This is a genomic window from Georgenia sp. EYE_87 (genome assembly GCF_023148685.1).
Taxonomy (GTDB): Bacteria; Actinomycetota; Actinomycetes; order Actinomycetales; family Actinomycetaceae; genus Georgenia.
The window spans coordinates 164,379-220,710 of sequence record NZ_JAHXNL010000003.1 but is presented as its reverse complement, the minus strand read 5'-3'; the positions used below and the strand labels follow the sequence as shown (position 1 = coordinate 220,710).

Sequence of the window (56,332 nt, the reverse complement as noted above, 5' to 3'; positions counted from 1 at the left end):
GGCTAGGTGCTGCGCGGCCGAGGCCATCACCCGCTTGCCGGTCTCGGTGGAGCCGGTGAAGGCGATCTTGTCGATCCCGGGATGGGCGGTCATCCACGGGCCGAGCTCGTCCCCGCCCGTGACCACGCTCAGCGCGCCGGCAGGCACGACGTCCCGAGCCAGCTCGCCGAGCACCAACCCGGTCAGCGGGGTGTTGGGCGAGGGCTTGAGGACGATCGTGTTGCCCGTCAGCAGCGCGGGACCCACCTTCCACAGCGCCAGGCTCACCGGGAAGTTCCACGGCACGATGGCCCCTACCACGCCCAGCGGGACGCGCCGGACGGTGACCACCCTGTCGGCGTCGTCGACCACCACGACGTCGTCGATCTCGAGATCCGCGAGCGACCGGATCCACTGGGCGGCGCGCACGACCTCGGTCCGGGCGTTGGTGCGCGGCTTGCCCTGCTCCTGGGTGAGCAGCGTCGCCAGCTCGTCCGCGTGCTCGGTGATCCGGCCGGCCAGCTGCCGGACGACGTTCTTGCGTTCCGCCACCGGTGTCGCGGCCCACGCCGGCTGGGCGTCACGGGCGCCCTGCACGGCCAGGTCGAGCTGGCCGCGGCCGGCCCGGGGAGCCGATGCGATCACCTGCTCGGTCGCCGGGTCGACCACCAGGAGGGGCTCCAGGTCTCCCCGGGCGGGCTCGCCACAGATCGTCATCGTGAACTCGCGGTCGAGCGTCATGTCACACCTCTCCGGTCGTCGGGCTCTGGTCCCGGGCGTGGCGGCCGACGGACGCCGGCGTGGGCGCGCCAGGCTGGGACAGGACGATCCGTCCCCGGACGGTGCCGGCGGCCAGGGCGTCCAGGGCGGCGTTGAGGGCATCGGCCCCGAGCTCGCCGCCGATCACCGGGGTCTGCGGCAGGCCGCCCCGTCGGGCGAGCGCGATCAGCTCCTCCAGCTCGGCGAGCGTGCCGACGAAACTTCCCCGGATGGTCAGGCACTTGATGGCCACCAGGGCGGTCGGGATCGTGACCTCCCCGCCGAAGAGCCCGACGCTGACCAGCGTCCCGCCCTTGGCCAGCGCACCGAACGCCAGGTCGGCGGTCTGGCCGCTGTTGACGAAGTCGACCGCGGCGATCAACGGGCCGCCGAGCCGGGTCACCACGTCTGCGGACCCGAGGCCGGCGGAGGAGTTGATCGCGATCCGGGCGCCCATGCCCATGGCCAGCGCGAGCCGGTCGTCGTTGACGTCGATCACCGCGATCGCGCGGTGGTCCAGCGCCCTGAGCACAGCGACGGCCATTAGACCGACGCCACCCGTGCCGATGACGGCGACCCAGTCCTCCGGGTCCAGGGGCATCACCTTGCTGACGGCGGAGTAGGAGGTCAGTCCCGAGCACGCCAGGGTGGCCGCCCAGGGCTCGTCGAGGCCGGTGGTGTCCAGCAGGTAGCGCTCGTGCGGCACGTGGACCTGCCGCGCGAAGCCGCCGAACCGCTGGATCCCCAGCATCTGCCCGTCGGCGCAGTAGTTCTCCCGGCCGACCCGGCAGTGCCCGCACTCGCCGCACCCCAGCCACGGGTAGACGAGCCGCACGTCGCCCCGGCGCACGGTCGCGACGTCCGGGCCGACGGCGACGACCTCGCCGAGGATCTCGTGCCCGGCCACGAGCGGGAAGGTGACCCCGCGGGTCGACATGCGCAGGAAGCCCCGGCTGCCCAGGTCGTAGCCGCCCTCCCGCAGGTGCATGTCGGTGTGGCAGACGCCGGTCTGCCTGACCTCCAGGAGCACCTCGTGGCCGCGAGGCTGCGGGGTCGGCCAGGTCAGCGTGACCACGTCGGCGCCCTCGGCGGGCAGGGCGAAGATGTCCATCTGCTGCTCCTCGGTCATCGTCCGTCTGCCGATCGGGACCGATCCAGCAGGGGTGCCAGCGCCAGCGCCAGGCGGATCTCCAGCTGACGCTCGGGCTCGTTCCAGGACGGTCCGAGGAGCCGGGTGATCCGTTCGAGCCGTTGGCCGACGGTGTTGGGGTGGACGTGCAGGTCCGCGGCGGCCTGGGCGACGTGCTGCCCGCGGGCGAAGTAGGTCTGCAGGGTGCGGACGAGCTTGGTCCCCCGTTTCCTGTCGTACTCCAGTACCGGGCCGAGCTGCTCGCCGACGAACTCGTCCACCTTCATGGCCCCACCGAGCAGCAGCCCGGCGAACCCGAGGTCGGCGACGGTGGAGACGTCACCGCCCCGGCCGAGGGCCAGCAGCACCTCGACGCAGCGCGAGGCCTCGCCGTGGCCTCGCACCAGCTCCTCGGTGCCGCTCACCGGTCCGGCGACGCCGACGGTCACGTCCTTGGCGACGGGGGCGAGGGCCCGCGCCACGAGCTTCCCGGCCGCGCGCGGGTCGGTGCCGGGGAGCAGGACCACGAGGCGGCGCCCGAGCACGGTCGACAGTCCGTGCTCGGCGGCCACCAGGCGCTCGGCGGCCTGGTGGAGCTGCGAGCGCTGACCCTGCAGGTCTGCCACGACGACGACGTGCGCGGCATCCAGGTCGACGCCCAGCCGCCGCGCGCGGTCGTGCCGTGCCTCGTCGACGGTGCCGTCGCTCATGACGAGCTCGGCCAGCAGGTCGCCTCTCAGCCGACTCTCGGTGTCCGCGACCGAGCGGCGGATCAGGAGCAGGAGCGCGGTCACCGTCGCGGCGCGCTCGAGGATCCGGCGCGTCACGTGGTCCACGGGGCTCTCGCGGTCGAGCACGAGCGCCGCACTCGGCTCGGTGCCGATACGGACCGGGGTCGCGCACCAGCCCGCGTCCACCAGGGTCTGGTTCTCGGTGATCGAGCGGGTCGCCTCGTCGATCTGCTCGGGCGTCAGCGGGGCCGACCGGGGGCTTCCGGCGAGCTCGGTCCCGTCGGGCTCCAGCACGTGGACCCGGCCGCCGAGCACCTCCCGGATCTCGTGGACGACGTCGTGCACGCTGCCGCCGCGCAGCACCAGGTCGGCCAGCCGGTCGTGCGCGTCCGACGCCTTCTCGATGCCGCCGATGTGGTGCTCGAGCAGGGTGCTGGTCGTCTTGAGGTCGGCCAGGGCCGAGCGGGTCTCGGTGAGCAGCCGGGCGTTGTCGATCGCCACCGACGCGTGCGCGGCGAGGGAGACGAGCAGGTTGACGTCGTCGCGGGAGAACGCACGCGGCGACCGGTTGGCCGCGTAGAGCACGCCGATGACCTGCCTGCCCAGGAGCATCGGCACCCCGAGGATGGCGGTCAGCCCCTCGGAGCGGACGGCGGCGTCCACCGACTCGGGGTGCGTGAAGCGCTGGTCGGCGAAGTAGTCGTCGGTCCACAGCGGCGAGCCGCTGCTCGCCACGGCGCCCCCCAGGCCTTCGCCCGACGGCAGCCGCATGGCCCGGAACTCCGGCGTCAGGATGCCGTCGGTCACCCGTTCGTAGGCGACGTCGTGCTCGGCGTCACGCAGGGTCAGGTAGGCGGCGTCGGAGCCGAGCAGCTGGCGGACCCGGGCGACGATGGCCTCCAGCACGTCGTCCACGTCCTTGAGCGCCGCCAGGTCGTGCACGGTCTCGAACAGCGCAGAGAGCTCGCGCTCCCGGCGCCGCCGGTGGCGCTGGCTGGCGCGCACCCGCAGCGCCTGGTTCTTCGCCCTCTCGATCTTGACCAGCACCTCGGGCGGCAGCCCGGCGGCCCTGGCGGAGATCACCGGCCCCTCGAACTCGACGGCGCGAGCCTCTCGCGTCAGCAGGTCGAGAAACTCGGCCATGAAGTCTTCCGCCCCCGCGTCCGCCTTTGGCCTCAGGGCAACGAGCCTGTCCATGGGCTCAAACGTAGGACACAGGTAAATGGCTGACCATGTCCCCGGTTAACACCATTCCCCGGGCAGGTTGAGTGTGCGCGGAACATAAGCACGAATTCATTCTTAGATCACGCGCCGGTCCCGGAGGGCTGCGAGATCGGCGTCGCGCAGGCCGAGTGCGCTGTAGACCGCCTCGTTGTCCGCCCCCACCGTCTTCGCCACGTCCCGGGCAGGGGCCGCGACCTGCCGTTGGCTCGTGAACTTCACGACCCTGCCCGGTACGGTCGCCGTCACCCCGTCGTAGTCCACCTCAGCGAGCATCTGGCGCTCGCGGACCTGGGGGTCGTCGAACAGCTCGTCCACCGTCCGGACCGGTCCGCAGGCGATCCGCCGCTCCTCGAGCAGCGACAGGACCTCCGCACTGCTGTGCTGCCGGGTCCACTCGCTGATGGCGGCCTCGAGCTGGTCGTAGTCACGGAGCCGGGCCGCCGGGTCGGCGTACTCGTGATGCGGCTCGCCGTACTCGCTCCGGCCGATCAGCTGCATCAGTCCCGCCCACATCGCCGGCGACATCGGGGCCAGGTAGACGTACCCGCCGTCCTTCGTGGGGAAGACCGACGCGAAGGCGTTTGCGCTGCGATTCCCTCCGCGTGACGGCACCGAGCCCATCGCCGAGACGTAGGAAGGGTTGTAGGCGAACATCGACAACGTCGAGTCGAGCAGGGACACGTCGACGAACTCGCCCCTCCCGGTCACCTGTCGCCGGTAGAGCGCGGCCAGGATCCCGATGGTCGCGTGGAGGGCGGCGACGTGGTCGGAGACGAAGAGGCCTGCCTTGACCGGCGGGCCGTCGGGAAATCCGGTGAGGTCCACCAGGCCGGACATGGACTGCACGATTCCGTCGAAGGAGACCTTCTCCCGCAGCGGGCCGGTGCTCCCGAACCCCGTGATGTGCGCGACGACGATGTCCTCCCGGTAGCCCCGCAGCGTCTCGTAGTCCAGGCCGAGACGCTCCGGGACCCCGTACGCGTAGTTGGTGAGCACCACGTCGGAGCGCTCCACGAGATCCCGCACGACGGCACGGGAGTCGTCGTGCTTGAGGTTCAGGGTCACCGCCTGCTTGTTGCGGTTCATCGCGGCGTAGTAGAGGCTGCGGCCCCGATGCATCGGTTCGGCCGAGCGTGACGCCTCGCCCGCAGGCGGTTCGACCTTGATGACCTCCGCACCGAGATCGGCCAGTGTCTGCCCGCAGTAGGGTCCGGCGATGTAGTGAGTGAATTCCAGGACCCGCACGCCCGACAGCATCGACACGGTCAGGCCCGACGTGAGAGCGCTCGCCGGTGCGTCCGTCCGCCGCCGCATTTCTGCTCAACCATGTAAACACGCTAGAAAGACATTCCCCGCAGGGCCACGTCACGCGCTCCACATTCTCCCTGCGCTCCTGTGTGCCGCGGACCCACAAGTTCGGACGGGCGACGCTGGCCTAGCCTTGGGGCCGTGATCGACCTCAAGACCCCCGCCGAGATCGAGGCCATGCGCCCGGCCGGCTCCTTCGTCGCCGACGTGCTGACCGCCCTGAAGGAGAAGGCCACCGTCGGCGTCAACCTCCTCGAGCTCGACGCCCTGGCTCACGACATGATCCGCGAGCGTGGCGCCGAGTCCTGCTACATCGACTACCACCCCTCCTTCGGCGCCTCCCCGTTCGGCCACGTGCTGTGCACCTCGGTCAACGACGCGGTGCTCCACGGGCTGCCCCACGACTACGCGCTGCGGGACGGTGACCTCCTCTCGGTCGACTTCGCGGCCAGCATCGACGGCTGGGTCGCGGACTCCGCGCTCAGCGTGGTGGTCGGCCGCCCGCGGCCGGAGGACCTGAAGGTCATCGAGGCCACGGAGGCCGCCCTCGACGCGGCGATCGAGACCGCCGTCGTGGGCAACAGGATCGGCGACATCTCCGCCCGCATCGGCGGGGTGGCCGCCTCCTACGGCTACCGGGTCAACACCCAGTTCGGCGGGCACGGCGTCGGCCGCACGATGCACGGCGACCCGCACGTGCCCAACGACGGCCGTCCGCACCGGGGGCTGCCGCTGCGTCCGGGACTGGTCATCGCGATCGAGCCGTGGTTCATGTCCGGCACGGACGAGCTCTACACCGACGACGACGGCTGGACGCTTCGTAGCAAGGACGGCTCGCGCGGCGCACACTCCGAGCACACGGTCGCCGTGACGGAGGACGGTCCCGTGGTGCTCACCGCCCGCAACGGGTGAGCCGCCCGCGGACCGGAGAACGCCGCACATCTCGCCGCCGCCTCGCCCCGACACGAACGTGAGCCTCGGCGTGCGAGCAAGAGGTCTGGTGTCGAACAAGCCGGTTTGGACCTTCTTGTTCGGCACGAGACCTCTTTCTCGACCGGCCGTGCTCTTGACCGGCCGTGCTCTTGACCGGCCGTGCTCTTGACCGGCCGTGCTCTTGACCGGCCGCTTTCTCGACCGGCTCTCTCCACCGTCCGCGTCCGGCTGATCGCCCGGGCGACCGACCACCGCGTCCAGACAGCCGCTCCCGGGCCGGCGCCGGTCTCAGCCCGTGGGACCTCCGCGGCGCGGTGCCCGCCCGCCCCGCCCGATCCGCCATGATCGACGCTGACCATCCAGAGCGGCCGAGAGTCCTGGCTCCGTGACGCCGCAGCAACCCCCTCGGGGACGCCCGCCGTCGCCGCAGGAAGGTGCTCACGCCAGGTGCGATGGAGTGTGATCAGCGGTGTCGACGTCTAGCCTCGTGACCGTGCCCACCGACCACCCGACGGTCTCCTTCGAGCTCTACCCGCCCCGGCGGGCGGAGCTGGTCGAGACGGTGTGGCAGCGGGTGCTCCGCATGGCCGACGCCGGGCCCGACTTCTTCTCGGTGACCTACGGCGCCTCCGGCTCCTCCCGCACCGCCTCCGCCGAGCTCGTGCACCGCCTGCTCGCGGAGACCGCCGTGCCGCCGATCGCGCACCTGACCTGCGTGGGCGCCACCCGCGAGGAGCTCGCGGACCGCGTGCGCAACCTGCTCGACGCCGGCGTGCGCGACTTCCTCGCGCTGCGCGGCGACCCGCCGGCGGGCGAGACCGAGTGGGTGCCGTGCGCGGGCGGCCTGAGCCGGGCCAGCGACCTCGTCCGCCTGATCCGCGAGGTCGAGTACGAGCGGCTGGGCGCCCCCCGGCCCGACGGCGGACGCGAGACGACGGCGGAGCCGCCCTCCGTCGTCGCCCAGGACCTCGGGATCACCCCCGCCGACGTCGTCTCGGTCGCCGTCGCCGCCTACCCCTCCGGCGCGAGCCACACCCGCGAGGCGGAGCTCGCGGCGCTGCACGAGAAGCAGGACGCGGGCGCCGACTTCGCGATCACGCAGGTGTTCTTCGACGCCGGCGCCTACGCGTCCCTCGTGGTGGACGCCCGCGAGGCCGGGATCCACATCCCGATCCTGCCCGGGGTCATCCCGATGACCGACCCGGGGCGGCTGCACCGCCTCGCCCAGCTCACCGGGGTGCCGGTGCCGCCGTCGCTCGACGCCCTGCTCGCGGTCGAGGACGACGCGGAGCGCGTCCGCCGCGGCATCGACGCGACGCTGGCCCTCATCGACGGCGTGCTCGCGGCAGGGGCGCCCGGGCTGCACCTGTACACCTTCAACCAGGACCGCCCGGCCCTCGACGTCCTGGAGCACCTGCGCGCCCGGGGGCTGCGCAACCCCGCGATCGCCGGGCCGGAGGCCGTCGCACGGCCGACCGCGGCCGCCGGCGCGTCCCACGGCGCCGCCCAGCACAATGGGGACGTCGCGCCGAACTGAGGAGCCGCCATGCCCAGCCCGGTCACCGTGGACCGCACCGTGCCGTACTTCCCGGGAGCTACCGTCCTGGGGTACCCGCGGATCGGCCCCGGGCGGCAGCTGAAGAAGGCGCTCGAGGCGTTCTGGTCCGGCCGCAGCGAGCTCGACGACCTGCAGGTGAGCCTCGAGAAGCTGCGCATGGAGACCCGGCGCCACCTGGCCGACCTCGGTCTCACCTTCGACGACGGCGCCATCCCGCTGGACTTCTCCCCGTACGACCACGTGCTGGACGCCGCCGTCATGCTCGGCGCCGTGCCCGAGCGTTTCGCGGGCGTGGTCGACGCCGCGGGCCGGGTCGGCCCCGTCGGCTACTTCGCCCTCGCGCGCGGCGACGGCGACCGCGCGCCGCTCGAGATGACCAAGTGGTTCGACTCCAACTACCACTACCTCGTCCCCGAGATCGGGCCCGAGACCCCGATCCGCTTCGCCGACGACCGGCTGGTGCGCGACTTCCTGCAGGCCGCCGCCGACGGCGACACGGTGCGGCCGGTGGTGGTGGGCCCGCTGACCTTCCTGCTGCTGAGCAAGCCCGCCGACGGCTCGCCCGACGGGTTCCACCCGCTCGACCGGCTCGACGACGTGCTGGCCGCGTACACGGACCTGCTGCGCGCGTTCGGGGACGCCGGGGCGCCGTGGGTCCAGCTCGACGAGCCGGCCCTCGTGGCGGACACCTGGGAGGTCCCGCGCGAACGGGTGCTCGCGGCGCTGACCCGCGGGCTCGAGGTGCTGGCCGGCGAGCTCGCCCGGCCGGCCCGGCCGGCCCTGTTCCTCGCGGCGCCGTACGGCGACCTCGGCGACGCGCTGCCCCCGGTCGCCGACAGCCACGTCGAGGCGGTCGGGCTGGACCTCGTCCGCGGGCCGCTGCCCCGCCCCGACGTGCTGCGCCGCCTCGCCGGCAAGGTCGTGGTGGGCGGCGTCGTCGACGGCCGCAACGTCTGGCGCACCGACCTCGAGCGGGCGCTCGAGCTGCTGCTTCGACTCAGCGACGGCATCGGCGAGGGCGCGCGGGTAGCGGTCTCGACGTCGTGCTCGCTCCTGCACGTCCCGCACGACGCCTCCCGCGAGCGACGCCTGGGGCAGGCCCTGCGCCCGGCGCTGGCGTTCGCGGACCAGAAGGTCGAGGAGGTCCAGGTGCTCGCCCGCGGGCTCGCGCTCGGCGCCGACTCGGTCCGGGCTGAGCTGGCCGCCGCGGGGGAGGCGCGCGCCGCCCGGACGAGGCACCCGGGGGTGCGGCGCGACGACGTCGCCGCGCGCGTCGCCGGGCTGACGGAGGCGGACCTCACGCGCGCGCCGTACGAGGAGCGGAGCGCCGCGCAGGCCGAGATCCTGGGCCTGCCGGCTCTGCCGACGACGACGATCGGGTCGTTCCCGCAGACCGTCGAGCTGCGCCGCGCCCGGGTGGCGCTGAAGAAGCGTGACCTCGACCGCGAGGGGTACGAGCGCGTGGTGCGCGAGGAGATCGCCCGGGTGGTGCGGCTGCAGGAGGAGCTCGGTCTTGACGTGCTCGTGCACGGCGAGCCCGAGCGCAACGACATGGTGCAGTACTTCGCCGAGCAGCTCGACGGGTTCGCGGTCACCGACCACGGCTGGGTGCAGTCCTACGGCTCGCGGTGCACGCGGCCCCCGATCCTGTTCGGCGGCGTCGCGCGCCCGGCGCCGATGACGGTGCCGTGGACGACGTACGCGGCGTCCCTCACCGACCGGCCGGTCAAGGCCATGGTCACCGGGCCGGTGACGATGCTGGCCTGGTCGTTCGTGCGCGACGACCAGCCGCTCGCCGAGACAGCCCAGCAGGTCGCCCTCGCGCTGCGGGACGAGATCGCGGACCTGCAGGACGCCGGCATCCGGATCGTCCAGGTCGACGAGCCGGCGCTGCGCGAGCTGCTGCCGCTGCGGCGGGCGGAGCGGGAGGACTACCTCGCGTGGGCCGTGCGCGCGTTCCGGGTCGCCACCTCCGTGGCGGGGCCCGACACCCAGGTGCACACCCATTTGTGCTACTCCGAGTTCGGCGACATCCTCGACGCGATCGACGCCATGGACGCCGACGTGACCAGCATCGAGGCGGCGCGCTCGCGGATGGAGATCCTGCCGGAGCTCCGCGCCGCCGGGTTCTGCCGCGGCGTCGGGCCCGGCGTGTACGACATCCACTCCCCGCGGGTACCGAGCACCGAAGAGGTCACCGGGCTGCTCACCGCCGCGCTGGCCGCGGTGCCCGCCGGCCGGCTGTGGGTGAACCCGGACTGCGGGCTCAAGACGCGCGGCTTCGAGGAGACGACGGCGGCCCTGGCGAACCTCGTCGAGGCGGCGAGGGCCGTGCGGGCGACCCTTCCCGGTGGCGCCGGCATCTGACGGGTCAGTCGGCCAGCTCCCGCGGCCCACGACGCGGAAGCGCTCGATGACGATCTCGTCCGCGTCGGTGAGACCGGGCGTGTCGTCATCCCTCGTTGTGGTGGCTGTCGGGCGGGCGCGGGGCGTCGCTAACGTCCCGGACGGCGCGGTCGACGGCGACCGCCCGTTCACGCTGACTCCCGATCGGAACGGTCATGACTCGACAGCTCGCGTCCCGGCTCGGCGCCGGCCTCCTCGCGGCCCTCGTGCTCGCGCTCCTCGCGGGTGGCCTGGCCCGGGTTCTCATGCGCCTGCTCGTGGTGCTGTCCGGCGAGGAGGGCCGTTTCTCCGTCGCGGGGACGCTGGGGATCCTGGCCGTCTTCGCCGCGACGATGACGCCCGGCGCGGTGGCAGCCGCCCTCGGCGCGCGGCGGACGAGCTGGGTGCTGCTCGCGCTCGGGGCCGCGGTGCTGCTCCTGCAGAGCGTGGTGATACCCCTGCAGGAGGACCGCACGGCTCTCGCGGACGCCGGAGGTCTGCTCCAGGGCGTGACGGTCGTCGTGCTCGCGGCGTTCCCCGTGGTGATCGTCGCCCAGGCGATGGCGACGTCGCGGCTCGCGGCTGCCCTCGCTCGTCGCCTCGGTCCGGGGCACCGGGGCCGGGAGCGTGCCGCCGTCGGAGGCTGACCCGCGCCCAGCACCCCGGCCGGGCACCGACGGGCGTCCGCGCGCGCAGCACGCCCGGGCGGGCCCCGGCGGACGGTCCCCGCGTGCGGGTGGCCGCCGCGGTCCTTACGGTCGGAGGGACCGACCGGGTGGGCGCACCCCGGGCCGCCCGGGTGGACGAACCCCGCGCCGCACCCGCCCCGCGACCGGAAGGATCGTCATGAGGACCGCCGAGATGCTGGGCTCGCACCCCGAGCAGGCCACCGTCGACGCAGATCTGCTCGCGCGCGCGATCGACGCGCTCGCCGCCTGCACCCAGGCCTGTACCACCTGCGCCGACGCCTGCCTCGCCGAGGACATGGTCGCCGAGCTCCGCCGCTGCATCCGCACCGATCTGGACTGCGCGGACGTGTGCGCCACGACGCTGCGCCTGCTGTCCCGCCGCACGGACACCGACCTGACCGTCGTGCGCGCCCAGCTCCAGGCGTGCGTCGTCGCGTGCCGCACCTGCGGCGAGGAATGCGAGACGCACGCGGACATGCACGAGCACTGCCGCGTGTGCGCCGAGGCGTGCGGCGCGTGTGAGCAGGTCTGCACCGATCTGCTCGCCGCGATGAACTGACCCCGCTCACCGCGGTCCACCGGGCGCCCCCGCGGCGCCCGGCCGGGCCGTCACGCGCAGCGCGAGCGCCGCGGAGACCAGCATGACGACCCCGAGCGCGAGCCCCAGCGCCCGGTAGCCCGACGCGGCGATCAGCGCCCCACCCGCGACGGCGCCGAGCAGGTAGCCCAGCTGCGTCGCGGCGGTCCGCGTCGCCATCATGGCGGCGGCCTGTCCGGGCAACTGCTCCAGACCCAGCCGCGCGGAGGCCGGCGTGCGGATCCCGGCGAGCAGCCCGAGCAGGCAGAAGGCGGCGACGGCGCCGGCGCGCGTGGAGGCGACCGTGAACATGAGCGGCATCAGCAGGCCCATGGCTGCCGCCGCGGCGGCCACCAGCGTCCGGTCGGCCAGCAGCCGCGCGAGGCCCGCTGAGCGCGTCGAGGACAGCAGGTACGCCCCTGCGCCGGCGGCGAGGAGCCAGCCCACCGTCGCCTGGTCCGCGCCTGTCCGCTGGATGAAGTAGGCGCCCGCGAAGGTCAGGAGGGCGGTCCAGGCCGTGAACGCCGCGGTCTCCGCCACCAGCCAGCGGCGCGCCGAGCGCTCGGTGAGCGGGGCCCACCGCCCCGCGGCACCCGCGGCCCCCGTGGGACGCGGCGGCGTCGTCGCCGGCCGCCGCCCCGCCGTCGTCAGCGTCCCACGCGGCTGCGGCTCCGCCGTCGTCGCCGCCACCGGCACCGCCCGTCGTGCCGCGGCCAGCGCCACGACGGCGATCGTCGCCGGGACCGCCTGCGCCGCCCGCCAGGACCACGCCGCGGTGAGCCATGCGGCGACCGGGTTGACGACCACCCAGGCCAGCGCGTTGGCGGCCGCGACCTGCCCGGCGGCCCAGGCCCGCTCCGGCCCCTCGAAGGCGCCCAGCCCGGCGAAGCCGCCGGAGAGCAGGAGCGCGAACGCGACCCCGACGAGGGCGTGGGCGGCGAGGAACGTGCCCAGCGACCCGGCGGCGGCGACCCCGGCGCACGCCAGCACGGCCAGCAGCCCGCCGACGCGCAGGAGGCGGGGCACCGGCCACCCGCCGGGCCGGGCGCTGAGGGCGACGGAGACGGTGATGGCGACCGCGGCGGTGACCGACCGCGCCTGCCCCACCGTGGCGACCGACGCGCCGAGGTCCTCCCCGATCGCGACGACGGTCGGGGCCAGCACCACCAGGAGGGCCTGCGACGCCGTCGTGCCCAGGATCAGGGGGGCGACAGCGCCCCAGCGAGCACGGCTCACGCCGCCATCGTCACCCCGTGGCCGGTCGGGCAGCGGCGGTTTCGCCGGGGAAGTCCTCGCGCGGCGCGTCGCAATCGTGCGACTCAGCGGTGCCGGTGCGGCTCAGGGGTGCCGGTGCGGCTCGGCGGTGCCGGTGCAGCTCAGCGGTGGCGATGCAGCTCGTGGGTCGCGTGCGTGGCCGGCTCCAGCTGGAACGTGGAGTGCTCGACGCTGACCGGGAAGTGCCGGGCGACGCACGCCTGCAGCAGGTCCAGCACCTGCGGGGCGTGCCCGTCCCGGAAGCAGGAGTCGTCCAGCACCACGTGGGCCGAGAGGACGGGCAGCCCGGTGGTGATCTGGGAGGCGTGCAGGTCGTGGACGTCCAGCACGTGCTCGAGCTCGAGGATGTGCTCCCGCACGGCGTGCAGGTCCAGGCCCCGGGGCGTGGCCTCGAGGAGCACGTGGGTGGACTCGCGCAGCAGCGCCACCGTGCGGGGCACGATGAGCAGGCTGATGAACATGCCGGCGAGGGCGTCGGCGCGGACGAACGACGTGGTCGCGATGACGACGGCGCTGACGATCACCGCGATCGAGCCGAGCGCGTCGTTGAGGACCTCGAGGAAGGCCGCACGCATGTTGATGCTGATCGAGCGCCCGCCGGCCAGCACCACGATGGCGACGACGTTGCCGAGCAGGCCGAGCACCCCGAAGGCGAGCAGCTCCGCGCCGGGGATCTCGGGCGGCGCCGAGAGCCGCCGGACGCCCTCGATGAAGGCGTAGACCGCGACGGCGAAGAGGACGAGCGCCTGGGCCGCGGCGGCGAGGACCTCGGCGCGCCGGTAGCCCCAGGTGCGCTGCGCCGTGGCCGGGCGTGCCGCGAGGGTGGCGGCGACCAGCGCCATGGTGAGGCCGCCGGCGTCGACGAGCATGTGCCCGGCGTCCACGAGCAGCGCGAGGGAGCCGGTCCACCAGGCGCCCACGACCTCGGCCACCAGGATCACCGCGGTGATGGCGAGGGCGATCGCCAGCCGCCGCCGGCCGGTGGAACGCCCGTGGTCGTGGCTCATCGGGGGCTCTCGTCGTCGTCCACGTCGTCCACGTCGTCCGCGTCGTCGTCCTCCACGAGCTCGCCCTCCCACGCCTCGCGGCCCTCGTGGACGGCGAAGGCGGCGATGACGAAGCCCGCCACCGGGTCGATCCAGGCGGCACCGGTGAGCTGGAACAGGACGAGGCCCAGGAGGGTGGAGACGCTGAGGAGCACGCAGATCTTCGTCTCCGCGGCGTCGGCGAGGATGAGGTTGTCCCGCAGCCGCAGGCCCACCCGCCGCTTCGCCGCGGCGAGGAGCGGCATGACCACGACCGACGCGACGAGCAGGCCGATCGCCACGGGGGAGCGGTCCGGCGTCTCGCGCGCGACCAGGCTCCGGACGCCCTCGAACGTCACGTACGCGGCGAGGAGGAAGAAGGTCGCCGCGACGAGCCGTAGCGCCCGGCGCTCCCGGCGCTCGTCCGCCTCCCCGTGGCGCAGCCGGGCCGACAGGCGCATGGCGACGAGCACCGCGGAGATCGACTCGATCGCGGAGTCGACGCCGAAGCCGACGACGGAGACCAGTCCCGCGAGCAGGCCCGCCGTGATCGCGACGGCCCCCTCGACGAGGTTGTACGCGACGGTGAACCGCGCGAGGTGCAGCCCGCGGCGCGTGAGCCGCTCCGTCTCGGCCGATGTCAGGGTCGCCGTCACTTCCCGGCCCCGATTCCGTAGGTCGGGCAGAGCGTCACGGCGGACCCGGTGGCCGAGAGCAGGCCCTCCGCGGCGGCGAGCAGGGCGAGCAGCTCGTGCTCGGTGGTGAGCGAGTACAGCGAGGCGCGGCCCTGCGGGCGCGAGTCCACGAGGCCGCAGTCCTTGAGGCAGGCGAGGTGGGCGCTGACGGTCGACTGCGCCAGCCCGAGGTGCTCCGTGAGGTCGCGCACGCGGTGCTCGCCGGCGGTGAGATGCTGCAGGATCGTCAGCCGGGTCGGGTCCGAGAGGCTGTGGAACAGCGCGGCGGCGGGCTCGAGGGAGTCCGGGCCGGCGGTGGGTTCCGCGGCGGTCCGATCGGGTGCGGTCGGTAGCATCGTCACGCGGCGATGATAGCGGTGTGGGCCACGCCCGTCGCGCACCGACCGTCAGCGCGCGCTGACCTCCGGCAGCGTGCGGGCGGTGAACACCCCCGCGACGCCGAGCAGCGCGAGGAACACCAGCGCGACCTCGGGGCCGAGCAGCGCGAGCGCGCTGGACACCGCCCCCGCCACCAGCAGCAGCACCCCCATCGCGGTGTTGGCCACGGCCACGTACTCGGTGCGGCGGTCGCCCTGCGCCATGTCCACCACGTAGGTCTTGCGCGCCACCCGGACGCCGGTGTGGGTCAGCGCCAGCAGCAGGTGGACCGCCGGGTACAGCAGCGTCCAGCCGCGCACCCCGGGCACCAGCAGCAGCGCGAGGAAGAGCAGGATCGCGGTGGACGCGGCGCCGGCGCCCCAGATCATCAGCTGCCGGCTCGACCGGTCGGCCCACCGCCCGAAGAGCCGTCCGCCGAGCAGGCTCGCCACCCCGGAGGCGACGACGAACGCGCCGAGCCCGCCCAGCCCGCCGCCGTGCTCCGCGGCGAGGGCGACGACGAAGGGCGGGCTGAGCGCCGAGACGAGCAGCAGCGTCCGCACGAGGACGAAGCGGCGGAAGGTCGCGTCGTCGCGGAGCAGGGCGACGGACCGGCGCGCCCAGCCACCGCCGTCGACCGGGGCGGGGGCGGGCTCCTCCGCGGGCTCCCGGATGCCGGCGTAGACCACGAGCCCCGCCACCCAGGTCAGGGCGGCGGCGGCGAGGAGCACCACGAGGGGTCCGGCGTCGTCGCCGCCGAGGAGGCGGATGCCCACCCCGACGGTGATCGCGACGACCCCGGAGAGCACGGTGGCCAGCCCGTTGATCTGGCCGCGCTGCCCCTTGGGGATCGTGCGGCCGAGGACGTCCTTGCTGGCGAGGGAGTTGAGGGCGCGCGAGAGGGCGAAGACGGCGAGGGCGAGAAGGATCGCGACGCCGGCCGCCGTGCCGGTCGCCGTCGCCGCGGTCACCGCCATGGCGGCCGTGGCGAGCGCCTGCCCGGCCGAGCCGGCGACCCACAGCCACTTGCGGACGCGGTGGCGCCGCACCCACGGCACCATCGCGGCCTGCGGGAGCATCGACCCCGACTCGCGGATCGGCACGAGCAGGCCGACCAGGGCGCCCGGGACGCCGAGCGCGGCGAACAGCCACGGCAGCACGGTCTTGGCGTTGACCACCTGGTCGCCGGTGCTCTGCAGCGCCTGGGCGACGATCTGCCGCAGCCCGTTGCGCGGCACGTCCCTCGCGGTCCCCGGCGCCATCGCGTCGGTGGCGCCCTCGGGTGCGCGGACGAGCCGGTCGTACAGGCTCGCCGCGCTCACCTGGGGATCCTGGAGAAGCTCACCGTCTCGTTCTACGCCGCCGCCCGGGCGCGCGCCAAGCGGGGCCGGCCGGACCCGCTCGCCGTCGCCGGGGCCCGCTCAACGTCGCGAGGGATCCTCCACCAGGGTCGACGCCCAGTCCGGAACGTACTTGGAGACCTCGATCGGTGGGCGCTGGTAGCCGGTCCCCGGCGGGCGCTTGGGCAGCGCGACCTTCTCCTGGTGGATGTCCCGGTACGGGAGCGAGTCGAGCAGGTGGTGGATCATGTTCAGCCGCGCCTGCTTCTTGGAGTCGCTCGCCACGTGGTGCCACGGCGCCACCTGCGTGTCCGTGTGGACCATCATCTCGTCCTTCGCCCGCGAGAAGTCCTCCCAGCGGGTGATCGACTCCAGGTCGGTGGGGGAGAGCTTCCACTGCCGCAGCGGGTCGGTCAGGCGCTTGCGGAACCGCTCGAGCTGGACGTCGTCGGAGACGGAGAACCAGTACTTGCGCAGGTGAATGCCGTCCTCGACGAGCATCTGCTCGAAGATCGGGCACTGGCGCAGGAACCGCTTGTGCTCCTCGGGCGTGCAGTACCCCATGACCTTCTCGACGCCGGCGCGGTTGTACCAGGACCGGTCGAACAGCACCATCTCCCCGGCCGCGGGCAGGTGCTCGACGTAGCGCTGGAAGTACCACTGCCCCTTCTCGCGCTCGGTGGGCGCCGGCAGGGCGGCGATCCTCGCCACGCGGGGGGAGAGGTACTCGGTGATCCGCTTGATGGTGCCGCCCTTGCCGGCCGCGTCGCGCCCCTCGAAGACGACGACGACGCGGGCCCCCGTCGACTTCACCCAGGTCTGCAGCTTCCCCAGCTCGCCCTGGAGCCGGTAGAGCTCGGCGTTGTAGATCTTGTTGGGGATCTTCGTGGTGCGGAAGCCGACCGCCTCCGACGGCGCGACCTCGCTCGCGCCGTCCGCCTCCGCCTGGGCCTTGGCACCCGTGACGACGGCGGCACGCGTCCCGCCGTCGGCCCGCTTCTTCGCGTTCGCCATGAAAGAAAGGCTAGACCGCGGACGCCGCCCGCGGGCGGGGGTGGGCCGACGGCCCTAGGCTCGTGCATCAGCACCAGTCCACATCACCGCACGGAGGTTCAATCACATGGGCAAGCTCTCGTTCTTCGTCGGCGCCGGTCTCGGCTACGTCTTCGGGACCCGTGCCGGTCGCGGCCAGTACGAGAAGATCAAGAAGGCGAGCTCCAAGGTGTGGGAGAACCCGCGCGTGCAGGAGAACGTCCAGAAGGTCGAGACCAAGGTGACCGACATCGCCAAGGAGCGCGGCTCCGCGGTGACCGACAAGGTGGCCTCGACCGTCAAGGACAAGCTCCACCGCTCGGGCAACGGCACCCACTCCTCGTCGGGGCCCGACTTCCCGGTCGGCAACACCGGCCGCGGCACCGACGGGCCGCTCGACCCCACGCCGCCGCAGCCCAGCATCTGACCTCGGCGCCGGCCGCCCCCTCGCCCGGCGCAGGCCAGCCCGCAGTTCGGCAGCTCACCGCATGCCAGGTCGGCAGCTCACCGCAGGCCAGGCCGCTCACCCTGGACCGGTGTGTGCCACCTCTGCACCGTACGAACCGTGCAGCAGTGTCACGGACCAGTCGGGACAGTGCCGCAGACCGGTCAGAGCAGGCGGTGCCGGAGCTCGCGGAGCAGCTCGACCAGGTTCGGCGCGCCGTCGCGACGGGCCTGCCGTCCCGGACGTGGTCCGAGCACGATCGTCGGGCCGACCCAGATGGTCGGCTGCCCGGGGCGTTGCGCGGGCCCGCGCGCAGCAGGGCGTGCTGCAGGTTCGTCGTCGTCCCGGGAGGCCGGGGCGTCCTGCGGCACCCGGTCGTTCGCCCGCGCCCGAAGAGGGTCCCGAGACGGCCGGACCGGGCCGTCCCGCCGCACCCGCACGGGCACCGGCCGGGCCGCGGCCGGCTGCGCCCCGGCGCGGGCGGAGCGCTCCTGCGCCCGGGTGGCGCCGTCGTATTCGGCCCGGCGGGCCGGGTCGCGGAGCACGGCCCAGGCGTCGTAGATGTCGGCGAGGCCCGCCTGCTGGTCGCCCTCCGGCCGGCTGTCGGGATGGCGCCGACGCACGAGGGACCGGTAGGCGCGCGCGATCTCCTGCGGGCTCGCGTCCGGCGCGACCCCCAGGATCAGGTAGTAGTCGGGCTGCCGTTCCATGACTCCTCGAGCGGCACTCTCCGGGCCCGTGGGCCCTCCGGACACGGGTGTGCGCGGCACGGGCGTGCCGTGCCGCGCCCGCCGGCTGTCCCGCTCGGCCGGCCCTGCCTCCATGACCGTGCGGTCGGGCCGGAGCGCGTCCGGGGCCTGTGGCCCCGGCGGCTTCGACGGCTCAGGTCAGCTCGTGGCTCCGCCGGGCGGCGGGGTCAGTCGGCGCGTCGGTCGGTCATCCTGGTCCTGCACCACCTGCCCCTCCTGTTACCGCACCGTCGTGCGTCGTGCTCAGGCGTTGATCGCCCTGCGCTCCTCCGTGCTGATGGAGACCTTCCGCGGCTTGGCCTGCTCGGCGATCGGGATGCGGAGGCCGAGCACGCCGGCGTGGTAGTTCGCCGACACGTTCTCGGTGTCGAGGTTGTCACCGAGGAACAGCTGCCGGGTGAACGTGCCGCGCGGGCGTTCCGCCGCGATGAGCTCCGTGACGTCGCCCATGCTCGGCCGCTCGGCCCTGACGGTCAGGACGTTGCTCTCGACGCCGACGTCGATCGTCTCCGGGTCGATGCCCGGCAGGTCGAACTCGACGACGAACTCGTCCTGCTCGCGCCAGGCGTCCATCGGCATCGCCGACGACCTCGTGGCCGTTCCCATCGTGCCGAACACCTGCTGGGTGAGCCGGTCGAGCTCACGGAACGGGTCGGTGCGCATCAACATCAGGTCCACCTCCAACTGACACTCGACATCGTCACTGCTATCGTGGTGCCGATCTGTAGTGACCGGTACAGGTTTCTTATAGCACGGACAGATGGTCGGGGCAAGAGATTCCCGCCGGACCGGAGAGAGAACGTGGAGAGGGCGCGTCGCAACGACCGCAGCCGTGGGGTCTACGGCATCTCGGTGGCCGCCGAGATGGTGGGCTCGGAGGCCCAGCGCCTGCGGCTGTACGAGCGGCGCGGGCTGCTCGAGCCGGCCCGAACCTCCGGCGGCACCAGGCGCTACAGCGAGGACGACCTCGACCGGCTCACCCGCATCGGCCAGCTCCTGGCCGACGGCCTCAACCTCGCCGGCGTGGCCGCCGTGCTCGAGCTCGAGGAGGAGAACGCTCGGCTCCGGGCGCGGCTGGACGACGAGGGGTAGACCTGGTCCGGGCGGGAGTCAGGTGCTTCGGCGGCTCACCGGCGGTGACCGGTCAGAACGGCACGCCGCAGGTCAGGATGACGTTGGCGTACGGCGTCGCCTCGCCCGTGCGCACGAACAGGCTGGCCGAGGCGCTCGCCGTCTTGAGCTCCTCGTGGCTGCACCACGCGGGCTCGCCGAAGAGCGCGCGCACGAGGGCCAGGACGTCGGCGTTGCGGTGACGGGTCTCGCTCGCCAGCAGCGCGGACTCGACGACGATGTCAGCGTCCAGAGCCCGGAGGACGTCGGCGAAGCGCGGCACGCCGAAGGTCACGGCGAGGTCGACGACCGGCACTCCCCGAGGGCGGGGGAGACCGCAGTCGCCCACCACCACCCGGTCGGTGTGGCCGAGCCCGGCGAGCGCCGCGGACAGCGGCTGGTTCAGGATGCCGCCGCGCTTCACCGCCCGACCTCCCGGCCCTCCAGCAGGGTCCCCCCGCGCTCGAGCTCCTCGAGGGTCGGGAAGGAGGTCTGGGCCCCCCGGCGGGTGACCGCGACGGCGGCCACCCGGGTCGCGAGCCGGACCGCCCGCTCCAGCGTGGTGCCGGCGGCGAGCTCGACGGCCAGCGCCCCGACGAAGGAGTCGCCGGCCCCGGTGGTGTCGACGGCCTCCACGCGGACGGCGGGCACACGGACCACCTCGGCCCCGCCGTCGCGAGTCTCGGCGACCACGGCGCCCGCCGCCCCGAGAGTGAGGACGACGGACCGCGGGCCCAGGCGCAGCAGCGCCCGGGCCGTGGCTCCGGCGTCGTCGGCCAGCTCGGCGGCGGCCCCGCCGTCGTCCGTCAGGTCGGCGGCGGCCCTGGCGTCCTCGAGGAGGAACGCGGCCTCGCTCTCGTTGACCACCAGGGGGTCCGCGGCAGCGAGCACCTCGGGGGCGAGCCGCGCGGCCGGTGCGGCGTTGACCACCACGCGCCCCCGCGCCCCGGCCGCGACCAGGGCGACCGACTCCAGGGGGATCTCGAGCTGCAGGACGACCACGGGCGCCGCACCCCACGAGGCCCGGGTCTCCTCGAGCATCGCGGGGGTGACGTGCCGGTTCGCGCCGGGCGCGACAATGATCGAGTTCTCCCCGTCCGGCGTCACCATGATGGTGGCCGTGCCGGTCGGGGCGTCGACCGTGCGCAGGTCCGTCAGGTCCACCCCCGCGGAGGACAGCGACTCACGCAGCAGGGCGCCGTGGTCGTCGTCGCCGACGCAGCCGACGAAGGCGACCGCCCCGCCGATCTTGCCCGCCGCGACCGCCTGGTTCGCGCCCTTGCCGCCGGGCGTGGTGACGACGTCGGAGCCGATCACCGTCTCGCCCGGGGCCGGGCGGTGGTCGATGTCCAGGACGAGGTCGGCGTTGGCCGAGCCGACGACGACCACCTGTGGTGTCTGCATGTGGGGTGCTCCGTGAGGTCGTGCGGCCCGCCGCGGGAGGTCGCGGCGGGCCGGAGGATCGGTTACAGGTCTTCCTTGGTCATCGCGACCACCGGCACGGACACCGTGGCCTCGACCTCCTCGCCGTTCAGGATGGACAGCGCGGCCTCGACGGCGGCGCGGCCGAGCTCCTCGGGCTGCTGGGCGATCGAGGCGTACATGGTGCCGGCCTCGATCGCCGCCTGGGCGTCCTCGGTGGCGTCGAATCCGACGACGAAGACGTCCTGGCCCGCGCGGGCACCGAGCGCCTGGACCGCCCCGAGGGCCATCTCGTCGTTCTCGGCGAAGATGCCGACGACGTCCGGGTTGGCCTGGAGCAGGTTGGTCGCGACGTCGAGGCCCTGGGCGCGGTCGAAGTCGGCCGGCTGGGTGGCGACGACCTCGATGTCCGGGAACTCGGCGATGCCCTCGGTGAAGCCCTGCCCGCGCTCGCGGGAGGCCGAGGTGCCGGCGACGCCCTGCAGCACGATGACCTGGCCCTGCTCGCCGATGGCCTCGGCGAGGGCCTGGGCGGCGAGGCGCCCGCCCTCGACGTTGTCGGAGGCGACCAAGGTGCTCACCTCGGCGCCGTTGACCGCCCGGTCGACGGCGATCACCGGGACGTCGGCGGCGACCAGCGGGGAGACGATCGGCCCGGCGGCGTCGGAGTCGACCGGGTTGATGAGGACGGCGTCGAGCTGCTGGGTCTGGAAGTTCGCCACCTGGTCGGCCTGCTGCGTGGCGTCGTCGCGGGCGTCCGTGACGGTCAGCTCTGCGCCGGCTTCGTCGGCCGCCGCCTGGGCGCCGTCGCGGAGGGAGACGAAGAACGGGTTGTTGAGCGTGGAGACGGCGAGGCCGAGGGTGTAGTCGCCCCCGCCGTCCCCGCCGGCCGTTCCGGCGTCGGTCCCGCCGCCTCCCTCGTCGGCGCTGCCGCACGCGGAGAGCAGCAGGGCGGAGGAGGCGAGCAGGGCGGCGATGCTGAGGGCGGGCTTCTTCATCGGAACCCCTTCCTTTCTCTTGCGTCGACCGGGAACGGTTCCCGGCGGGGTGGTGCGGTTGGGCGTGGTGCGGTTGGGGGTGGTGCGGTTGGGGGTGGTGCGGTGCGTGTCAGGCGCGCCGGCGGCGCAGGGTGTCGCTGAGCACGGCGAGGGCGATGACGGCGCCGATGACGACCTGCTGCCAGAACGAGGAGACGTTGAGCAGGTTCAGGCCGTTGCGGATGACGGCCAGCACGAGGGCGCCGACGAACGTGCCGAAGGCCCGGCCCGACCCGCCGGCGAGGCTCGCGCCGCCGATGACGACGGCGGCGATGGCGTCGAGCTCGTAGCCCGCGGCCGCCTGGGGCTGGCCCGAGGCGAGCCGGCCGGCCAGCACCAGGCCGGCGACCGCCGCGAAGGCGCCGGAGAGCGAGTAGATGACGAGCTGCTGGTGCCGGACGTTGATGCCGGAGAGCCGGGCGGCCTCCTCGTTGCCGCCGATGGCGTACATCGCGCGCCCGGAGTACGTGCGGTTGAGGATGAACGCCGCCAGACCGCCGAGCACCATCATCACGAGCACCGGGACGGGAAGCCACCCGCCGATGGTGCTGCCCAGCCAGGCGACGGCGGACGGCTGCGCGATCGGGACGCCGTCGGAGAGGACGAGGGCCAGTCCGCGGGCGATGGAGAGCATCGCCAGCGTCGCGATGAACGCGGGGAGCCGGCCGTAGGCGACCAGCGTCCCGGAGATGAACCCGGCGGCGACGCCGGTCAGGAGGCCGATCGCGATCGCGAGCAGCGGGTGCACCCCGGTCGTGGTGGCGGTGTAGGCGGTCACGATCGAGGCGAGCGCGGCGACCGACCCGACCGAGAGGTCGATGCCGGCGGAGACGATCACGAACGTCTGCCCGAAGGCGAGGATCGCGACCACGGCGGCCTGGACCCCGACGTTGAGCAGGTTCTGCGTGCTGAAGAACACCGGGCTGAGCACGGCCATGACGACGCTGAGCAGCACCAGCGCGACCAGGGCGCCGTTCTGCCCGAGCAGGACCTGGGCGCGGGAGCCGAGCGACTCGCGCTGCTCGGTCCGGGCGGTTGCGGTCTCAGTGGGCACGGGAGGACTCCACTTCCTTGACGGCCAGGGCCATGACGGCGTCCTGGGTTGCTTCTTCGCGGGTGAGCTCGCCGACCAGGCGCCCCTGGGCCATGACGAGGATGCGGTCGCACATGCCCAGGACCTCGGGCAGCTCGGAGGACACGAGCAGGACGCCGCGTCCGGAGGCGGTGAGCTGGTTGATGAGCTGGTAGATCTCGACCTTCGCGCCGACGTCGACGCCGCGGGTCGGCTCGTCCAGGAGGAGCACCGCCGGGTCGGCGGCGAGCCACTTGCCCATGACGACCTTCTGCTGGTTGCCGCCGGAGAGGTTCTTCACGGTGGCCCGGGTGGAGGGGGTGCGGATGCGCAGGCTCTTCACGCTCGTGCGGGCCTGCTCGCGCAGCCGGGCGCGGTCCACCAGGCCGCCGCGGGTCGCGGCGCGCAGGATGGCGAGGCCCAGGTTCTCCTCGACGCTCGCGCCCATGACGAGCCCCTGCGCCTTGCGGTCCTCGGGGACGAGGCCGAGGCCGGCGCCGATGGCGGCGTGGACGTCGTGCCGGGGCACCGTCCTCCCGCGCACGCTCACGGTGCCGGAGTCGTAGCGGTCGGCGCCGAAGACCGCGCGGAGCACCTCCGTGCGGCCCGCGCCGACGAGCCCGGCGAGCCCGACCACCTCGCCGGCGCGCACCGAGAGGGAAATGTCCTCGAAGTGCCCGGTGCTCGTGAGGCCCTCGACGCGCAGGAGCTCCTCGCCGAGCGCGGGCTGCTCGCGTGGGTACTGCGCCTCGATGGACCGTCCCACCATCATCCGGACGAGCTCGCCGGTGTCCGTGGTGGCCGGGACGGTGCCGACCGACTGGCCGTCGCGCAGCACGGTGACGCGGTCGCCGATGCGCTGGATCTCCTCGAGGTGGTGGGAGATGAAGATCATGCCCACCCCGTTCCGGCGCAGCTCGTCCATGAGCTCGAGCAGCCGGTCGACCTCGGCGTCGGTGAGCGCCGCGGTGGGCTCGTCCAGGATGAGAACCCGGGCGTCGAGGCTGAGGGCCTTGGCGATCTCGACGAGCTGCTGGCGGGCGACGCCCAGGGTCGAGACGGGGCGACGGAGGTCGACGTCGAGGCCGACCCGCTCCAGCGCCACTCGCGCCCGGGCGTGCATCTTCCGGCGGTCGACGACGCCGAACCGGCGCGGGGGCCTGCCGAGCAGGACGTTCTCCGCCACGCTCAGCTGCGGGACGATGTTGAACTCCTGGTGGATCGTCGCGATGCCGAGCTGCTCGGCGTGCGCGGTCGAGGAGATGTGGACCTTCTCGCCGTCGACGAAGAGCGTGCCGCCGTCCGGCTGGTACACCCCCGCGAGGCACTTGATGAGGGTGGACTTGCCGGCGCCGTTCTCGCCGAGCAGGACGTGGACCTCCCCGGCGTGGAGGTCGAACGACACCCCGCCGAGGGCGACGACGCCCGGGAACTTCTTGACGAGGTTCTCCACGCGGAGGAGCTCGCGCCCGGCGGGCGGGGTGGCGGTGTTCGTCGGTAGGGCGTTCATGCGCTCCTCCTCGGGAGAGTGGACTCGCGAAGGATCAGGCGGCACTCCAGCGCCTCTGCACGCGGCGCTCCGCCGTCGGTCCCGGGTGTACCGGTGGTTGATGGTGAATCGGTGGTTCCGGGTGAGCCGGCGATGCGGGCGAGCAGCATCCCCATGGCGCGCTGGCCGAGCTGCGCCGTCGGCTGGGCGATCGCCGTGACGGTGGGGCTGAGCAGCGTGAACCACGGCATGTCGTCGAACACGGCGAGCGCGAGGTCCTGGGGGATGCGCACGGGGACGGTCGAGCGCCGCTCGGCCAGGAGCTGCAGCACGCCGAGCGCCATGGACCCGTTGGTCACGAACACCGCGTCGGGCGGCGTCGGCATCGCGAGCAGGTGCGCCATGGCCTCGTGGCCCGAGGCCGGCCGGAAGTCGCCGTGCTGCACGCGCTCGGGCCGCAGCCCGAGGCCGTGGCGGGCGAGGGCGGCGCGGAAGTGCTCGAGCCGCAGCCGGGCGGTGCCGGCGTGCTCGGGGCCGGTGATGATCGCCGGGTCGGTGCGCCCGGTTGCCACGAGGTGGTCGACGAGCGCCGAGATGGCGGCGGAGGAGTCCGCGAGCACGGTGGGGGCGTCGACGTCGGCCGCGGGACGGTCCACCAGGACGAGGTGCCGGTTCAGGTCCGCGGCCTCGCGCAGCAGCGGGGAGGTCTCCACGGTGGGGACGACGATGAGCCCGTCGACCTGCCGTTCGAGGAGGATCCGGATGTAGTGGTCCTGCTGCGCGGGGTCCTCGTCCGCGTTGCCGACGATCACGGAGTACCCGGCGGCGCGCGCGGTGTCCTCCACCGCCCGCGCCAGCTCGGTGAAGTAGGGGTTCATCAGGTCCGAGACCACCAGGCCGACGGTGCGGGTGCCGGTGCTGCGGAGGGAGCGGGCGACGGCGTTGGGCCGGAAGTTCAGCTCCTGGACGGCGGCCAGGACCCGCTCGCGCATCTCGGCGGACGTGGCGGGGTGGTCGGTCAGGACGCGCGAGACGGACGCGGTGGACACGCCCGCGGCGCGCGCAACGTCCTTGATCGTCGGCACTGACTTCCTCCCCGGCCACGCTGCTCGGTCTGTGTAATCGTTCCCATGGGATCGATTACACGAGTATGGGGCAGACCACATCCGGCGTCAAGAGCGTTCGCGGCAGCGCTCGCGCGCACACGCCGGGAGCATCCGCGGGTGGCCGTTCCCAGGCGATCGCGCCTTGCCCGCCCGCCTCCCCGACCGTGCCAGGCACCGCCGACCGCCCCGGCGATCCGACCGCCCCGGCGATCCGACCGCCTCAGCCACCTGAGCGTGCGGGCCAACCGCAGCCACTCCTGCCGCCCCGGGCACCGGCCCCCGGGCGCCGGCCACGAGGATCGGGGAAGATCGGTGCCCCGGAGCGACACCAGACTTCCCCGGTACGTAGAGAAGGCGGGCTGACCGTGGCGCGAGTGGGCAAGGCGGGCTGACCTGGGCGCGAGTGGGCCGACCAGGCGGGCCGCCTGTGGGCCAACCACGCCGGTCACCTGAGCCACTCCGCCCGCCCCGGGCACCGGCCCCCGGGCACCAGCCACGAGGATCGGGGAAGATCGGTGCCCCAGAGCGACACCAGACTTCCCGAGTGCCCGGCAGTCACCGACGGCGGTGCCCTCGTCGAAGGCCTCCGCGTTCCCGTGCGTCGTCGGCGCCCCGGCGGTGCGTGAGACCGGGCGCCCTACGCTTGCGGTCATGCCCGCCCGCGCGCCCCAGCCCGTCCTCCTACGCAACGCCGTCGTCGAGCTCACGCCGCTGACGGCCGACGACGCGCCGGACCTCTTCGCGGCCCTCGACGATCCTCGCGTCTGGGCCGCGGGTTACGGCGGCGGTCCGGTCGGGCGGCCGGTGGACGCCGCGGCCATGCGCGGCTACGTCACCGGCCACCTGCTCGGCGCCGCGGACCGCGTCTCGTGGGCGGTGCGCCTGCGGGACGGGAGGCTGGTCGGCACCTCGAGCCTCGGGGACGTCGACCTCGCCAACGAGTCGGCGCACCTGGGCTGGACCGCCTACGCCCCGGCCGTCTGGGGCACGGCCGTCAACCCGGCCACGAAGCTGGCCATCCTCACGCACGCGTTCGACGACTGCGGACTCGGGCGGGTCCGGCTCCAGACGGACGTGCTGAACGCCCGGTCCCAGGCGGCCATCGCCCGGCTCGGGGCGGTGCGCGAGGGCGTCCTGCGCCGGCACAAGCGCCGCGCCGACGGCACCTTCCGCGACACGGTGGTCTTCTCGATCCTCGCGGACGAGTGGCCGCAGGTCCGGGCCGGGCTGGAGGCCCGGACAGTCGGTGTGTCCGACGAGCGCGACGCCGCCAATGTGTCCCCCGCCCACCCGGGACGGGACGTCTCGGCCTGATCCGCGGGCTCTCGCCGTGCCGACGGCGGCCGACGCGGTGCCGACACCTCGGCCTGGTCCGTGCGGCCCCGCCGCGCCGACGGCGGACGCCTCGGGCCGATCCGCCGGCTCCCGCGTGGCCGACGGCGGCCGGCAGGGTGCGGGCACCTCGGCCTGACCGCGCGCCTGCCACGCCGTCGACCGGCACCGCCGTGCGGGCCACCGCAGCCTGACGGCACCCGCACGCCGACACCGATCTTTCGGCGACTCGGCGCGGACTTTTCGGGGCGGCGAACAGTGGGCAACCCCACCGCGGCGGGACTTGGGGCCTGTCTCGCGCGGCTGCGACGATGGCGATATGTCCACCTCACCCACGCCCCCGCGCGGTGACGAGCGCGCCGCCCGGACGCCGACCCGGGAGCAGGTCCGCCGCTGGCGCCGCTACCTCGCCGACGAACAGGCGGAGGGTGCGGTCTACCGCCACCTCGCCGCCCGGCGGGAGGGTGAGGAGCGAGAGATCCTCCTCGGCCTCGCCGACGCCGAACGGCGCCACGAGCAGCACTGGCGGGACCTGCTGGGCGACCAGGTCGGCCGGCCGGGCCGCGGCGCGCTGCGCACCCGCCTGCTCGGCTGGCTCGCCCGCACCTTCGGCGGCGTGTTCGTCCTCGCGCTCGCGCAGAACGCCGAGGCCCGCTCGTCCTACGCGGACGACGACGACGCCACCGACGCCATGGCCGCAGACGAGCGCGTGCACGGCGAGGTGGTCCGCGCCCTGGCGACCCGCGGCCGGGCCCGCATGTCCGGCACCTTCCGCGCCGCCGTCTTCGGCGCCAACGACGGCCTCGTCTCCAACCTCGCGCTGGTGCTCGGCGTCGGCGCCACCGGCGTGCCCGCCGGTACCGTCCTGGTGACCGGCGTCGCCGGCCTGCTCGCCGGCGCCCTGTCGATGGCCGCGGGGGAGTACGTCTCCGTCCGCTCGCAGCGCGAGCTCCTCGAGGCCTCCATCCCCGACGCCGACGCCCACGAGTCCATCCCCGCCCTCGACGTCGACGCCAACGAGCTGGCCCTCGTCTACCGGGCCCGCGGCATGGGGCCCGAGGAGGCCGAGGGGCACGCGGCCGGCGTGATGGCGCGCATGCAGGCGGGCCAGGGCATGCCGGCCGCCGACGTCGTGCACGCCTACGAGGAGATCGGCAACGGCTGGTCCGCCGCGCTGTCGAGCTTCGGCTTCTTCGCCTCCGGCGCGCTGATCCCGATCCTGCCGTACCTGTTCGGCCTGAGCGGGCTCGCTGCGGTCGGTCTCGCCGCCGGACTGGTCGGCGTCGCCCTGCTCGGGACGGGCGCCGTCGTCGGTGTGCTCTCCGGGGCGCCGCCGCTGCGCCGCGCGCTGCGCCAGCTGGGTATCGGGTTCGGCGCCGCCGCGGTCACCTACGCGCTCGGCCTGGCCTTCGGTACCACGATGGTCTGACGGTTCCCAGGTCGGCCTCAGTGGTGGCCGCGGGACTGGGAGCAGCCGTCCGCGCTGGCCGCGGGACTCTAGGCTGCCCCCGGCACGCCGGTCGCGAGGAACAGGGGACGAGATGTCGGAGCAGCGGGCGGACGTCGGGCTGATCGGGCTCGGTGCGATGGGGCGCCCCATGGCGGCGCACCTCCTGCGGGCGGCGCGCGAGCGCGGCGTGGACCTCGTCGTGAACAGCCGCCGTCAGTCCAGCGCCGCCGGCCTCGTCGCCGACGGTGCGCACTGGGCCCCCACGCCGCGCGAGGTCGCCGCGCGCTGCGAGGTAGTCCTGACGATGCTGCCGGACCTTCCCGAGCTCGCCGAGATCCTCGACGGCGACGACGGGCTCCTCGCCGGCCTCGCCGGTCCCACCGTGCTCGTGGTCTCCTCGACCAGCTCCCCCGACGGCGTACGGGACCTGGCCCGCGACCTCGCCGACCGGACGGGCCGCCGTCTCGCCGTCGTCGACGCCCCCGTCTCCGGCGGCGTGGAGGGCGCCGCCGACGGCACGCTCTCGATCATGGTCGGCGGCGCGGACGACGACGTCGCGACGGTGCTCCCGTGGCTCGAGGCCCTGGGCACCCCGGTGCATCTGGGCCCGGTCGGGGCCGGGCAGGTGGCCAAGGCCTGCAACCAGCTGATCGTCGCCGCCACCACCGTCGCGCTCGGCGAGGCGAGCGTCATCGCCGAGCGCGCGGGCCTCGACCTGGGCCGGTTGCTCGACCTGCTCGGCGGCGGCTACGCCGGCTCGCGCGTCCTGGAGGTCAAGAAGTCCCGGCTGGTCGCGCACGACCACACCCCGGCCAGCCCGGCGCGGTTCATGATCAAGGACCTCGCCTTCGCCGCCGCGGAGGCCGAGCGCACGGGCACCGCCGTCGAGCAGCTGCCCGTGCTGCAGCGGGTCTACGAGCAGCTCACCGAGCAGGGTCTCGGGGACCTGGACAGCTCGGTGGTGCAGCGCTACGTCGAGGAGCGCTCGATCTGACGGCTCAGTGCTGCGGGCGGCGCTGCTCGCTGCGCGCCGGATGGGTCTCCGGAGCACGCGTCCAGACCAGGGCGGCGACGAAGGTGATGGCGCCCGACAGCGCGAACGCGGCGCCGTAGCCCGTGTGGTCCACCAGGAGCCCGGCGAGGACGGGCCCGAGGATCTGCCCGGCGTCGCTGCACATCTGGAACACGGCGAGCACCGGACCGGCCGTGCGCTCGCTGCCCACCACGTCGGCCACCGTCGCCTGCTGCGCCGGGTTGAGCATCCCGACCCCCACGCCGGCGAGGGCGGAGACCACCAGCAGGGCCACCAGGTGGCCGGTCAGCCCGAGGGCGGCGGTGAGCACGCCGTTGACGAGCAGGCCGGTCACCAGCAGCGGCTTGCGGCCGCGCGCGTCGGAGATCCGGCCCGAGGGCGTCAGGGCGACGGTGTTGCCGATGGCGAAGGCCGCGAGCGCGGCGCCGGCGGCCCACGGGCCGGCCCCGAGGCTGGCCGCCGCGAACAGGGGAAGGATGGCGACCCGTACTCCGAAGTTGGACCATCCGTTGGCGAATGCCGCGACGAGCGCGGCGCGGTACGCGGGGTGCGCGAGCGCCTCCTGCAGCCGCATCGCCGGCAGCGGCGCAGCACCGGGCCGCGGGCGCAGCGCGGCCGGCCGCAGGAAGACGGCGACCACAGCGGTGGCGACGAGCAGCGAGGCGGCGTAGACGAGAAAGGGCACGCGCAGCCCGGCCTCCGCGAGCAGGCCGCCGACCAGGGGCCCGCCGATGTTGCCCAGCAGGAACGCGGTGCCGTACGCCGAGGACGCCCGGCCGCGCGCCGTCGGCGGTGCGAGGCGGACGATCAGCCCCATCGCCGAGACGGTGAACATCGTCGAGCCGATGCCGCCGAGCCCCCGAAATACGAGCAGCTGGGCGTAGCTCTGCGCGAACGCGGTGGCCGCGGTGGAGCCCGCGACCACCAGCAGGCCGACGAGGTACACCGGACGTTCGCCGAGCCGTCCGATGAGCCTGCCGCCCACCGGGGCGAAGACGAGCCGGAAGAACGCGAAGACGCTGACCACCACCGACGCGGCGGTCACCCCCACGTCGAAGCTGCGGGCGAACTGCGGGAGCACCGGGGCGACGAGGCCGTAGCCCATGGCGATGACGAAAGCGGCGCAGACGAGCACCCAGATCTCGCGGGGCAGGGCGGTCGTGGGACGGGGAGCGGACATGGCGGAGGAGATCATCGCACCCCCGAGCTGGCGTTCCGGCCCGGAAGCTGCCCGGCGCCATGTGAGGTCCGCCGCCCAGTGCGGTCCCCTGCCCTGGCCCCCGTCCGAGGTCTGTCCGTGACCGCCGAGCTCTGCCGCTCACGTCGAGGTCTGTCCCTGACCGCCGAGGTCTCCCGTTCACCGCCGAGGTCTGCCGCTGGAGCTGCAGACCTCGCCCCGAACGGCAGACCTCGGCGATGTGGGTTGCGTCCGAGGCCCTACTTGCCCATGCCGGCGGTGAGGCCGGAGATGATCTGCTTGGTCGCGAGCAGGAACAGCACCACCAGCGGGAGCGTGGCGATCACCAGCCCCGCGAAGAGCGTGGACCAGCTGGTCTGGTACTCGCCGAAGAACGTCGTCAGGCCCACCGGCAGCGTGTACCTCGTGCGGTCGCGCACCAGGATCAGCGGGTAGAAGAAGTCGTTCCAGATCGGCACGAACCGGAAGACCACCACCGTGGCCACCGCGGGCCGCACCAGCGGGAGCATCACGGACCAGAACATCCGCAGCGGCCCGGCCCCGTCGATGCGCGCGGCCTCCTCGAGCTCGCCGGGCAGCTGCCGGAAGAACGTGCCGAGCACGAACACCGAGAACGGGATCGACACCGCGGCGTAGACGAGCACCAGCCCGGTGCGGGTCGAGACCATCCCGATCGCGTCGAGGAGGTAGAAGATCGGCACGATCATGAGGAACACCGGCATCATCAGCCCGGAGACGAAGACCTGCTCGATCACCCCCATGAGCCGCGAGCGGCTGCGGGCCAGGGCGTAGGCCGCCAGGAGCGACACGACCGTCGAGAGCGCGACCGAGCCCACCGTCACCACGATCGAGTTCCAGAAGTAGGTCGAGAACGACGCCTCGATCCACGCCTCCTGGTACGCCGCCAGGCTCGGCTCGGCGGGCAGGCCGAGCGGCTCGGACACCAGCTCCTGGTTGGTGCGGAAGGAGTTCAGCACCATGGTCAGCAGCGGCAGGATCGCGACGGCGGCGTAGACCCACAGCAGGGTCGACGTGAGCGCCGCGCGCACGCCGCCGGTTCGGCGGCCGCGCGGCGTCGCGGGCCGCCTGGCCGCCGCCGAGGCGGTGCCGGGGACGGCGAGGGTCGTGGCCATCAGGACAACCTCCGCTCGGCGCGGCGGAACCACCGGTTGAACGCGACGGACAGCCCGAAGATCACCAGGAACAGCAGGATGGCGATCGCCGAGGACGTGCCGATCGCGTTCGACGAGCCGGACTGGAACGCGGTGCGGTAGAAGAGCAGCGACATCACGTCCGTGGCGCCCGCGGGGGACCCGGTCGAGCCGCCGAGCGCGTACGGGATGGGGAACGCCTCCATCGAGAAGATGAACGTCAGCACGCTCACGGTGCCGATGATCGGGGTCAGCAGCGGCAGGGTGATGTGCCAGAACCGCTGGCGGGCGGTGGCGCCGTCGAGCTCGGCCGCCTCGTCCAGCGACGCGTCGAGACCGCCGAGCGCCGCCCCGTAGAGCAGCAGCGGGAAGCCGACCCACTGCCAGGCGGTCACGAGCACCACGACCCACAGGGCCGTGGACGGGTCACCGAGCCACGGCAGGGCGAGCGCCTCGAGCCCGACCGTCTTGAGCAGGGCGTTGACCGGCCCGAAGAGCGGGGAGAGCAGCAGGGACCACAGGTAGCCGATCACCAGCGGCGAGACCAGGTACGGCATCGTGTACAGCACCTGGAAGAGCCTCTTGAACCGCCGGCGCCGGTGCAGCACCACCGCCAGCAGCAGGCCGACGGAGTTCTGCACCACCATCGAGCCGGCGAAGAGCAGCAGGTTGTGGGCGAACGCCCGCGGCACCTGCGTGGCGTAGGGCTCGGCCGTGAAGAGCTGGACGAAGTTGCCCAGCCCGACGAACGACTCCTGCGAGGTGCCCCGCCACGAGTACAGGGAGTACGTCAGCGCCGTGACCATCGGGTAGAGCACGAAGAAGCCGAACAGCAGCGCCGCCGGGAGGAGGAAGAGCAGGGCCGTCCCCGTCGGCAGGGCCGCGGTCAGGGGTGGGCGGCGCCCGGCCGACGGCGGAGCCTCCGCCGTCGGCCCGGTCACCGTCGCGGGTCCGGACGGAGCGGTCACTGGCCCGGCGTCCACCAGGCCGAGAGACCGTCCTGGATCTTGCTCGCGACGCCGGCAGCGTCCAGCTCGCCGAGGAAGAGCTGCTGGCCGCCCTCACCCATGAGGTCGGTGCCGACCGGGTCGCCGTAGCGGTAGTCCACGAGCAGCAGGTACGGGGCGGGGTTCTCCTGGTAGAGGTCCCACATCTCCTGCATGAGCGGCTCGTCGAACTCCACGCCCGGCACGGGGGAGAACTGCTTGAGGTCGTTGGCGACCATCTGCCCGAACTCGGCGTCGGCCAGCCAGTTCAGCAGCGTCTCCGCCTCCGCGGTGTTGTCCGAGGCGGCCGAGAGGCCCCAGTTCCCGTCGGCGTAGCCGGGGCTCACCGGGTGGTCGAGCGCCGAGCCCTCGGGCGGCGGCACCTGGAACACGCCGAGCTCGAGCTCGGGGTTGGACGACTGGAAGAAGGCCAGCTCGTAGGAGCCGCCGGCGAACATCGCCGCCGCGCCGGAGGTGAAGAGCACCTGGGCGTCGGTGTAGCCCACGCCGACGACGTCGTCGGGCATGTACTGCTCGAGGTCGGCGAAGGTCTGGATCGAGGCGACGTAGGCCGGGTCGGTGAAGTCCGTGGAGCCCTCGCGCAGCGCCTGCTGGAAGTCCGCGCCGCCGTACTGGGCGGCGGTCAGCGCGTCGTGGACGGTGGGGACGAACCAGGCGTCCTTGGCCCCGACGGCGAGCGGCGTCACGCCGGCTGCCTCGAGGGTGTCGTTGACCGCGATGAAGTCCTCCCAGGTCTCCGGCTCCTCGAGGCCGTGCTCCTCGAAGATCGCCGTGTTGTAGAAGACCTGGATCGTCTGCGTGGCGAACGGGACGCCGTACAGCGCGTCGTCCTCCTTGCCGCGGGCTCCGTCGAGGATCGCGTCGTCGAACTCCGCGAGGGCCGGGACGACGTCGTCGAGCGGGGCGAGGTTGCCGCCCTCGACCAGGGGCTGGAGCAGGCCGTACGAGCGCACCTGCGCCACGTCCGGGCCGTCGGAGCCGGTCAGGCCGGTCTGGAGGATCTGGTTGTACTCGGTGTTCTTGTAGGCCTGGAAGTTCACCGTGATGCAGGGGTTGGCCTCCTCGAAGACGTCGAAGATCGTCTCGTAGGCGTCCTTGTCCTCGGTGCGCCAGGACCAGACGTCGAGGGCGACCGGCTCGGCGCAGTCCTCCGATCCCGCGGCGGAGGTGGCGCCCCCGTCGGCGCCGGGGTCCGGCGCGTCGTCGGAGGGCGCGCAGGCGGACAGGGCGAGGACGGCAGCCGCGACGGCGGCTGTGGAGGCAAGTACTCTCCGGCGGTGCATGGTGTGTGTCCTTTCGGGCCGGTCTCGGCGGGTCGTCGCCGCACTTTCGGGCGGATCGGGCTCGGCACGAGGGTCGTGACGGCGATGTCAGCAGGGACGTTTCCCCGAACGGGCTGCGATGTCAAGAGTTTCCATGAGAATGTAACCTGAGTTCACTGGTTTACATGGCGGGCGTGCAGCGTGGAGGCTCACGTCGCCCCGAGGAGGTCCCATGACCGAGGCACCGACCGTCGGCCTCGTCAGCCGCGTCCGCGGGATGCTCCCCGAGCTGCGCCCCGCCGAGCGGCGCGTCGGCGAGGCCGTGGTGGCCGACCCCCTGCTCGTCGCCCGCGAGTCCGTGACCTCGCTCGCCGAGCGGTGCCGGACGTCCCCGCCGACGGTCGTGCGGTTCGCCCAGCACATGGGCTTCTCCGGCTTCCCCGAGCTCAAGCTCGCCCTCGCGACCGCGGCGGGCATCGAGGAGGGCCGCAGCTCTCGCGCCCCGCTGTCGGGCGAGATGGATCCGAGCGACACCCTCGCCGACATCGTCGCCAAGATCGGCTACGCCGACTCCCGCGCCGTCGAGAGCACCACCGCTGGCCTGGACGTCGCGGTGCTGGAGAAGGTCGTCGACGCGCTCGTGGGCGCCCGGCACATCGACATCTTCGGCATCGGCGCGTCGGGCCTGACCGCCTCCGACCTCGGCCAGAAGCTCTCCCGGCTCGGGCTGGCGGTCAACGTCGCGACCGACCGGCACGCCGCCATGACCCTCGCCTCGCTCCGCGGCCCCGAGGACGTGGTCTTCTCCGTCTCCCACTCCGGGGCGACGTCGGACGTGATCGAGCCGCTCCGGGTCGCCGGCCAGGGCGGCGCCCGGACGGTGGCGCTCACGAACCACCCGCGCTCGCCGCTCGCCCGGCGGGCCGACCTCGTGCTGACGACGACGACGCGCGAGACCACCTTCCGCTCCGGCGCCATGGCGAGCCGCATCGCCCAGCTCACGGTGGTGGACTGCGTGTTCGTCGGCGTCGCCGCTCGCGACTTCGAGCGCACCCGCCGGGCGCTGGACGCCAGCTTCAAGGCGGTCGGCGAGCTGTAGCGGCCCCGCAGGGGCGGCGGCCAGCTCGCCCCCGCCTGGCGGCCCGGGCATGACTGCGTCGACGACGACGTGCTGGCCTGCCGTTGAGCGCGTCGGTTCCGCCGGGGACCGGCGGCTGTGCTGAGGGCGTCGTGCTGATCCGCGGTCCCCGACCGGAAATGCGGTGCTCAGGGCCGGTGTCGCGGACGTACCCTTGGACCCGAGGTCGGTGACGAGGCCGGCCGCGGGGGAGTCGCGTTAGCGCGCACGAGATGACGCCGGACGCGGAGGCGTGCCATGACCTCGCGAGGCCGGACCGACCGGCTGCTCCTTCGCACCCGGGTCCTGCTCGCCGTCTTCGCGGTCCTGACCGCGCTCGCCGTCGGCGCCCTGCTCGTCCGCGCGGAGCACACCGCGGAGACCTTCGCCTGGACGATCGACCCGCCCGCCACGGCCGGCTTCCTCGGCGCCGGCTACGCGTCGGGGACGGTGCTGGTGGTCCTGTCCTGGCTCGGCGGCAGCTGGGCGCGCACCCGGGTCCCGCTGGTCACCATCCTCGTGTTCACGGCCCTGACGCTGGTGGCGACCCTCGTCCACCTCGACCGCTTCCACCTCGCCGCCGACGGCGCCCTGCCCCGGTTCGCCGCCTGGTTCTGGCTCGCGGTCTACGTCGTGGTGCCGGTGGGCATGGCGGTGGTGCTGGTGGTGCAGGAGCGTCGCGCCGAGCCGCTCGTGCGACGGCGGGCGCTGCCGGCCTGGCTCCGCGCCCTCCTGGTCGTGGAGGGTCTGGTCCTGCTCGGCGTCGGCGTCGCGCTCTACCTCACCCCGGCGACGGCGGAGGTGCTCTGGCCCTGGACCCTCACCCCGCTGACGGCCCGGGCGGTCGGGTCGTGGCTGGCCGCGTACGGCTTCGCGGCGTTCCTGCTGGTGCGGGCCGGGGACCTGGACCTGCTGCGGGTGCCCGCCGTCGCCTACGCCGTCCTGGGCGTCCTGCAGCTGCTGGTGGCGGGGCGGTTCGCCGAGGACGTGCGGTGGCAGTCGCCGTCGGCCGCCGGCTTCCTCGTCATGGCGACGGCGGTCGCCGTCACGGGCGCCGCCGCCTTCGTGGCGACCGAGGCCAGCCGGACCCCCGTCCGAGAGACGCCGTGACCGTGGACCGGCCCGCGATCGTCCTGCTCAGCCGCGATCCCGGCATGCGCGCGCTGGTGCAGCGGGCGCTAAGACGCCGGTACGACAACGACTACGACGTGCGCGTGCACGGCGACGTCGCGTCCACGCGGGAGACGCTGGACCGGCTGCGGGCGGACGAGGTCCCCGTCGCGCTGCTCATGGTCGGCTACGGCGCGGCCGAGCCGGACGGGCTGAGCGTGCTCGAGCAGCTGCCGGTCGAACGCACGGCGCTGCGCGTGTCCGCGGTGCGCTGGGGCGACTGGAGCACCGCCCGGCCGATCTTCGACGCGATCGGCATGGGCCGCGTGGACCGGTGGCTCACCTGCCCCGAGCTGGAGTCGGACGAGGAGTTCCACCGCACCGTCAGCGAGTTCCTCGACGAGGCCGCCAGTCGGCGCGGCACCTCGTTCGAGGCGGTGCGCCTGGTCGGGCAGCGCTGGGACCGCCGCACCCAGCAGCTGCGCGACATGTTCGACCGCAACCACATCCCGACCGGCTTCTACGACGTCGCGAAGCCGGACGGTCGCGCCATCCTCCTGGGCGCCGGGGTGAGCGACCCCGCGCTGCCGGTCGTGCTGCTGCACTTCCGTCGCGACGCCACCGTGCTGCAGAACCCGAGCGACATCCAGATCGCCGACGCCTTCGGCCTCTTTGAGCCGGTGCGCCAGGACGAGGAGTTCGACGTGACGATCGTCGGCGCCGGCCCGGCCGGGCTCGGCGCGGCGGTGTACGCGGCGTCGGAGGGGCTGCGCACGATCGTGCTCGAGACCGAGGCGGTGGGCGGGCAGGCGGGCACGTCGTCGCTCATCCGCAACTACCTGGGCTTCCCGAGCGGGATCTCGGGGAGCCGGCTGGCGTTCCGCGCGTACGAGCAGGCGTGGACCTTCGGGGCGAGGTTTCACTTCATGCGCGCCGCCACCGCGCTCGCCGCGTCCGGCAACCACATCTCCGTGCGGCTCAGCGACAACTCCTCCGTGCGCAGCTCGACGGTGGTCGTCGCCACCGGGGCCGCCTACCGGCGCCTCGGGGTGCCCGAGCTCGAGGCGCTGACGGGGCGGGGCGTGTTCTACGGGGCGACGGTCTCGGAGGCGCCGTCCACGCGCGGGAAGCAGGTGTACGTGGCCGGGGGCGGCAACTCCGCCGGGCAGGCGGCGGTGCACCTGGCGCGCTACGCCGACCAGGTCACCGTGCTGGTGCGGCGCGCCACCCTCGCCGAGACGATGTCCGAGTACCTGATCCGGGAGATCGAGGCGGCGCCGAACATCGCCGTGCGCTACCGCACCGAGGTGGTGGGCGGGACGGGGACGGAGTTCGTCGAGTCCCTGCGGCTGCGCGACGTCGACACCGGCCGGGAGGTGGACGTGCCCGGCATCCTCTTCGTGCTCATCGGCGCCGAGCCGCGCTCGCACTGGCTCGGCGAGGAGGTCGCAAAGGACCGTCGGGGCTACGTGCTGACCGGCGCGGACACCCCGCCGCGGTCGGGCCCGCGCGCGGCGGCGCTGCTCGAGACGTCGCTCCCGGGCGTCTTCGCGGCCGGGGACGTGCGCCACGGGTCGGTCAAGCGGGTCGCCTCCGCGGTCGGTGAGGGGGCGCTCGCGGTCAGTCTGGTGCACTCGTACCTGGGCTGGCTCCGAGCGGGCTCCTGAGGCACGCCGCCGGGCGCAGCCACCGTGGAACCCTGGCGGCGCGCCGATCGTCAGAAGTAGTGTGGCGGTGCGGGCCCTGTGCTCCCGCGCGGTGAGGAGTGAGACGAGATGACTGACGCCGAGGCGGACGCCATGGACATCGTCGACGTGCTGGCCCAGGTGGTCCTGGTCGGCGGCGCCGTCATGCTCGTGGTCGGCCTGGCTGCCGTCGGGAGCCTCTGGTACGTGGTGCGCCGGATCCGTCGGTCGCGCCGGCTGCGCCGCGGCGTCGACCGGGGCCGGCTCACCGTCCGCGCCGTCACGGCGGACGACGCCGGACGCCGGCTGGCGAGGATGCGCCTCGAGGTCCAGCGCTCCGTCGACGCGACGGAGCGCGCCATCGGCGCCGCCGAGTCGCAGGGGGCTCCGGTGGGCGCGATGCCCTCGGTCGCCGCCAGCCTCGTGCGCACCGGTCACCAGCTGGACGACGAGCTCCGGCTCGCCGAGATCGAGCCCGACGCCGAGCTCCGGCGGGCGTGGGTCGCGTGGCTGACGGACCAGGTCGCCGAGCACGCGCGCCTGTGCGCCGACCTGCGCCGCTCCGTGTTCAGCGCCACCATGGCCACCGGCCCGAGCCAGCTCACCCGCGCCGGGGACCACCTTGCGCTCGAGGTCGAGGCGCTGCAGGCCTGGGGCACCTCCTACCGCACCCGTCGCGCCGCCTGAGGGGCCTCGCGTTGTCGATCCGCAACCGCCTCGGCCGCATCGCCCGGGCGAACCGCGCCGAACGGGCCGCCCGGAAGCAGGGGCCGGTCGACCCCGTGCAGGCGGTGGAGGCGGCGCAGGCCGAGCAGTTCCGTCGCCTCGACCAGGCCAGCCGCAGCGTCGCCGACCTCGCCGCGAACCGCCGTCGGGTCGAGATCCTCGCCCAGCAGGCCAGCGCCGAGCGGCAGCAGTGGGACCGGCAGGCCGAGGCCGCCGTCGCCATGGGGCACGACGAGGGGGCCCGCGAGTACCTCCGTCGCTCCATCGAGGCCGGCAAGCGCCTCGAGGGTCTCGCGGCCCAGCACCGCTCGATCGACGAGCAGGTGCGCCGACTCGAGCACGACCTCGTCCGCCTCGAGAGGCAGGTCCAGGACTCCTACGTCCGGTTCCAGGCCCTGCGCGCGGACCACGGCGCGGCCCAGGCCGCCCTCCAGATGCGCGAGGCGACCGCCGCGGCCGGCCGGCAGGCGGCGGGCGCGGAGTCCGCGGCCCTCGAGGCCGAGAGGGAGGTGCGCCGCCTCCAGGCCCGTGCTGCCGCCTACGACGAGATCGCCGGCGCCGACCCCGACTCCGCCCAGGTGCGCGAGGCGTTCGACCAGCTGGAGAACGAGGCCGCGGTGCGCACGCAGCTCGACGCGCTCAAGCAGCGCAAGGGCATCGAGCGGCCCGGGAGGTAGAGCGCGGGCCGCTCCCTCGTGCCCGCAGCGGCGATCGCGCTAGAGGTACTCGGCGAGCTCGTCGAGGAACTGCTTCTTCGTCCTCGCGCCGACGAGCGACTTCACGACCTCGCCGCCGGAGTAGAGGTTGAAGGTCGGGATGGACACGACGCCATACCTCGTGACGGTCTCGACGTTCGCGTCGGCGTCGAGCTTGACGAACTTGATCCTGTCGCCGTGCTCGGCCGCGAGCTCCTCGATGATCGGCTCGGTGCGTCGGCACGGGGCGCACCACGTGGCCCAGATGTCGACCAGCACGGGCGTGCCTGACTGCAGCACCTCGGCGTCGAACGTGGCGTCGGTGACCGCGGGGACGTTGCTCATGCTCGCTCCTTCGGGTGTGGTGGTGGGACGCAGTCGGCGCGAGCCGCGGTCAGGCCTTCGCGGGCAGGAGGCTGGCGATGAGCTTCTCGACGCGGTTCTTGATCTCGTCGCGCACCGGCCGGACGCCGTCGACGCTCCTGCCGGCGGGGTCCTCGAGCTCCCAGTCCTCGTAGCGCTTGCCGGGGAAGATCGGGCAGGCGTCGCCGCAGCCCATGGTGATGACGACGTCGGACTCCTTGACGGCCTCCGTGGTCAGGACCTTGGGCTTCTCCGCGGCGATGTCGATGCCGACCTCGGCCATGGCCTCGACGGCGGCGGGGTTGACCTGGTCCGCCGGGGCGGAGCCGGCCGACCGAACCTCGACGGCGTCGCCGGCGAGGTGGGACAGCCAGGCGGCGGCCATCTGGGACCGGCCGGCGTTGTGGACGCAGACGAACATGACGCTGGGGCGCTCGGACATGGGGTTCTCCTCGGGTCAGCGGGTCGCGGGAGGCGCGACGTCGATCGGGTTGGTGGGCAGGGACAGCCGGGGGGCGAGGTTGCCGACCCGGCGGCCGATCTCCTCGAGGGCTCGGTCGAACGCCTCGGGGGTGCCGGCGAGGATCGGGTCGGGGATGGACCAGTGGACGTCGACGGGGAAGTCGAGCTCCTCGTGCGCGCGGTCGCAGACCGTGATGACGAGATCACCCTCGGCGCGCACGCCGTCGACGTGCTGGGGCCGGCGCTGGGCCAGCTCGAGGTGGTGGCGGCGTGCGCTCTCGACGGCGCCCGGCGCGATCTCCTCGGCCGGGTGGGTGCCGGCCGAGACGGCGGGGATCTCGCTGGTCTGCCGCCACAGGGCGGTCGCCAGGTGCGAGCGGGCGGAGTTCGCGGTGCACACGAACAGCACCCGCGGCACCTGCCGCACCTGACCGGCGGTGAGGTCGGCGAGCGCCCCCGGGACCAGGTGGACGTACGACCGGCGCCTGTCGCCCTCGGACCGGGTGCGCCCGACGATGCCCTCGCGCTCGAGCACCTTGAGGTGGTGAGCGAGCAGGTTCGAGGGCATGCCGATGGCCTCGGCCAGCTCGGACGGCGAGGCGTCGCCGAGGTTGAGCGTGTCGACGATCTGCAGCCGCGCCGGGTCCGCCAGGGCGGCATGGAGCGCCGCTCGGCGCGCCAGCTGCTGGCCGCGTCGCGGGTCGGTGGTTCGCTCGATGTTCATTGCCTCAAGTTTGACTGAGATATCACTCCTCGTCAACCATGGGGCCGTGAACACTTCCGAAGCGGCGCCGCCGCCCTCGTGGGTCCGCCGCCTGGTCGCCGAGCTCGTCGGGACGGCCGGGTTGGTCGCCGTCGTCGTCGGGTCGGGGATCGCCGCGCAGCGGCTCTCCCCGGGCGACGTGGGCCTGCAGCTGCTGCAGAACAGCCTGGCCACCACGCTCGGGCTGGCGGTGCTGATCGTGGTTCTGGGGCCGGTGTCCGGGGCCCACCTGAACCCGGTCGTCTCCCTGGCCGAGTGGGCCGCCGGGCGCCGGGCCGGTGCCGGGCTCGGCCTTCGCGGCGCGGGCGCCTACGTCGCGGCCCAGATCGCCGGGGGCGCCGCCGGTGCCGTGCTCGCGAACCTCATGTTCGAGGTCCCCACCACGGTCGCGACGACGGTGCGGTCGGGCGCCGGGCTGCTGCTCGCCGAGGTCGTGGCCACCGCGGGTCTCGTCCTCGTGATCTTCTCCCTGACCCGCTCCGGCCGGGGAGCCTGGATCGCGCCCGCGGTGGGGGCCTACATCGGCGCGGCGTACTGGTTCACCAGCTCGACGTCGTTCGCGAACCCCGCCGTGACGGTCGGCCGGATGTTCACCGACACCTTCGCCGGGATCGCGCCGGTCTCCGTGCTCCCCTTCGTCCTCGCGCAGCTTCTGGGTGGCGCGGTCGGCGTCCTGGCCGCGCGATTCTTCTTCCCCGCCGGTGTCGTCACCCCCGCGGACCGGCTGCCCGAGCCGGCGGTGGTGTCGCGGACGGACTGAGGTCGGGTGGGACCTTGGTTCCATGAGCCTCGGTGCCGGTCCCGTATGCTCGAATCATCGACAGTCATCGATAAGGAAGTTGGGGTCCATGAGCGCCATCGAGGTTTACGAGCCAGCCATGTGCTGCAGCACCGGGGTCTGCGGCACGGACGTACCGCAGGAGCTGGTGACCTTCACCGCGGACCTGGACTGGCTCCGCTCGCAGGGTGCCGACGTCGCCCGGTACAACCTGGCGAGCGAGCCGACGGCGTTCGCCGGCCGCCCGGCCGTCGTGCAGTTCCTCGAGCTCTCCGGCTCGGCGGGGCTTCCGTTGGTCCTCGTGGACGGCACCGTCGCGATGACCGGGCGCTACCCCGACCGTGATCAGCTCGCGCGCTGGGCCGAGCTGGCCCCGGTGCCGGCCGGGCGCACCGAGCTGGGGCTGACCGCGGCACCGGCCGTCCGCGCCGAGCTCGGGCTCGCCCAGGAGTCCGGTGGCTGCTGCGGCGGCACCGGCTGCTGCTGAGCCGAGGAGACCGACCGTGACCACGCCCTCCTTCCTCGCGGGCGCGCCCCGCTACCTGTTCCTGACCGGCAAGGGTGGCGTGGGCAAGACCTCGGTCGCCTGCGCCGCCGCCATCGCCCTGGCCCGCGACGGCAGGGCGGTCCTGCTGGTCAGCACGGACCCGGCCTCGAACGTCGGCCAGGTCTTCGGCCTCCACGTGGGTAACGCCGTCACCGCCGTGCCCGCGGTGCCGGGGCTCTCCGCCCTCGAGATCAACCCGGACGAGGCGGCCGACGCCTACCGCGAGCGCATCGTCGGACCGGTGCGGAACCTGCTGCCCGCGGCCGAGGTGAGCCTGATCGAGGAGCAGCTCTCCGGGGCCTGTACCACCGAGATCGCCTCCTTCAACGAGTTCACCGGCCTGCTCGCCGGCGATGCCGCGGTCGTCGGGTTCGACCACGTCGTCTTCGACACCGCGCCGACGGGGCACACCATCCGGCTGCTCCAGCTGCCCGGCTCGTGGACCGACTTCCTCAACGAGGGCAAGGGCGACGCCTCCTGCCTCGGCCCGCTCGCCGGGCTCGAGCGTCAGCGGGCCGTCTACGCCGAGGCCGTCGACGCCCTGGCCGACGCCGGCCGCACGCGCCTGGTGCTCGTCACCCGCGCCCAGCGGGCGGCGGTGGAGGAGATCGAGCGCACCAGCGCCGAGCTTGCCGACCTGGGCATGCGCGAGCAGCACGTCGTCGTCAACGCCGTCATGCCCGAGCCGCCGGGCGGGGACGAGCTGGCCGCCGCCGTGCACGGCCGCGAGCAGGCGGTGCTGCGCGACCTGCCCGCCGCCCTCCGTGGCCTCCCGACCGACGTGCTCGAGCTCAAGGGCGAGAACATGGTCGGTCCGGACGCCCTGGGCAGCCTCTTCGAGCCCGGCAGGGTCGGCACCGCCGCGGCCGAGCGCCAGGCCGGGACGCCGCCGGAGCTCCCCGAGGGCGCCGAGAGCCTGGACGCCCTGGTCGAGGAGCTCGCCGCCCAGGGGCACGGCCTGGTCATGCTCATGGGCAAGGGCGGCGTCGGCAAGACCACCGTCGCCGCCGCGCTCGCCGTGGCCCTGGCCGAGCGTGGCCTCCCGGTGCACCTGACCACCACCGATCCCGCCGCGCACCTGACCGAGACCCTGGCCGGCACCGTGGAGAACCTCGAGGTCTCCCGGATCGACCCCGAGGTCGCGACCCGCGCGTACCGCGAGACGGTGCTGCGCACCAAGGGCGCCGCGCTCGACGACGCCGGGCGGGCGGCCCTCGAGGAGGACCTGCGCTCCCCGTGCACCGAGGAGATCGCCGTCTTCCAGGCCTTCTCCCGGGCGGTGAGCGGGGCGCGGCGACGCTTCGTCGTCATCGACACCGCCCCGACCGGGCACACCCTGCTGCTGCTGGACGCCACGGGCTCGTACCACCGCGACGTCGTGCGGCAGCTGGGGCAGCGGTCCTCCATCGTCACCCCGATGATGCGGCTGCAGGACCCGGAGCTGACGAAGGTCGTCGTCGTGACCCTGCCGGAGACCACGCCGGTGCTCGAGGCCGAGGCGCTCCAGGAAGATCTGCGCCGGGCCGGCATCGAGCCCTGGGCGTGGGTGGTCAACAACTCCCTGGCCGCCGCGACCACGACCGACCCGCTGCTGCGCCGCCGCGCCCGGAACGAGTCCGGCGAGATCGCCAGGGTGATGGCCCGCGACTCCTCCCGATGCGCGGTGATCCCGCTTCTCGCGTCCGAGCCGGTCGGCGTCCCGGCGCTGCGGGCGCTCACGGCGTCCCCGGCCCTGGCCGCCCTCTGACCCGTCTCGGCCCCGCGCAGGGCGGGTTGGACGGGTCCCTCGCGGGAGCGGCGCCCCTCGCCCTCGCGGGAGCGGCGCCCCTTGCTCTGGCGAGGTCGGCCGCCCCCCCCGGCGGAGGGGTGCGGTGCTGGCTAGCTGCCCGAGCGGCCGTGCCGAAGGCCGGTCGGGAAACCGATCGTGACCTCCTGCGGCACGGCCGGGCCGCGCCACCCGCCGGAGGTCCTGCCGACGACGGCGTTTCCGTCGACCTCGGGCTGCGGCAGGGCGGACGAGCACACGCCCGTCTCGGGCAGGCTCAGCTCGAGCTTCCCTGCGGCCCGCTCGTCCCCGGCGAGGTGGGCGGCGACGGAGCGCACCTGCTCGTAGCCGGTGGCCAGCAGGAACGTCGGCGCGCGACCGTAGGACTTCATCCCGACGACGAAGAAGCCGGGCTCGGGCTGCGCCAGGGTCTCCGCGCCGTGCGCGGGCACCGTCCCGCAGGAGTGGAACTCCGGGTCGATCAGCGGTGCCAGGCGGCTGGGTGCCTCGAGCCCCGGGTCCAGGTCGAGCCGCAGCTCCCGCAGCATGTCCAGGTCGGGACGGAACCCCGTGGCCCCGGCGACCGCGTCCACGGTCAGCGCGCGGCGGCCCGCCGGGGAGTCGAGCGTGACGGTGACCCGGTCGCCGGCGCTCTCGAACCCGGCGACGGTCACCGACGTGAGCAGCTCGACGTGGCCCGCCTCCACCGCCTCCTGGAGGCGGGCGCCGAGCCGGCCGCGGGCAGGTAGGCCGTCGGCGTCGCCGCCGCCGAAGGCGCGGGTCGCCGAGGTGGCGCGGACCGCCCAGGTGATCCGCGTCCGCGGCGCGGTCCGCGCGAGCTCGACCAGGTTCAGGAGCGTGTTGGCAGCCGAGTGACCGGCGCCCACGACGAGCACGTGCCGGTCGGCAACCCGGTGCCGGTCCGTGCCGAGCACGTCCGGCAGCGGGCCCAGCAGGAACCGTGCCGCCGCCTCCTCGCCGGGGGCCGGGAGGCCGGCCGCCCCGAGTGGGTTGCGCTGCGACCAGGTCCCCGAGGCGTCGAGGACCGCCCGGGCGTGGTGGTCCACGACCCGGCCGTCGACGACGGTGCGGACCAGGAACGGCCGCTGCGCTCGGTCGGTGCCGTGGGTCTTGTCCAGACCCGCGCGGCTGACGGCGACGACCCGGGCGCCGGTGACGATCCGGCCGCGCAGCCGCGGCGTGGCGGCCAGCGGCTCCAGGTAGTCCGCCACCAGCTCGCCGCCCGTCGGCAGCCGCGCGCCCTCGGGCGCCGTCCACCCCGAGGCCTCCAGGAGGCGGCGCGCGGCGGCGTCGACGTCGTACTGCCACGGCGAGAACAGGCGGACTTGCGACCAGTCGCGGATCGCCGCGCCGACGTGCTCTCCGGCCTCGAGCACCAGCGGGTCCAGGCCGCGCTCCAGCAGGTGAGCGGCGGCGGCAAGACCGACGGGGCCGGCGCCGATGACGACGACGGGCAGGGTGTCCACGGAAAGTGCGGGGTGCTGCGGCACGGGTGCCTCCGGGGTGCGTCGGCCGGCAAGCCCGGCCGGGGCGACGTATCGACGATCGTCGATGCCTGGCCCCGAGAATGGATTATCCATCGACGTTTGTCAATCAAATGCGGCATACTCGACGGCATGACCGACGTGCTGACCCTCACGGCGATGCAACCGGTGCACTGGCCGGAGGTGGAGGCCGTCTACGCCGCCGGCATCGCCACCGGGCACGCGACCTTCGAGACGACCACCCCGAGCTGGGCGGCGTTCGACGCCGGGCACCTCGCCGACCACCGGTTCGTCTGCCTCGACCGTAGAGGGGAGGTGCTCGGCTGGGCTGCCGTCAGTCCCGTCTCGGCGCGGGCCGTCTACGCCGGCGTGGTCGAGCACTGCGTCTACGTTGCGCCCGCCGCCCACGGCCGGGGCGTCGGCAGGGCCCTGCTCGACGCGCTCGTCCGTTCCACCGAGGCCGCCGGGATCTGGACCATCCAGTCGAGCGTCTTCCCGGAGAACGTCGCCAGCCTGGCCCTGCACCGCGCCGCTGGATTCCGTCAGGTCGGCGTCCGGCGCCGCGTCGCCCGCATGGCCGCGGGCCCCCTGACGGGGCGGTGGCGCGACACCGTCCTGCTCGAGCGCCGCAGCGCCCTGGTCGGCACCTGACGAGGGTGCCGTCCCGTCACCTCGCTGCGGCGGCGATGACCTGGGCGAGGTCGGCCGGCCTGCTGAACATGGGCCAGTGGCCCGTGGGCAGGTCGACCAGCGTCACGTCCGTCCCCGCCAGCTCGCCCGCCCAGGGGGCGCCCTGGGCGATGGCGTCGCGCAGGACGCCCGCGGGCATCGTCGAGCAGACGACGGTGACGGGCACCCGCTTGCGTCTCTCGTTCGTGAGCCGGACGACGGAGCGCACCACGCCCGCGGGGGTGGGCACGGACCGCTCCCGGACCCTCGCAAGCATGGCGTCGTCCATCCCGTCGTGCGGGGTGTCGTCCGCGGCCAGGTCCTCCCAGGGCGGCAGCGGGTGGTCGACGGCGTCATCGGGCACCTCGATGCCGATGCTCGACCCGTCCGGCACCGGGCCGGCGTCGACGTAGACGACCCGGGCGATCCGCTCGGGCACGGCGTCCCCCACGCCGCTCACCACCGGCGCCCCACCGCTGTGGCCCACCAGGACCACCGGCCCGTCCAGCCCCTCGACGAGCTCGCGCACCGCCCGCACGTGATCCTCGAGCGTCAGCCCGGCCCGGTCCTCCGACCGCGACGCCATCCCCGGCAAGGTCACCGCGTGCGGCACGAGCCCGCTCTCCTCGAGGTGCGGGACGACGTGGTCCCAGGCCCAGCCCCCGAGCCAGTAGCCCGGCACGAGCACGACGTGGACAGGGCCCTTGCTGCGCGGTGTCATGCCGCAAGCCTCGCGCGTGCCACCGACATCGGCACCCGAAACTCCGCTCACCCCCTCGTGGAGCGCCCTCCGGCGCCCGCGTCCGCCCCGAGCCGCCTCAGCTGCGCGCGCAGCCCGGCCCACGCAGCCGCGCCCTCCCCGGGCAGGCGGGAGACCGCGTCGGCCAGCGCGCGGCCCGCCTTCGCCACGTGCCGTTCGTCCGCGGAGAGCATCTGCTCGTAACGCGGGTTTAGCAGGTAGCGGTCGCGGCTGGCCGCGAGCATGGCGAGCAGGTCGAGGAAGATGGCCAGCTCGCGGGCACGCTCGGCGCCGGTGCCGACGTCGGAGGTGGCGAGGTAGCGGAACCGTCCCCGCCAGAGCCGTTCCTGCGCGGGCTTGGGCGACAGGGTGACGACGGTGCCGATGAGGGCGTCGCCGTCGCCGTCGTGGGTGCGCGCGTCGCGGTCCTGGAACCCGGCGACCTCGTGCGCCAGGCGGAGGAAGTTGTCGTCGGTCATCGAGGCGCCCACCACCAGCAGGTGCCGCGTGAGCATGAGCGCCTGCACCACCGAGCTCACGGGCCGTGCGTGGCGTCGTAGGCCACCACGTCGCTGCGGGAGAGGACGATCGACTCGGGGTGGGCGACGTCCCCGTGCATCTTCAGCACCCACGGGCCGCCCGGTTCCACCGGGGCTCCCGGCAGCACCGACACGGGGCGCTGGAACGCGTCCAGCGCCGCCAGCTCGTAGAGGGCGTCGTAGTTGGTCGTCACCGTCTCGGTGCACAGCAGAGCCGCCAGCGCGGCGTGCGCGAGCCCGTAGCGGCCGGCCCCGGCGAGCTCGGACACCACCGCCTCGCCCACCGAGCCGCCGAGCTCGCGGCGGAGCAGCTCGCCGCGGTCCAGCGGCGCGAGGTCGTCGGCGGCCACGCCGGTGCGCCGCTCGAGCCGGCGGAGGAGGCCGTCCCACGAGGGCAGGCCGGCCGCGATGCCGACGCCGGCGCCGAGGAAGAGGGCGAGCTCACCCTGCCGGGCGCGGGCCGCCAGCTCGGCGGCGGCGTCCTGCAGCTCCGGCGAGACGTCGCGCCCGGCGGCCGGGCGGCGTCGCCGGATCTCCTGGAAGGCCGAGTAGTCCGCGGGGTGCTTGGCGACGACGGCGACGTCGAGCGGTGCGCCGTCGACGGCGTCCTGGCAGGTCTGCAGGAGCAGGTCGATGAGCGCCCCGCGCACCGCGTCGAACCCGCCGCCCCCCGTGCCGAGCGCGGGGACGGCGACCAGCGGGTGCGGCCGCCCGTGCTCCGGCTCCAGGCCGGCCTCCGCGATCTCCCGCAGCGCGCCGGCCAGCCGGGCCGCGAGGTCCTGCGCCGCCACGCAGGCGGGGCGCCCGGGGCGCCACACGGCGTCGACGAACCAGGTGGGCGGGCACGGGGAGCCCGCTGCCCCGCCGCGCCCGTAGCCGCGCTCCGCCCACCGCTCGGGGCCGGCGGTTCGCCGCCCTCGTCCACGCGCAGCGCCGCGCGCCAGTCCGGCTCGATGGTGAACTCCGGGTCCGAGGGCACCACGAGCGCGTCGCAGTCGAGGTGCTCCAGGAGGCCCTGCACCACGAACACGTGGCCCGTTCCCATGCGACGAGACTACGAGCAGGGCCCGCGCCCGGCCCCGCGACGGCACCATGGGTGTCATGAAGCAGCGGCGAGGGCTGGTGGCGACCGCCGTCGCGCTCGTCCTCGCCGTGGTCGCGGTGCTCTGGGCTCTGGCGGCGGGTCTGCTCGGCCCGGGTGACCCGGCGCCGGACGACGCCACGCCGGCTGCGCCGTCGGCCCATCCGACCTCGGCGCCCGCCGCGCCCTCGACCACGCCGTCGCGGACCACGGCCACCCCGACAGCGGCGCCCCCCACCGCGCCGCCGACGGCGCCCCCGACCGCGGAGGAGACGCCGGAGGCCCGGCTCGCCGTCGCAGGGGACACGGGCACCGGCGACAAGAAGATCCGCGCCACCGTCGACGCGATGGTGGACGAAGCGAGCGACCAGGGCCCCTACGACGCGCTCGTGCTGCTCGGCGACCTCGTCTACGAGCAGGGCCACGCGTCCAAGGTCGACGAACGGGTGACGGACCCGTTCGCGCCCGTGCTCGACGACGGCACCGAGCTGATCCCGGTGCTCGGGAACCACGACGTCCGCAGGGGCGAGCAGGACGAGATCCTGGCCCTTCTGGGCCGGGACAGCAGCTGGTACGTCGAGGAGGTCGGGCCCGTGCGCGTCGTCGCCCTCGACACCACCCGGCTGGACGAGCCGCGGCAGACCCGGTGGCTCGAGGAGACGCTCGCCGCCGACGTCCCGCCGGGCAGCTGGACGGTCGTGGCCCTGCACCACCCGCCGTTCTCCGCGGGGGACCACGGGTCGGACCTGGACGTGCGCCGGGCGTGGGTGCCGCTCTTCGAGCGGTTCGACGTCCCCCTGGTGCTGGCGGGCCACGACCACGACTACCAGCGGTCGCGGCCGATCGAGGGGGTGACGTACGTCGTCTCCGGTGGCGCCGCCAAGCTGCGGCCGGCCGGGTGGGAGGACTTCACCGAGGTCAGCACGTCCACCCGGCACTACCTGGACCTGGCCGTCTACGACGACCGGATCGTCGGCCGCGCCCTCGACCAGTCCGGGGACGTCCTCGACGAGTTCACAGTGCCGCGGCGGTGACCCGCGGCCGTGGGTCCGGCGTCAGGGCGAGCGCGTGAACATCTCGCTGTGCGCCACGCCGAGTGCGTCGTTGTCCGTCCTGTCGGGCGCCCATAGGCCGGACAACGTCGCACTCGACGCACGAGCCTGCGCGGCCGGTTGCCGAGCGGCACCGGCGCGTGGGCACCAAGAAACCCCGGCCCGCTGGGCCGGGGTTTCTCGGTGGGGGTCTCAGGGGTGGTGCTGGGTGGTGGTGCGTCTGCGGGTTCTCAGGGGTGGTGCGTGGTTGGTGCCGCGGTTCAGCGGAGCCAGCTGTTGCCGACCTTGCCGGCCCACCACTTGCCCAGGCCCCAGGTGTCGCCGGAGAGCGTGACGGCCGCGACGATCAGCAGCATCGCCTCGACCCAGTGGGAGTCGGTGATCGGGTTCGTGCCGCCGAGGGCCAGCGGCAGCTCCGCCAGGTACATGAACAGCATGAGCAGGGAGCCGGTGACCGCGGCGATCTTCAGGCCCGCGCCGGTCATCATCGCGACGCCGATACCCAGCAGGCCGGCCATGAAGAGGACGTCGCCGAAGGGGTTGGCGAACATCTGGAAGAAGCCGGAGAAGGGACCCTCGATGCCCTTGATGAAGCCCTGCGCCGGGGTGCCGCCGTTGATCCAGGCCCGCTCGGCCGGCGTCATGAAGCCCAGGCCGAACAGCTTGTCGATGAAGGCCCAGAAGAAGACCCAGCCGATGACGATGCGGCTGACAGCCAGCGCCTTGCGGGCGGCGCCGGAGGTGACGATCTGCTCCTGGTAGACGGTGGTGCTGGTGGACCGGACACTCTCGGTGGTGGCCATGGTGCTCTCCCTTTTGGGCTGTTTGTGAACGTCTTTGTTGCATCAAGCATCCCGATCCCATATGTCCAGATCTTGGGGCCAACGTCCCGTAGTTCCAGAACTTTGTGTGACGTGAGTCACATACGTGCGCTCGGGGGCGCCCGGTAGGACGGAGCCCAGACGCCGAGCGCGCGTCGCTGCGCGCACTGTCGGTGAAAACGCTTTGCAAGCGATGCACGATCTATGGAAGGTCTTGACGTGCGGAGGGGGTCGTCCTACGGTTCCGGTCAAGACGTGTCCGGGCGAGGCCGCCCGGGTGCAAGGAACTGCCGGGGGACGGTTTTCCGCGCGTCCTCGGGTGGCACACAGCAAGGGGACACCTGTGACTCTGACCCGTTCCACGTCGGCCCGCGCCGGGCTGACCGTACTGGCGGCCGGGGGGATGCTCCTCGCCGCCACGGCACCCGCCCACTCCGTCACCGGCACGACGGCCACGCCGGCCGCCGTTCCCGCCGCGACGGCCCCGGCGGCGACGCCCACCGCCGCCGAGATCGACGCGCTCGTCGAGGACATGACACTCGACGAGCTCATCGGCCAGATGACCTGGACTCACGTCTACGGCTCCTCGGCCCACGACACCTCGATGAAGGCGCAGAACCAGGCCCGCTACGGCGTCGACACCCCCGCTCAGGTCGTGGAGAAGTACGACCTCGGCGGCGTGCTCTACTTCGCCTGGTCCGGCAACACAGCCAACCCGCAGCAGACCGCGGTGCTGTCCAACGGCCTGCAGGAGGCCGCGCTCGGCGACGACGGACCGGGCGTCCCGCTCGCCGTCACCATCGACCAGGAGGGCGGCATCGTCGCCCGGGTCGGGCCGCCCGCGACCGTGCTGCCGGGCAACATGGCGCTCGGCGCCACCTTCGACGCCGACCTCGCCTACAAGCAGGGCCAGATCCTCGGCGAGGAGATGCGCGCCATCGGCGTCAACGTCGACTTCGCCCCGGTCCTGGACCTCAACTCCAACCCGGACAACCCGGTCATCGGCATCCGCTCCATGGGCGAGGACCCCGACACCGTGAGCGAGCTCGGCGTCGCGCAGATCCAGGGCATGCAGGAGCACGTGGCGGCCACGGCCAAGCACTTCCCCGGCCACGGCGACACCAACGTCGACTCCCACTACGGCCTGCCCGTGGTCACCTACGACCGTGCCACCCTGGACGAGCACCTGCAGCCCTTCCAGGCCGCCATCGACGCGGGCGTCGACATGGTCATGACCGCGCACATCATCGTCGAGGCCATCGACCCGACCCTCCCCGGCACCCTCTCGCCCGCCGTCCTGACCGGGCTGCTGCGCGACGAGATGGGCTTCGAGGGGCTGATCACCACCGACGCGCTCGACATGGCGGCGATGGCGGCCAACTGGAGCCAGGAGGAGATCGCCGTGCTGACGATCCAGGCCGGCTCCGACATCCTGCTCAACTCCCCGGACGTCGACGCCTCGTTCGACGGCGTCCGCCAGGCCGTCGCCGACGGCACCCTGACCGAGGAGCGTCTGGAGGAGTCGGTGCGCCGGATCCTCGCCTGGAAGGCCGAGCGCGGCATCCTCGAGGACCCGTTCACCGACGTCGAAGCTGTCGGCGACGTCCTCGGCGACGCCGATCACCTCGCCACCGCGGCCACGATCGCCGACCGCTCCGCCACGCTCCTCCGCAACGAGGAGCGCACGTTGCCGCTGGACGGTGACGAGACCGTCCTCGTCGTCGGCTCCGGCGCCGGCTGGCCCGAGCGCGTGGGGCCGATGCTCGCCGAGCGCGGCGTGGACGTGATCGCGGACTACGAGAACGGCACCTCGCCGTCGGCCGCCTACCGCGCACGCGCCGTCGCCCGCGCCTCCCAGGGGGACGTGGACGCCGTCGTCTTCACCTCCTACAACGCGACCGGGAACACGGCGCAGCAGCAGATGGTCAGGGAGCTGGCCGCCACCGGCGTGCCCGTGATCGTCATCGCCACGCGTAACCCGTACGACATCAGTGTCTTCCCGGACGCCGACGCCGTGGTCAACAGCTACGGCTGGAACCTGGTGAACTTCCAGGGCGTGGTCCGGGTGCTGCTCGGGGACATCAACCCCGCCGGGCGCCTCCCGGTCGACATCCCCACCGCCGACGGCGAGGGCGTCCTGCTCCCGCTCGGGTTCGGCCTGTCCTACGCGGGCGCGCCGCAGCACGCCGGCCCGCCGGAGAACGCCGGGCCGAAGGACGGCTCCGACGCCCCCGAGCACGCAGGCCCGCCGGAGAATGCCGGTCCCGCCGAGGGCAACCAGCACGCCAGCGGCCCCAAGGGCTGACCCGTCGCGCCCCGGCCGGCCGCGGCACCGCGGCCGGCCGGGGCGCGCACCGATCGGGCGGCGCCACCGCCCGGCACCGATCGGGCGGCTCCACGCCCCCGCACCTACCCGGCGGATCCCTCCCCGCCACCCCGGACGACGCCGTCGCGCCCGCGCGGCGGCCACCCCACCCGCCCGCGCCCGCGGGCGGACCATCGAAGGAGAGAGCGGTCATGACGGTACGCAGAACTTCCCGCACGGCGGCACTGGCGCTCGCGGTCTCCGGGGTCGTCGGCGTCAGCGGCGCCCTGGCGGCCACGGACCCCGGCGGCCGGCCGGACACCCCGCCCGGTCTCGACCACGAGCTGGAGCTCGGCGTCGAGGTCCTGCTCGAGGACCAGATCGAGATGCTGGAGGGCAAGCGCGTCGGCCTCATCACCAACCCCACCGGCGTCACCAGCGACCTCACCCACACCATCGACGCGCTCATCGCCGGCGAGGAGGAGGGCGGGTACGACCTCACCGCGCTGTACGGCCCCGAGCACGGCGTGCGCGGCGGCGTCCCCGCCGGCGCCTACGTCGAGAGCTACACCGACGAGCGCACCGGACTGCCGGTGTACTCCCTCTACGGGCCGACGCGGAAGCCGAGCGCCGAGATGCTCGAGGACGTCGACGTCCTGCTCTTCGACATCCAGGACATCGGCGCCCGCTTCTACACCTACATCTGGACGATGTACTACGCGATGGAGGCTGCCGCCGAGCACGGCAAGACCTTCGTGGTGCTCGACCGGCCCAACCCGCTCGGCGACCGGATCGACGGGCCCGTCCTCGACTACCCGGAGATCAGCTCCTTCGTGGGTCTGCGGGAGATCCCGCTGCAGCACGGCCTGACCGTCGGCGAGCTCGCCCTGCTCTTCAACGACGAGTTCCTCGAGACCCCGGCGGACCTGCAGGTGGTCGAGATGGAGGGCTACGACCCCGCCGAGATCGTCAGCGACTGGGACCTGCCCTGGGTACTCCCTTCGCCGAACATCCCCACGCGTGAGACCGCGATCGTCTACCCGGGCACCGGACTCATCGAGTCGATCAACGTCTCCGAGGGCCGCGGCACCACCACGCCGTTCCTGTGGTTCGGGGCGCCGTTCATCGACGAGACCGAGTCCTACGCCCTCGCCCAGGACCTCAACGCCCGCGGCCTCGAGGGCGTGACGTTCCGGCCGATGTCCGCCACGCCGAGCGCCAGCAAGCACTCCGGGCGCTTCTCCGGCGGCGTCCAGATCCACGTCCTGGACGAGGCGGCCTACCAGCCGGTGCCCACCGGCCTGCACGTGCTCGACGCGCTCTTCGAGCACATCGACGAGGTGGACTGGCGCGAGGGTGCCAACTGCCGCACCGCCGAGCAGACGTGCTGGATCGACCAGCTCTCCGGCTCCAAGGACGTGCGCGCCCAGCTCGACGCCGGCGTCGACCCCGACGAGATCGTCGCCGGCTGGGCCGAGGAGCTTGCCGCCTTCGACGAGCTCGCCGAGCAGTACCGCCTCTACGACGGCGGACCGGGCCGGCCCGACCACGCCGGCAAGCCCGGCGAGGGCGCGAAGGGCTGACCCGGCTCCCGACGCCGTAGCTCCGACGCGGCTCGGCTACGACGCCGGAGGTCCGACGCGTCGTCGGGTCCCGCCGTCCCGCCCGTCCTCGTCCCGGCCGCCCGCCGTCGCTCCTCCCGACGGCGGAGCCGCGGCACCCGCCCGACACAGACCGGCCGGCGGTCCCTGACCGCCGGCCCGGTCCAGCCTGCCTGGAGACCTCATGAAGAAGACCCTGACCGCCACCGCCCTCGCGGCCGCCCTCCTGGGGGCCGCCGTCGTCCCCGCCGGAGCCGCGGCCGCCCCGCCCGCCACGACCTCCGCCCCTTCCGCCGTGACCGGCACCCCGCCCGCCACGACCCCCGCCAACGCCGCTGCCGCCGCGGCCGGCTCCGCCGTCGCGACCGCGGCCCCCTGGGACCGCACCACCTCCCCGCCGCGCACCCTCAAGGACGGCAGTGCGAGCCAGGCGGGGCTCGACGCCGAGGCGCTCGCCGCGATCGCCCCGGCGCTCGCCGCAGGTCTGACGGTCGAGCCGAACCCGGCCTATCCCGGAGCCGTGGCGCTGGTGGCCTCCAGGGGGGTCGTCGCCGAGCGCACGGCCGTCGGCCACTCGCTGCGCTGGGCCGACCCGGACACGGAGCTGCCGACGTCGGAGCAGATCGAGATGGGCACCGACACGATGTTCGACCTCGCCTCGATCTCGAAGCTCTTCACCGCTGTCGCGGTCATGCAGCTCGTCGAGTCCGGGGAGGTCGCGCTCGACGACCCGGTCGCCGATCACCTCCCGGCCTTCGCCGCGAACGGCAAGGCCGACGTGACCATCGAGCAGCTGCTCACGCACACCGGCGGACTGCCCGCATGGCTCCCGCTGTACAGCGCCTACCCGGACGTCGAGTCGCGCCTCGCCGCCGTCTACGCCGTGAAGCCCACCTCCGAGCCCGGGACCCGTTACGTCTACAGCGACATCGGGCTCATCACTCTCGGCAAGGTCGTCGAGACGGTGTCCGGCCAGCCGCTGGACGAGTACGTGGGCGCGCAGATCACCGGCCCGCTCGGCATGACCGACACCATGTACAACCCGCCCGCCGAGCTGCTCCCGCGGATCGCCGCGACCGAGTACCAGCCCTGGACCGGCCGCGGCCTGGTCCACGGATCGGTGCACGACGAGAACGCCTGGGCGCTCGACGGGGTGGCCGGCCACGCCGGGGTCTTCTCCACTGCCGACGACCTGGCGGTCTTCGCCCAGATGCTCCTCAACGGCGGACGCTACGGGCAGGCCCAGTTGCTCGAGCCGGCCACCGTCGAGGCGATGATGCAGGACCGCACCGGGGACATCAGCTCCGCCCACCGCGGCCTCGGGCCGGAGCTCGAGGCGTGGTTCTACCACGACGCGCTCACCAGCCCCGGCAGCGCGGGACACACCGGCTACACCGGCACCTCGCTGGTCATCGACCCGTGGACGGAGACCATCGCGATCCTCATGACCAACCGCGTCCACCCGAGCCGCGACTGGAGCAACGTCAACCCGCAGCGCCGCGCCGTCGCCCGCGCCGCGGGTCTCGCCGCCGCCGACCATCGCTTCACCCAGGGGGAGGCGTGGTACTCCGGCACTGGCGACCGGCTGCAGAACACCCTGGCCGTCGACGTCGTCGTTCCCGACGGCGGGGCCGAGCTCGCGCTCGACCTGTGGTTCCACACCGAGGAGACCGACCGCCTCCTCGTCGAGGCCTCCGACGACGGCGGTGCCACCTGGCAGCGCCTGCCCGGCACCCTCGTGGCCGGCCCCGAGGAGCGGGCGAGCGACGGCGTCGTCTCCGGGTTCGGCGAGCACCGCTGGTGGGACGCAACGTTCCAGCTCGACGGCCTGGCGGGGGAGGTGACCGTCCGGCTGAGCTACGTCACCGACGCGCTCTACAGCGGCCAGGGTGTCTACCTCGACCGGGTGCGGGTCGACTCCGCAGACGGGCCGGTCTTCGACGACCGGAAGCCGGCCGACAGGGCGCGCATGGTCGCCGACGGCTGGTCCCTCGCGGACTGACCGGAGCGTGCGCGGCCGGCCCGGGGCAGTATCGCCCGGGGCCGGCCGTGCTCGTTCCGGGGGGGGGGGGGGGGGGGGGGCCCCGGGGCGGGCCGGGCCGGTGTCACGGGTCGTTGACAAGCAAGTCCAGACAGACCTATTGTCGGCG

At 73.8% G+C, this 56,332-nt stretch carries 53 protein-coding genes and 1 riboswitch (1 of these 54 running past the window's edge); of the genes, 23 read left to right on the top strand and 30 right to left on the bottom strand.

The features are described 5' to 3' along the window. The 4 genes from KZX45_RS06745 to KZX45_RS06730 all read right to left on the bottom strand — a co-directional run. Positions 1-720: the start of an aldehyde dehydrogenase family protein gene (locus KZX45_RS06745; RefSeq protein ID WP_248256957.1), read on the bottom strand. The gene continues 747 nt to the left of window position 1, outside the view; only the first 720 of its 1,467 coding nucleotides appear in the window; the start codon lies at positions 718-720; the stop codon falls past the left edge of the window. 1 nt (position 721) lies between these two features. Beyond that, positions 722-1,867, bottom strand: coding sequence for an alcohol dehydrogenase (locus KZX45_RS06740; RefSeq protein WP_248256956.1), 1,146 nt, complete (start codon positions 1,865-1,867; stop codon positions 722-724). Further along, a complete protein-coding gene (locus tag KZX45_RS06735) occupies positions 1,864-3,795 on the bottom strand; it encodes a GAF domain-containing protein (RefSeq protein ID WP_248256955.1) in 1,932 nt (643 codons plus the stop codon). The genes KZX45_RS06740 and KZX45_RS06735 overlap by 4 nt, the downstream gene beginning before the upstream one ends. A gap of 102 nt (positions 3,796-3,897) precedes the next feature. Beyond that, positions 3,898-5,067 carry a CoA transferase gene (locus tag KZX45_RS06730; protein WP_248256954.1) on the bottom strand — a complete coding sequence of 390 codons (1,170 nt, stop codon included), beginning with the start codon at positions 5,065-5,067 and terminating at the stop codon, positions 3,898-3,900. A 204-nt stretch (positions 5,068-5,271) separates the two neighbouring features. On the opposite strand from KZX45_RS06730, the gene map reads away from it, so the two are divergent. The 5 genes from map to KZX45_RS06705 all read left to right on the top strand — a co-directional run bounded on the left by map (position 5,272) and on the right by KZX45_RS06705 (position 11,254). Further along, positions 5,272-6,042, top strand: coding sequence for a type I methionyl aminopeptidase (gene map / locus KZX45_RS06725; RefSeq protein WP_248256953.1), 771 nt, complete (start codon positions 5,272-5,274; stop codon positions 6,040-6,042). Positions 6,043-6,415: 373 nt separating this feature from the next. Then, a riboswitch (SAM riboswitch) is annotated at positions 6,416-6,522 on the top strand. Between the two features lie 34 nt (positions 6,523-6,556). After that, on the top strand, positions 6,557-7,600 hold the full coding sequence (locus tag KZX45_RS06720; protein WP_248256952.1) for a methylenetetrahydrofolate reductase: 1,044 nt from the start codon (positions 6,557-6,559) through the stop codon (positions 7,598-7,600). A 9-nt stretch (positions 7,601-7,609) separates the two neighbouring features. Then, positions 7,610-9,988, top strand: coding sequence for a 5-methyltetrahydropteroyltriglutamate--homocysteine S-methyltransferase (metE, locus tag KZX45_RS06715; protein WP_248256951.1), 2,379 nt, complete (start codon positions 7,610-7,612; stop codon positions 9,986-9,988). Positions 9,989-10,182: 194 nt separating this feature from the next. Further along, a complete protein-coding gene (locus tag KZX45_RS06710) occupies positions 10,183-10,653 on the top strand; it encodes a hypothetical protein (RefSeq protein WP_248256950.1) in 471 nt (156 codons plus the stop codon). 199 nt (positions 10,654-10,852) lie between these two features. Beyond that, the gene (locus KZX45_RS06705; protein ID WP_248256949.1) at positions 10,853-11,254 is read left to right on the top strand and encodes a four-helix bundle copper-binding protein; all 402 of its coding nucleotides are present in this window, start codon (positions 10,853-10,855) and stop codon (positions 11,252-11,254) included. Positions 11,255-11,260: 6 nt separating this feature from the next. Here the strand turns inward: KZX45_RS06705 and KZX45_RS20215 are convergent, their stop codons facing one another. The 6 genes from KZX45_RS20215 to ppk2 all read right to left on the bottom strand — a co-directional run bounded on the left by KZX45_RS20215 (position 11,261) and on the right by ppk2 (position 16,978). Further along, a complete protein-coding gene (locus KZX45_RS20215) occupies positions 11,261-12,508 on the bottom strand; it encodes an MFS transporter (RefSeq protein WP_248256948.1) in 1,248 nt (415 codons plus the stop codon). Positions 12,509-12,648: 140 nt separating this feature from the next. Continuing rightward, entirely contained in the window at positions 12,649-13,554 is a 906-nt protein-coding gene (locus tag KZX45_RS06695; protein ID WP_248256947.1) for a cation diffusion facilitator family transporter, read from the bottom strand. Beyond that, complete coding sequence (locus KZX45_RS06690) at positions 13,551-14,228, bottom strand: cation diffusion facilitator family transporter (RefSeq protein WP_248256946.1); 678 nt, start codon at positions 14,226-14,228, stop codon at positions 13,551-13,553. Before KZX45_RS06690 ends, KZX45_RS06695 begins: the two co-directional genes overlap by 4 nt. Beyond that, positions 14,225-14,602, bottom strand: a complete 378-nt coding sequence (locus KZX45_RS06685; protein ID WP_248257188.1) for a metalloregulator ArsR/SmtB family transcription factor — start codon at positions 14,600-14,602, stop codon at positions 14,225-14,227. Before KZX45_RS06685 ends, KZX45_RS06690 begins: the two co-directional genes overlap by 4 nt. Positions 14,603-14,653: 51 nt before the next feature. Continuing rightward, positions 14,654-15,946 carry an MFS transporter gene (locus tag KZX45_RS06680; protein ID WP_248256945.1) on the bottom strand — a complete coding sequence of 431 codons (1,293 nt, stop codon included), beginning with the start codon at positions 15,944-15,946 and terminating at the stop codon, positions 14,654-14,656. A gap of 99 nt (positions 15,947-16,045) precedes the next feature. Further along, entirely contained in the window at positions 16,046-16,978 is a 933-nt protein-coding gene (ppk2, locus tag KZX45_RS06675; RefSeq protein ID WP_248256944.1) for a polyphosphate kinase 2, read from the bottom strand. Between the two features lie 106 nt (positions 16,979-17,084). Between ppk2 and KZX45_RS06670 the strand changes: the two genes are divergently transcribed. Next, complete coding sequence (locus KZX45_RS06670; protein WP_248256943.1) at positions 17,085-17,423, top strand: YtxH domain-containing protein; 339 nt, start codon at positions 17,085-17,087, stop codon at positions 17,421-17,423. A 182-nt stretch (positions 17,424-17,605) separates the two neighbouring features. On the opposite strand, the gene KZX45_RS06665 is transcribed toward KZX45_RS06670, so the two are convergent. Continuing rightward, positions 17,606-18,151, bottom strand: coding sequence for a J domain-containing protein (locus tag KZX45_RS06665; RefSeq protein WP_248256942.1), 546 nt, complete (start codon positions 18,149-18,151; stop codon positions 17,606-17,608). A 282-nt stretch (positions 18,152-18,433) separates the two neighbouring features. Then, a complete protein-coding gene (locus KZX45_RS06660; RefSeq protein ID WP_248256941.1) occupies positions 18,434-18,859 on the bottom strand; it encodes an Hsp20/alpha crystallin family protein in 426 nt (141 codons plus the stop codon). Positions 18,860-18,991: 132 nt separating this feature from the next. Here KZX45_RS06660 and KZX45_RS06655 point away from each other — a divergent pair, with 132 nt between their 5' ends. Next, complete coding sequence (locus KZX45_RS06655; RefSeq protein ID WP_308221711.1) at positions 18,992-19,282, top strand: MerR family transcriptional regulator; 291 nt, start codon at positions 18,992-18,994, stop codon at positions 19,280-19,282. A 52-nt stretch (positions 19,283-19,334) separates the two neighbouring features. Here KZX45_RS06655 and rbsD read toward each other — a convergent pair whose 3' ends face one another. The 6 genes from rbsD to KZX45_RS06625 all read right to left on the bottom strand — a co-directional run bounded on the left by rbsD (position 19,335) and on the right by KZX45_RS06625 (position 25,405). Then, a complete protein-coding gene (gene rbsD, locus KZX45_RS06650) occupies positions 19,335-19,724 on the bottom strand; it encodes a D-ribose pyranase (protein WP_248256940.1) in 390 nt (129 codons plus the stop codon). Next, positions 19,721-20,704, bottom strand: a complete 984-nt coding sequence (locus tag KZX45_RS06645; protein ID WP_248256939.1) for a ribokinase — start codon at positions 20,702-20,704, stop codon at positions 19,721-19,723. Before KZX45_RS06645 ends, rbsD begins: the two co-directional genes overlap by 4 nt. 62 nt (positions 20,705-20,766) lie before the next feature. After that, positions 20,767-21,720: a substrate-binding domain-containing protein gene (locus KZX45_RS06640; RefSeq protein WP_248256938.1), complete on the bottom strand. Its 954-nt coding sequence runs from the start codon at positions 21,718-21,720 to the stop codon at positions 20,767-20,769. Positions 21,721-21,829: 109 nt separating this feature from the next. Continuing rightward, positions 21,830-22,813: an ABC transporter permease gene (locus tag KZX45_RS06635; protein ID WP_248256937.1), complete on the bottom strand. Its 984-nt coding sequence runs from the start codon at positions 22,811-22,813 to the stop codon at positions 21,830-21,832. After that, positions 22,803-24,341 (bottom strand): sugar ABC transporter ATP-binding protein, encoded by a 1,539-nt coding sequence (locus tag KZX45_RS06630; RefSeq protein WP_248256936.1) that lies wholly within the window; start codon positions 24,339-24,341, stop codon positions 22,803-22,805. The genes KZX45_RS06635 and KZX45_RS06630 overlap by 11 nt, the downstream gene beginning before the upstream one ends. Then, entirely contained in the window at positions 24,338-25,405 is a 1,068-nt protein-coding gene (locus KZX45_RS06625) for a LacI family DNA-binding transcriptional regulator (protein ID WP_248256935.1), read from the bottom strand. Before KZX45_RS06625 ends, KZX45_RS06630 begins: the two co-directional genes overlap by 4 nt. A 672-nt stretch (positions 25,406-26,077) precedes the next feature. On the opposite strand from KZX45_RS06625, the gene KZX45_RS06620 reads away from it, so the two are divergent. The 3 genes from KZX45_RS06620 to KZX45_RS06610 all read left to right on the top strand — a co-directional run bounded on the left by KZX45_RS06620 (position 26,078) and on the right by KZX45_RS06610 (position 29,202). Beyond that, entirely contained in the window at positions 26,078-26,740 is a 663-nt protein-coding gene (locus KZX45_RS06620; protein ID WP_248256934.1) for a GNAT family N-acetyltransferase, read from the top strand. A gap of 337 nt (positions 26,741-27,077) precedes the next feature. Continuing rightward, a complete protein-coding gene (locus KZX45_RS06615) occupies positions 27,078-28,187 on the top strand; it encodes a VIT1/CCC1 transporter family protein (RefSeq protein WP_248256933.1) in 1,110 nt (369 codons plus the stop codon). A gap of 112 nt (positions 28,188-28,299) precedes the next feature. Then, positions 28,300-29,202 carry an NAD(P)-dependent oxidoreductase gene (locus KZX45_RS06610; RefSeq protein WP_248256932.1) on the top strand — a complete coding sequence of 301 codons (903 nt, stop codon included), beginning with the start codon at positions 28,300-28,302 and terminating at the stop codon, positions 29,200-29,202. A 4-nt stretch (positions 29,203-29,206) separates the two neighbouring features. Here KZX45_RS06610 and KZX45_RS06605 read toward each other — a convergent pair whose 3' ends face one another. From KZX45_RS06605 to KZX45_RS06590, 4 genes are all read right to left on the bottom strand, one after another. Further along, the gene (locus KZX45_RS06605; protein WP_248256931.1) at positions 29,207-30,421 is read right to left on the bottom strand and encodes an MFS transporter; all 1,215 of its coding nucleotides are present in this window, start codon (positions 30,419-30,421) and stop codon (positions 29,207-29,209) included. A 257-nt stretch (positions 30,422-30,678) separates the two neighbouring features. Further along, positions 30,679-31,572 (bottom strand): carbohydrate ABC transporter permease, encoded by an 894-nt coding sequence (locus KZX45_RS06600; RefSeq protein ID WP_248256930.1) that lies wholly within the window; start codon positions 31,570-31,572, stop codon positions 30,679-30,681. Continuing rightward, the gene (locus KZX45_RS06595; RefSeq protein ID WP_248256929.1) at positions 31,572-32,531 is read right to left on the bottom strand and encodes a carbohydrate ABC transporter permease; all 960 of its coding nucleotides are present in this window, start codon (positions 32,529-32,531) and stop codon (positions 31,572-31,574) included. Before KZX45_RS06595 ends, KZX45_RS06600 begins: the two co-directional genes overlap by 1 nt. 23 nt (positions 32,532-32,554) lie before the next feature. Continuing rightward, complete coding sequence (locus KZX45_RS06590) at positions 32,555-33,880, bottom strand: ABC transporter substrate-binding protein (protein WP_248256928.1); 1,326 nt, start codon at positions 33,878-33,880, stop codon at positions 32,555-32,557. A gap of 211 nt (positions 33,881-34,091) precedes the next feature. Between KZX45_RS06590 and KZX45_RS06585 the strand changes: the two genes are divergently transcribed. The 5 genes from KZX45_RS06585 (at position 34,092) to KZX45_RS06565 (ending at position 39,174) form a co-directional block, all read left to right on the top strand. Continuing rightward, the gene (locus tag KZX45_RS06585) at positions 34,092-34,958 is read left to right on the top strand and encodes a MurR/RpiR family transcriptional regulator (protein ID WP_248256927.1); all 867 of its coding nucleotides are present in this window, start codon (positions 34,092-34,094) and stop codon (positions 34,956-34,958) included. A 276-nt stretch (positions 34,959-35,234) separates the two neighbouring features. Next, entirely contained in the window at positions 35,235-36,086 is an 852-nt protein-coding gene (locus tag KZX45_RS06580; RefSeq protein ID WP_248256926.1) for a hypothetical protein, read from the top strand. Then, positions 36,083-37,753: an FAD-dependent oxidoreductase gene (locus KZX45_RS06575; protein ID WP_248256925.1), complete on the top strand. Its 1,671-nt coding sequence runs from the start codon at positions 36,083-36,085 to the stop codon at positions 37,751-37,753. The genes KZX45_RS06580 and KZX45_RS06575 overlap by 4 nt, the downstream gene beginning before the upstream one ends. A 108-nt stretch (positions 37,754-37,861) precedes the next feature. Beyond that, positions 37,862-38,458, top strand: a complete 597-nt coding sequence (locus KZX45_RS06570; RefSeq protein WP_248256924.1) for a hypothetical protein — start codon at positions 37,862-37,864, stop codon at positions 38,456-38,458. Between the two features lie 11 nt (positions 38,459-38,469). Next, positions 38,470-39,174 (top strand): PspA/IM30 family protein, encoded by a 705-nt coding sequence (locus KZX45_RS06565; protein WP_248256923.1) that lies wholly within the window; start codon positions 38,470-38,472, stop codon positions 39,172-39,174. A 39-nt stretch (positions 39,175-39,213) separates the two neighbouring features. Here KZX45_RS06565 and trxA read toward each other — a convergent pair whose 3' ends face one another. The 3 genes from trxA to KZX45_RS06550 are packed head-to-tail and all read right to left on the bottom strand — an operon-like array spanning position 39,214 to position 40,741. Continuing rightward, positions 39,214-39,537, bottom strand: coding sequence for a thioredoxin (gene trxA, locus KZX45_RS06560; protein WP_248256922.1), 324 nt, complete (start codon positions 39,535-39,537; stop codon positions 39,214-39,216). A gap of 49 nt (positions 39,538-39,586) precedes the next feature. Continuing rightward, positions 39,587-39,997, bottom strand: coding sequence for an arsenate reductase ArsC (locus KZX45_RS06555; RefSeq protein ID WP_248256921.1), 411 nt, complete (start codon positions 39,995-39,997; stop codon positions 39,587-39,589). A 15-nt stretch (positions 39,998-40,012) separates the two neighbouring features. Beyond that, on the bottom strand, positions 40,013-40,741 hold the full coding sequence (locus KZX45_RS06550; RefSeq protein WP_248256920.1) for an ArsR family transcriptional regulator: 729 nt from the start codon (positions 40,739-40,741) through the stop codon (positions 40,013-40,015). 46 nt (positions 40,742-40,787) lie between these two features. Between KZX45_RS06550 and KZX45_RS06545 the strand changes: the two genes are divergently transcribed. The 3 genes from KZX45_RS06545 to arsA all read left to right on the top strand — a co-directional run bounded on the left by KZX45_RS06545 (position 40,788) and on the right by arsA (position 43,852). Then, the gene (locus KZX45_RS06545; protein WP_248256919.1) at positions 40,788-41,540 is read left to right on the top strand and encodes an aquaporin; all 753 of its coding nucleotides are present in this window, start codon (positions 40,788-40,790) and stop codon (positions 41,538-41,540) included. Between the two features lie 88 nt (positions 41,541-41,628). Continuing rightward, on the top strand, positions 41,629-42,045 hold the full coding sequence (gene arsD / locus KZX45_RS06540) for an arsenite efflux transporter metallochaperone ArsD (RefSeq protein ID WP_248256918.1): 417 nt from the start codon (positions 41,629-41,631) through the stop codon (positions 42,043-42,045). A 16-nt stretch (positions 42,046-42,061) separates the two neighbouring features. After that, positions 42,062-43,852 (top strand): arsenical pump-driving ATPase, encoded by a 1,791-nt coding sequence (gene arsA, locus KZX45_RS06535; protein WP_248256917.1) that lies wholly within the window; start codon positions 42,062-42,064, stop codon positions 43,850-43,852. A gap of 131 nt (positions 43,853-43,983) precedes the next feature. Here arsA and KZX45_RS06530 read toward each other — a convergent pair whose 3' ends face one another. Then, positions 43,984-45,381 carry an FAD-dependent oxidoreductase gene (locus KZX45_RS06530; protein ID WP_248256916.1) on the bottom strand — a complete coding sequence of 466 codons (1,398 nt, stop codon included), beginning with the start codon at positions 45,379-45,381 and terminating at the stop codon, positions 43,984-43,986. Between the two features lie 126 nt (positions 45,382-45,507). Between KZX45_RS06530 and KZX45_RS06525 the strand changes: the two genes are divergently transcribed. Then, entirely contained in the window at positions 45,508-46,026 is a 519-nt protein-coding gene (locus KZX45_RS06525; RefSeq protein WP_248256915.1) for a GNAT family N-acetyltransferase, read from the top strand. Positions 46,027-46,042: 16 nt separating this feature from the next. On the opposite strand, the gene KZX45_RS06520 is transcribed toward KZX45_RS06525, so the two are convergent. The 3 genes from KZX45_RS06520 to KZX45_RS06510 are packed head-to-tail and all read right to left on the bottom strand — an operon-like array spanning position 46,043 to position 48,113. Next, positions 46,043-46,765 carry an alpha/beta fold hydrolase gene (locus KZX45_RS06520; RefSeq protein WP_248256914.1) on the bottom strand — a complete coding sequence of 241 codons (723 nt, stop codon included), beginning with the start codon at positions 46,763-46,765 and terminating at the stop codon, positions 46,043-46,045. A gap of 47 nt (positions 46,766-46,812) precedes the next feature. Further along, positions 46,813-47,322: an SIR2 family protein gene (locus tag KZX45_RS06515; RefSeq protein ID WP_248256913.1), complete on the bottom strand. Its 510-nt coding sequence runs from the start codon at positions 47,320-47,322 to the stop codon at positions 46,813-46,815. After that, a complete protein-coding gene (locus tag KZX45_RS06510; protein ID WP_248256912.1) occupies positions 47,319-48,113 on the bottom strand; it encodes an SIR2 family protein in 795 nt (264 codons plus the stop codon). Before KZX45_RS06510 ends, KZX45_RS06515 begins: the two co-directional genes overlap by 4 nt. 310 nt (positions 48,114-48,423) lie before the next feature. On the opposite strand from KZX45_RS06510, the gene KZX45_RS06505 reads away from it, so the two are divergent. Next, positions 48,424-49,437: a metallophosphoesterase gene (locus tag KZX45_RS06505; protein ID WP_248256911.1), complete on the top strand. Its 1,014-nt coding sequence runs from the start codon at positions 48,424-48,426 to the stop codon at positions 49,435-49,437. A 278-nt stretch (positions 49,438-49,715) separates the two neighbouring features. Here KZX45_RS06505 and KZX45_RS06500 read toward each other — a convergent pair whose 3' ends face one another. Then, positions 49,716-50,258, bottom strand: a complete 543-nt coding sequence (locus KZX45_RS06500) for a DoxX family protein (RefSeq protein WP_248256910.1) — start codon at positions 50,256-50,258, stop codon at positions 49,716-49,718. Between the two features lie 361 nt (positions 50,259-50,619). Here KZX45_RS06500 and KZX45_RS06495 point away from each other — a divergent pair, with 361 nt between their 5' ends. The 3 genes from KZX45_RS06495 (at position 50,620) to KZX45_RS06485 (ending at position 56,184) form a co-directional block, all read left to right on the top strand. Further along, a complete protein-coding gene (locus tag KZX45_RS06495) occupies positions 50,620-52,581 on the top strand; it encodes a glycoside hydrolase family 3 protein (protein WP_248256909.1) in 1,962 nt (653 codons plus the stop codon). A gap of 212 nt (positions 52,582-52,793) precedes the next feature. Continuing rightward, complete coding sequence (locus tag KZX45_RS06490; protein WP_248256908.1) at positions 52,794-54,164, top strand: exo-beta-N-acetylmuramidase NamZ domain-containing protein; 1,371 nt, start codon at positions 52,794-52,796, stop codon at positions 54,162-54,164. A 202-nt stretch (positions 54,165-54,366) separates the two neighbouring features. Beyond that, positions 54,367-56,184 carry a serine hydrolase domain-containing protein gene (locus KZX45_RS06485; protein ID WP_248256907.1) on the top strand — a complete coding sequence of 606 codons (1,818 nt, stop codon included), beginning with the start codon at positions 54,367-54,369 and terminating at the stop codon, positions 56,182-56,184. The last annotated feature ends 148 nt before the right edge of the window (positions 56,185-56,332 follow it).

Coding starts and splice junctions, on each gene's coding strand:
- KZX45_RS06740 (WP_248256956.1), bottom strand. CDS start 1,867: ATGACCGAGGAGCAGCAGATGGACATCTTCGCCCTGCCCGCCGAGGGC.
- KZX45_RS06735 (WP_248256955.1), bottom strand. CDS start 3,795: ATGGACAGGCTCGTTGCCCTGAGGCCAAAGGCGGACGCGGGGGCGGAA.
- metE (WP_248256951.1), top strand. CDS start 7,610: ATGCCCAGCCCGGTCACCGTGGACCGCACCGTGCCGTACTTCCCGGGA.
- KZX45_RS06710 (WP_248256950.1), top strand. CDS start 10,183: ATGACTCGACAGCTCGCGTCCCGGCTCGGCGCCGGCCTCCTCGCGGCC.
- KZX45_RS06705 (WP_248256949.1), top strand. CDS start 10,853: ATGAGGACCGCCGAGATGCTGGGCTCGCACCCCGAGCAGGCCACCGTC.
- KZX45_RS06695 (WP_248256947.1), bottom strand. CDS start 13,554: ATGAGCCACGACCACGGGCGTTCCACCGGCCGGCGGCGGCTGGCGATC.
- KZX45_RS06685 (WP_248257188.1), bottom strand. CDS start 14,602: ATGCTACCGACCGCACCCGATCGGACCGCCGCGGAACCCACCGCCGGC.
- ppk2 (WP_248256944.1), bottom strand. CDS start 16,978: ATGGCGAACGCGAAGAAGCGGGCCGACGGCGGGACGCGTGCCGCCGTC.
- KZX45_RS06670 (WP_248256943.1), top strand. CDS start 17,085: ATGGGCAAGCTCTCGTTCTTCGTCGGCGCCGGTCTCGGCTACGTCTTC.
- KZX45_RS06665 (WP_248256942.1), bottom strand. CDS start 18,151: ATGGAACGGCAGCCCGACTACTACCTGATCCTGGGGGTCGCGCCGGAC.
- KZX45_RS06660 (WP_248256941.1), bottom strand. CDS start 18,859: ATGTTGATGCGCACCGACCCGTTCCGTGAGCTCGACCGGCTCACCCAG.
- KZX45_RS06645 (WP_248256939.1), bottom strand. CDS start 20,704: ATGCAGACACCACAGGTGGTCGTCGTCGGCTCGGCCAACGCCGACCTC.
- KZX45_RS06640 (WP_248256938.1), bottom strand. CDS start 21,720: ATGAAGAAGCCCGCCCTCAGCATCGCCGCCCTGCTCGCCTCCTCCGCC.
- KZX45_RS06630 (WP_248256936.1), bottom strand. CDS start 24,341: ATGAACGCCCTACCGACGAACACCGCCACCCCGCCCGCCGGGCGCGAG.
- KZX45_RS06620 (WP_248256934.1), top strand. CDS start 26,078: ATGCCCGCCCGCGCGCCCCAGCCCGTCCTCCTACGCAACGCCGTCGTC.
- KZX45_RS06615 (WP_248256933.1), top strand. CDS start 27,078: ATGTCCACCTCACCCACGCCCCCGCGCGGTGACGAGCGCGCCGCCCGG.
- KZX45_RS06610 (WP_248256932.1), top strand. CDS start 28,300: ATGTCGGAGCAGCGGGCGGACGTCGGGCTGATCGGGCTCGGTGCGATG.
- KZX45_RS06605 (WP_248256931.1), bottom strand. CDS start 30,421: ATGTCCGCTCCCCGTCCCACGACCGCCCTGCCCCGCGAGATCTGGGTG.
- KZX45_RS06600 (WP_248256930.1), bottom strand. CDS start 31,572: ATGGCCACGACCCTCGCCGTCCCCGGCACCGCCTCGGCGGCGGCCAGG.
- KZX45_RS06590 (WP_248256928.1), bottom strand. CDS start 33,880: ATGCACCGCCGGAGAGTACTTGCCTCCACAGCCGCCGTCGCGGCTGCC.
- KZX45_RS06585 (WP_248256927.1), top strand. CDS start 34,092: ATGACCGAGGCACCGACCGTCGGCCTCGTCAGCCGCGTCCGCGGGATG.
- KZX45_RS06580 (WP_248256926.1), top strand. CDS start 35,235: ATGACCTCGCGAGGCCGGACCGACCGGCTGCTCCTTCGCACCCGGGTC.
- KZX45_RS06570 (WP_248256924.1), top strand. CDS start 37,862: ATGACTGACGCCGAGGCGGACGCCATGGACATCGTCGACGTGCTGGCC.
- trxA (WP_248256922.1), bottom strand. CDS start 39,537: ATGAGCAACGTCCCCGCGGTCACCGACGCCACGTTCGACGCCGAGGTG.
- KZX45_RS06555 (WP_248256921.1), bottom strand. CDS start 39,997: ATGTCCGAGCGCCCCAGCGTCATGTTCGTCTGCGTCCACAACGCCGGC.
- KZX45_RS06550 (WP_248256920.1), bottom strand. CDS start 40,741: ATGAACATCGAGCGAACCACCGACCCGCGACGCGGCCAGCAGCTGGCG.
- arsD (WP_248256918.1), top strand. CDS start 41,629: ATGAGCGCCATCGAGGTTTACGAGCCAGCCATGTGCTGCAGCACCGGG.
- KZX45_RS06525 (WP_248256915.1), top strand. CDS start 45,508: ATGACCGACGTGCTGACCCTCACGGCGATGCAACCGGTGCACTGGCCG.
- KZX45_RS06520 (WP_248256914.1), bottom strand. CDS start 46,765: ATGACACCGCGCAGCAAGGGCCCTGTCCACGTCGTGCTCGTGCCGGGC.
- KZX45_RS06505 (WP_248256911.1), top strand. CDS start 48,424: ATGAAGCAGCGGCGAGGGCTGGTGGCGACCGCCGTCGCGCTCGTCCTC.
- KZX45_RS06500 (WP_248256910.1), bottom strand. CDS start 50,258: ATGGCCACCACCGAGAGTGTCCGGTCCACCAGCACCACCGTCTACCAG.
- KZX45_RS06490 (WP_248256908.1), top strand. CDS start 52,794: ATGACGGTACGCAGAACTTCCCGCACGGCGGCACTGGCGCTCGCGGTC.
- KZX45_RS06485 (WP_248256907.1), top strand. CDS start 54,367: ATGAAGAAGACCCTGACCGCCACCGCCCTCGCGGCCGCCCTCCTGGGG.